This window comes from Halorubrum sp. AJ67, from assembly GCF_000513435.1.
In genome coordinates, this window is record NZ_CBVY010000001.1 from 349,359 (window position 1) to 407,029 (window position 57,671).

The following is a 57,671-nucleotide window of genomic DNA, read 5'->3' on the forward strand; positions in this document are numbered from 1 at the left end:
TCTCGGCCCATTGCTGGGGTTTCTCCCGCCCCGCCGTGCTTTTCGGAGTTGATGCTCGTATCGCCCATGGCGTTCTTCGTTGCCCACTGCCGGGTCGCGAAGCCATTGTCGGAGTCGAAGTTAACGACTTCTCCGCTTTGTGGGTCGCGCTCTTCTCCGTCGATCTCGGGCATATCGTCAGAACCCATGGCGTGTTCATCACTGAAGCGAACGTAGCCAACTTCAGCGCCGTCCTCCACCGGAGAGCCACTTTCGTCTGCTTCGGTGAAGATTCCTCGCTTGGCGATCTTATCGTGTCCTGCGGGTGTGGTGTCGCTGAAGGTCCAATCACCCTCCATAGCAACGGATCCGGGGAGGTCGCTTTCGGTATCTGCCTTCATCACTTCGTGGCCGGACTTCTGCTCTGTGCGACTCCACCCGCCAGATCCCGAACTTGAGTCGGAGGAGGGTGAGCTTCCGCCAGATGGTGAGGAGACTCCACCGAATGAGGAGTCAGATGAACCGCCACTGGAACCACCCGATGTTGCGGCACTCGTGGTCGTAGAGCTGCCGGCAGAAGTGCTCACATCCCAATCTGCTTCGCTTGAGTCGGTGGAACGTTCGGATTCGGATCCCGGCTCGGTGGTAGTCGTGGTGTCGGTCTCGCCCGAACCTTCGGTTCCTGAACCTCCCGACGTGGAAGTCTCTGTGGTTGTTTCACTACCACCCCGCGTGTCGGCGTCGTAGATCCCATATCCTTCGGAAGTGGTACTATCACCCTTTGAGCCCGCTTCTCCGGATCCGCCGATTCTGAGTGAGTTGTAGTTGTGGGCTCCCTCGTATCCGGTGTGGGTATCCTCACTGAAGCCGTAGCGTTGTTCGGTCACTCCTTCAAGGTCAACCTGATCGCCGACGGCTTCTGAGAGGCTTTCGTTCGCTTCTTCGCTACCAGCGTGAACAGGCGTTCGTGCTCCGTTCTCTGCTTGCGCGTAGTAGTTCCCCTCGTTGTTGGGGTCCTCTTGGAGCGTGACGTCGGATACTTTCGTCTTATCGCCCTCCATGCTGCTGTCGCCGATCATCTCGTCTACGCGGACCTCGTTTTCATCGAAGGTCCGAGAGTGCTCGTCTGCCATCATCTGGAAGTTTCCGTTGCTGTCCTCTGAGGTAGTTAGGTTCCCAAGACGGGCAGTATCTCCGTGCGAGAAGCGCATGTCGGCTTCCTCGCTAACTGCGAGGTCTCCGAGTTGGTCGCCACTCTCGGGATCGTGGACAGAGAACTCCTGTGCGTGACCTTCTGAGGTGGGGTTCGGGGAAGACTGAAGCTGGACATCGTCGGAGAGGTCGAACCGTTCTCCGGATTCTGCGACCGTTTCAGCGTTTTCGGTGACATCGCCCGCATTGATGTTCGCGGGTGGGTGTCGTCCCGGTGCCTCCGAACCTTGGCCCGGCTCCGGAGCTTGCGGAGCAGCCCCGCCACCGGAACCGCTGCCACCTGAACCGCCACCTGAACCACCACCACCGAATCCTCCACCAGCCATTAGATACGGTGACTGAGCGCCGATCGTCCCTTTTATGCCCTCTTTGAAGAAGGCATCAGCAACATCGCCACCGTGCTTGTTGATGTTGTTCCGGGTTTTCTGAAGACGCTCTGCATGGTGAGACATCTTCTCGTCGAGCTCGTCGGCGTGCTCGTGGTGGGCCTGTGCTTGTTCGTACTGGTCATTCCGTTCTCCGCGGAGTCGACCCCGGTTCGAGCCCACAGAGGAAACTTGGAGCTCGCCGTCTTCGTCCAAGTATCCGAACTTCCCATCTTCGGTGAGTTCGGACATTCCTTGGCCTTCTTGCGGTGTCGTGCCTAAGCTTTCGCCAGCTTGGTCGATGTCGATCGCACCGTGTTCACCCTGACTCCAGTCGACGGAGTCGTTGAACTGATCGAGTTGTGCGCCTCGTTTGTCCCCTTTCTGTTGCTTGTAATCGCCGTAGAGCCGCTCCAAGTTCGCAGGCGAGCCCTTGCTTGCCGCTTTGGAAGAGACGCTGCTGACGGCGTTCGAGATGCGGGACTTGTTTCGGTCCTTGAAGTCTTTCGCACGAGAGACACCACCTTCGATGTAGCCTTTGGGTTCAGACGCTTCGGAGGAACCGGCAACGCCAGTGACCTCGTCGGAAGGGCCGCCGGCTTCAGCTCCGGTCCCGCCGGGCATGTCTCCGGCGACGCCACCCTGAGACTCCGTACTGGAGCTTTTGATGGTCTCTCCAGATTGGCTCGACATCACGTCGTTGAGGCCACTCCCAGAGCCCGCTGCCCCTCCCGTTCCTGAGCCAGTAGTGCTGCTTCCACCGGAACCGCCACCACCGCCACTGGCACCACCCCCACCACCGCCCATGCCGCTTGCTTGCTCAGCGGCGCTTGACCCGCTCTGTGCCGCTTCTCCCGCAGCACCACCGAGCTTTCCGGAGACTGCGCCGAGAGCAGCGCCGCCTGCCATAGCCATCCCAGTCATCGCCTGTCCGGCACCGATGGGTTCGCCCGCCCAGGAGACGATCTTCCAGACGGATGCGATCATTATGAATGGGAAGCACAGGATGAGCGTCATGTACGTCCACAGACCGGCGATGGTGTTGTCTGCCGCCACGGGGTCAGACGCAATTGTGACCATTGAGAGCATGATAATCGCGATGATAGGGCCGGACAGGAGGGTGTACGTGCCCATCCGGAACCATTTGTTTGCGAATTCATTGACTGACTCGAGAAGCCCCCAGTCCGCATACCAGAAGACGATGAGGAGGGGTGAGGCGATGTAGACGATGTAGATGAGGAAGATTCTCATCTGAAGGAGTGTGAGAACGATCGCGAGGGCGATGAAAACCGCGATAACCACCTTCACTAGAATTGCGGCTGAAGCCGCGATGACGATTCCCCCAGCAGTTAGAACACCGATGCTAAGCATTCCGCCACTGACCGGATTTAACATACCAGTTATTTGCCCGGCATCAGGGAGAATTGCGAGAGTGAGTGCGTTGGAAACATCGACGCCGAATCCGATGATCGGTCGGCTGACAGCCATTAGGGCGACAACGCCGACGATTCGGAGCCCCTGTCTCCAGAGGCTGGTCTTCTGCTCATCTGCAAACGGCATTGAGAGGAGACCCAAGATGATCATGATTGGGAAGAGAGCGAGAGAGATCTCAAACATGCTCATCCATGCTTCATCGGCATTTCCGTACGGGGTCGGGTCGATGATGATGAAGTCGGTTAAGTCAAAATCGAGGAGTGCATCTAAGACCCCTCTGCCCGCGTCCATGAGGAATTCTGGAGCAAATGAAAAGAACCGATCGATGAGTCCCTCTGCGATGAGGAAGGTGCTATACCAGAGAAAACTTCCGAGGATTGTTGGATTCATGGATATGGATGTGTATCTGGGGTGGGGGGTGAGCTTCGTTAAATTCTACTTCTTAACCGGGGGTAATCAGTATGTCGGTGAGTTAACCCCCCGATGGAGACTACAAGACGAGGAGTGCGATGAGGGCAATAATGATGATGACCAGTGGGACCATCTTGATTGCCCAGCTGCCAAACTCGGTGTCCGCGAAGGCCTCGATCTTCGCGGGTAGCGGGCTCGTTTGGCCGCCTTCCTGTTCGCTCTCGTGCTCGTCTACCGTTTGAGAGATGCCCCCCTCCTCGTCGTCGCTTGAACCGCCTCGGTTGGGGAGAATGCGATCAAGGAGCGTATCTTCCGATTCGGCATCGTCATCGATCTGATCTCGTGCGTCCGGAGACTCGCTCTGTGTCAATGGGTCGGTGTCCGAACTTTCGACGGGGGGCTCTCGGTTGGGTTCGTCCTCGACGGTCCCTTCCTCGAAGGGGTCTCCCGGTGGGGTCGTGGGTGCCGAATTCTCGACAGCCGACTCGGGCCGGGTGGATGCCTCGGAGTCACGGTGGGGCGCGGATGGTGTGTCGTCGGTGGGCTGTTCATCTTCGAATTCGCTTGGGACCTCGGGGTTGCCCGCCGGCTTGCTAACCCGGAAGGGGTCGCGCACTTCCTGATTTTCTGGTTCCGGGGCAGTTTCTGTTTGGCCTTTCTCGAATGTCTCGTGGTCGTATTCGGTGGTGTCCACGGCGGGGCCGGTCGGTGGGGAACCGTCGAACCCGTCTGCCGGTCCGGACTCTTGCTCGGGGGAAACCTCTGTGGGGACGGACGAGCCGAAGTTGCTCTCGTCGTGGTTTTTGCCAGAGGGGCCGACTTCGTGGCCTTGCTGTCTCGCGTACTCTTCGATGTCGAGCGTTTCTTCGATCATGTGGCGCTCGAAGTCCTCGGTCCAGATCTCGAGACGCCGCCGCCCGTGTTCTGAAGTCGACAGGAGACACTCTGAGAAGCCAGAGTTCTTCCCCCTCGCTGCTTGTCGGAGGAATCGAGCCTCCTCGCTGCTGAAGTCGAAGTAGTCGATCAGCCTGTCCGAGACGTTCTCTTGGTAGAACAGCTGCTTAATGTCGCAGTTGTCGTAGATTTCGCGTTTCTGGTCGTTCTCTAGGAACTCGTCCGGCGTCTGTGAGATCAACGTCAGGCCCGCATCGAAGTGACGCGAGTGGCGGATGAAGAGGTTGAGTAGGTTCCGAGCGCCGGGGCGGTCTAACAAGTAGTGAACCTCCTCGAACGTGATGTCGATCCGGTGGGGGCTTCTGCGAGCCTCCTGGTAGGCCCAGTCCAGCATCGTGTGCATGATCAGCGGCATCTCACCCGTGTCTGCGAACGCCTCCATGTCGAAACAGACGGTGCGGTCGTCGAGCTTGATGTTCGTATGGCCGTTGAGGTTGTTGTTGACTGAGCCTTCTTTGAACGACTCAAACTTTGGGACGAGGTTCTGAGCGAGCTTGATGTGCTGGTCGGACGGGTCCATGACGATCTCCTTCGTCCGGGTCGGACAGTCCGCTAGCGTCCCCGCACCGTCGGCCATCGCTTGGTTGACGGGCGAGGTCTCGGAATTGAGGCCACCCTGGGCGACGACCCGTACACCCTCGATCACATCGTCGAGGATGGGTGACTCGTGGTGGAACGTCTCGGGGTCTGCGGTGGTCCCCTTCTTGGCGTATGCGTAGTGGATACACTGAGAGATGACGCCCTCTTCGCCAGCGTCCATCCCCCCACGTTCTGCTTGGTCGAAGTAGGTCTTCAGAATCTCGATGACGCTCCGGACCTTCTTCGTGTAGAGGTCGGTTGCCTCTTCGTTGTTGGTCGGCGGTTCGATCTGGAGTGGGTTGATGCGGTCTTCGCCGCCGAACTTGATGACGGTTCCGTCAATCTTCTCGGTGAAGTCCACGAAGTCGTCTCCGAGCGGGTCGAAGATGATCGTCCTGATGTCGGGATCGTTGAGCTGGCGGCGGTACATGGCCATCTTGACGGAGAAGGTCTTCCCACCGCCAATCTTCCCGGTAACAACCTTTGAGTACCCACTGAGGTCGAATCGGTCGACGATGACGGGCCGCTTGTTGTCGTCGAATCCGAAGTGGACGCCCTCTGGCTGGATAACGGGCGGCTCAACGAAATTGAAGAACGTCGCGAGTGCCTCGAGTTGAACCGTATTGTTGTTGCGGATGGGGTCTGTTCCGACAGGAGCAATCGCTTGCTGGCTCTCGATCTGCCGGCCCTCGACGGGTGCCAGGTCCATGCCCTGTTCGGACACTTTTCGCTGGACACTCCGGCTGGCTTCCTCAAGCTCGTCGAGAGTGTTGGCGTGGACCTCCATGTAGAACGAGAAGTTGAACAGCTTGGTTGTCCCCTCGATCACGTTGCGGAGGAGACGCTCCAGTTCCTTTCGCTCGTGTTCCTCTTCGTAGACGTCGGTCCGACCCCGGCGCTGCTTCCACTGAATCGCACTTTTCATCTGCGTTAGCCGCTGTTGAAGCCGTCCCTTCACAGATGAGGTGTCTCGAGGCTTGATGTGCATCGAGAGTCGGACGTCGTGTTCTGAAAGCGTAACTGGGATCAACCATCCGGGGGTCACAAGACGCGGGAGGCTGGTCGTGGTAAGGATCTGATAAAAGTCTCCGTCACGGGTGTGCCATTTCGTTTCCCGCTCCATGTTGTTCGGGGCGACGATGGAACGATCGACACGACCGCGCTCTTCCCCTGTTTCGAACGCAGAGAAGAGCTCGATGTCGTCGTCGACAGTATCGAGGTAGTAGGCGGCCTCCTCGATGTCTGCTCGCTTCGTTTCCCGCCCGATCGCTTCGAGGTATTCGATCGCGTCTTGAAGTTGCTCACCGTCTAGACTGTCGATATCGAGTCGACCGCCTTCATCGGTGTCTGTGTCTCTTCCGATGAGGTCGTTGAAGTTGTCCTTGATGTTGTCTTTGATAGCCATAGTGTGGATGTGGATGATAGTGTAGCCGCTGTTCTTACGGCGAGACGTGGATAGTGACCAGTCGTTTTCGTCCAGATGACATTAGTCTGCTGGTCGTGGGGGGTTGGTTGGATCGTCTGCTTCAGGCGTTGTCCGGGCGGTGTCTTGGGTGGTCTCGGTGCCGGAAGGCGTACTGTCTGCGTCGGTCGGGCCTTTCGTCAGCCAGCCATGGTCTAGCGAAGCCGGCGGGTCTCGTCCCTTGTAGTAGTAGTAGAGCACTTCTAGCGCATCGTCTCGATTGTCGATGGCGTTGGTATCAACACCCGTTCGAGGGAGAGCCGACTTCACGTTGTCTGCTCGCGACCAGAGTTCATCGTATCGCTTCTCCTGGTCAACCTTCGCGCCCTTGGGTCGGAAACGGTCGAGGAAGGAACCCGCACCCGCCTCTTCGTGCTGTTCGTACTTCTGAGCAGTCACAGTGATGAAGTGGCGGCGATCTCTGATCTCCCCCATTTCGATCGTCTTTTCCAACCACTGAACGTGGTGGATTCGACCGAATTCGAGATACTTGCTCTCGTTGGGGGGCTTATTCTCGTTCGTCTTCTTGACGTTCTCGGCGTATTCCTCTGCGTTGAACGGGACGGGGAGGGTGAAAATTTGAATTGGTGATTTCACCCCCATGAGGAATTGTGAGAAGGAGTGATACACCGCCTTTCGGGACTGACTATCCAAGATCAACCACGGCCGGGGTTCAATCTCGATCATCAGCGCGTACGCTTCATCCGTTTCGATGACGCCGTCGTCATGAACCGCTTCAAAGTCGAGGTTCTCGATTGTGTTTTCGTCTCCAAACATGGCGTTGGTTTCGTAGTCCTCTTCGGGTGGCTTCTCCGTCTGCGTGTTTTCTGGCCCATCCTGAATCTCAATGGGATCAGTTTGTGTCTGGATCGGCTTCCACATGAATCGATCAGGCCCGAGATAGTACCGGACCATACCGAACAGGAACGCAGCTGGGCTCTGGCCCTCTGGTGTTCGGACGTAGACAGCCGTCCCGATTGCGCCCCCCACAAGCACGGCCGGACCGAAGATGATTGCGGGGAAGTTGAGAACGGTCAGAATGAGGCCAGGAGCCATCGGAACGAGGTATGACTGTAGAAGTCGCTGTAATGAAAAGCCAAAGAGCTTCGTTTTGAGCAACTTCTCAGCGACAGGGACTGGCTCCATCTTCGTCTATGTCAACCCAGACCGCTATAATATATCTTTGGGCGTTGTCCTGTTTATTTGATAAGGTGTCTGTGCGGACATACCTCTCGATCAGGGTTGCGAAAAATATGAAACGGGGTTAGGGCGTTTCGTCCCTATCAGACGTCGCCGATGAACGCTGCTAACTGGAGCAGGATGTCCATCGCGAGTGCAAGACCGAACAGGATGAAGCCGCCAACCATGGCGGTGTAGCCTGCCTGCGACCACGAGGAGTTCTTACTGCCGAGTGCCCACAGCGTGATGCCGTGGAGCAGGATGATCGGACCGAGTAGGTACGCGATGTTCCGGAGCAGCTCGTGGATCCGCCCGAGTAAGCCGATGATCTCGAGTTCGGTGACGGATGTTTGGATGATTGTACTGGGGCTGCCGGTGGCTGCTGCTTCACCGACCAGCAAGGTTGTTACTAACGCGAAGGCAGCACTCCACTTCAGCGTGGCCCGCGTATTGGATTTCGTTGAGGTCGTCATTTTGGCTCGTTGTTGGTTTGGCTCGTGCGACAAGGGTTTGAGAACCCGTTGAGTCGCTATTCTAAACCAGGGGATATGATTGTTTCCCCCGGTAGTGGTTATTCTCCCTGTTCGCCGATCCCTTCGACAGTCGCTCCAATCCGCACGTGGGCGAGCTGGGCTTCTGCTGCGACGTCGTCGCGGTTGTCGGATGCCACAAGTTCAACGTGGACGTACTCTCCCTCAAGCGGGAAGGTGACCATGTGGTCGTTGGTCACGACCTCACCGTTGAACGAGAGGGCGACTTCTTCAACAGCGACGGCGTGTTCGTGGTTCTGGACGAACGTGTCGATGTTGTCTCCCTCTTCTCTGACGTAGTTCGTGTCAGGGTCGAGCATGTCGCCCGATTCGAGGTTGCCGTCCTCAGTGACGTACACGCGCATGTTCAGCGTCGTCTCGTGGACCGGTCCAACGAGACCAGATTGGCCGCTGGCGATGCCCCTCACGTCGACGAAGCCCGTGTCCAAGGCGTTCCCCAACGAGATGTGTTCGTCATGTCTGACTGCTCCTGCGTCATTTGGTGTCCCACTGAAGTCGAGGTTGAAGGTATCACCAACAGAGACCGGGCGAGCTTCACCGCTCGATCGCTGGTAGTCGAACTCCCAGCCGTTCATCGTCCCGTCCTGGAACTCAGTGCTGTAGTACGTCGGCGGCTCCGCCTCGAGTGCGGGGTTCGCAAGGGGCGCACGGTCGATGTCCCCAGTGAAAACCCAGGACGCGAGGTTGAACGTTGGGACCACCCCGATTATGACAATCCCGGCGATGATCGCCCCGAACAAGAGTGATTGGGCGAGCTCCTGTCCGCGAACGCTCTTCGTGTAGGTGAACACCATGAACCCGACGACGAGTGCGATCATGATGATGATCAGCAGGTGGGTTGTCGAGATGTCGAGTGCGCTGATAAGTACGCCGACGGTTCGGTCGTACCCCTGATCAGCGTCGAGGACGACAGGCCCCTCGGCAGACAGCGGGTCGCCCTCGGTTGTTTCCTGAAGCGTCACGAGCTTGAGGTCGACGATCTCGAAGGCTGTGTCTGACGAGAGAGTGTAGTCGAATTCGTGAGTCTGTGGGGAAAACTCAACAGTCATCTCTGACCGGGAGTTTCCGGAGATACTCCCAGAGCCGACCTCCTGGCCAAATTGGTTGATCGAGGCGTCAACGGGTTGGTCGCCGGTCTCGATCGTCGCAATCACGTAGACGTTGCGGACGCCATCCTCAGTGATGGCCGATTCGGAGAACGTTTTGGTGATGTCGCCCGTTGCGGAGAGGGTCTTCTCCCCCTGTGAGCTCCAGAAGCCGGTCTCGTAGGCAGGCCCGCTGTAGCCACTGATTGAATCGAATTCACTCGCATCGATGGTGTCGGGCTGCCCCTCGTAGTTGGGGTAGTTCCAGTTCTCATTAACTGCGTGGAGCGCAGCACTCGACTGCCAGTTGTCCCGTCCGGAATCCCAAGTCCATTCGATATCCCCTGTTTCGCCGTCAATCTTGTAGAATTGCTCAGAGCTGTCACCGGTCATGACCTTTTGGTTCGCTGTGACAGTGAGTGGGTCAGCGTATGATCGCGGAGCGCCACCAGTATCGGTTGCCCACTCTTCGGAGAACGTTTGGCTGAACTTGTGGACCTCGTTGTTGGTGCTGTGTGAATAGATGTATCCACGCGGCCCAATGTGCATTGTCTGGTGGGTGCCCCCAGAGGAGTCCTCGAAGGTTTCGACGAGTTCCCCGTCAGCATTGATCTCCTTGAAGGTCTCGTCACCAGCGTCATAGAAGAACACGTTCCCACTCGCTGGCTCGACAGCACCAGCTGTGGCGGTTCCATCGACATCACTCGTCGGGTCGCTCTGTTCGATATGCCAGAGGCTCTCACCGTCAGAGATGTTGATCATTCCTACGCCAGCCGCACCCCCATAGAACAGCTTATCGCCGTCGGGGTGGATTTTGGTAAATCGAGGATTGTAATTAAATTCAACATCGACCAGTTGATCAGGCTCGCCGGTTGTCTCGTTCACTTCGGTTTCCCAGACCTCAAAGCGGTTCGATCGGTCGACTCCGACAAGTTTCCCATCCGAGGTTGCTCTGAGGTGGTTAGCACTAGAATCTATCGTCCAGATCTCATCACCGGTTGAAGATTGGACGAGCTTTAGGTCCGAGGCATCTCTGTCGATGTAAGCGAGTTTTGAACCCTCATCGATTAGCGCCATGCCATCGGCTTCCATGTTTGACTTCCTGCTGCGCCTATTCTGCCACATCTGTTCACCATCCGGGGACAACCGGTTGATTTCCAGATAACCTCTCTTGTCATTCCGGTACCGATCATACCCCCTGTCCCAGGAACCGATGTAGTACGCTTCCTCCATCTCCTCTAAAGCGTAGTCATCGGGATTAATGTGCGAGAGGTTCTCGAATTCCTCTTCGTAGTATGTTTCTTCGGACAATATCTGTCCACTGACCATGCCAAAACCGACTCCAGCCACGGCCAGCGCAGCGATAGCTACGACTAGAACGGTAAGGGTTCGCTTCTGATTGCTCATATGTACTATGTACGTGGAGACATCGAAAGGGGCTGATTTATACCTTTTCCTCAATATGCCGATCCGGTTCAAAATAAAGACACACAACGGTGATACGTTTTACAGATTGGCAGTTCTTCCTCCAGATGGGCGTTAGCCGCTAAAGTCGATCTTGTCGGGCGTCTCCTGTTCGTTGATCACCATTTCAGCGAAATTCTCGGGGAAGTTGGTTGCCTCAATGAAGATACGGACGTCTTTCGCACCAGTGTGGGTAAAGAGGTCGAATCGAGTTTGGTACTCTTGGTCGGCGTCGAGTGAGAAGAGCTGCTCAGCATCTTCGAGCACAACTGACTCACCTACCGCTTCGATCGTCAATCGGAATTCACCCAGACGGCCGGTGTTCTTCACTAAGATGAGTGTCCGAGCCCGTTCATCGGTCTTTCTGAAGTTGCCGATCTCGGAGACGACTTCAACAATTTCTGGGTTCGGGTCGGGCTCGTCAACTGTCTCTTCGGCACTGTCGCCCGTCACTGAGGCACAACCGGCAAACGCACCAACCAATCCACACGCTCCTGTGGCTACTGCTTTGCGTCGGGTGTACTCGGTCTTATGGCTCATATTAGGCCTACTACGGTGTACAGCGAATGTGTTTATAAGCCTTTAGGCGGGGTGGGTTCGCGTAGTTGAAACAACATAAGTTCGTTTCAGACCCGAATCAGCCCCCGAAGATGAGGCTGATAAAGACGTGGACGATCGCCGCAAACGCCCGTTCGCTTACGGACATGGCCATGAGAACGATACCAGCATAGGTGATCTTCTGTGATTTTGAGCGGAAGATGCTACGGTGTTTCGTGATACCCCACAGTGCCGAGCCGAACGTCGTTGCGGCCATACCGGTTATGGCGGCCATTTGTGAGAACGTTCCAGAGAGATCCAGTATCCGGAGTATCCCATCGTTATCACTGAACTGTTCGAGATACAGATTCGGGAACATACTCTCAGCGTGTCCGATCCCGTTTGTGTGGCCAGTCATGATGTACGAGGTGGCTTCGTAGAATCCACCGACGAAGAGGACGGACACGAGTGCCATCCCGCCACCCAGAAAGAGGCCTTTGAATCGCCTGTGGGTAGCTGGGTTCGACCGCGTCGCGACGAGACCCAGCCCTCCAATAATAAACGCAACCCATCCGAGGGCTTCGGCAGTGATGATGCTGATATCGAAAATACGCCAAGTGAAGGATGTCAGTTCGGTGTAGACCATTAGGGGATTAGTGTGGTGAAAGAGTGATACGTAGCTTTGCGTGGAGCGTGGGGTTCAGCCGAACTAGTCCTGTCCCACGCCAGGGGCGGTGGGGGACGCATCCGGGTCGGGTTCGGTGTCTGCCATTTCCTCGCGGATGATGTCTTGGACATCCTCTGCTGCTTCGATCGCCGCATCGCGATACTGCTCAAGGTCAGTCCCGTATCGCTCTGCTGCGAGAGCGGCTGCCTCGTTGGAGTCGTCACCGAAGTTCGAGAGTCGGGTGGCTGTCTTCTCTGCGGTATCTTTAACCCAAGAATCGTACAGGGCCTCTGGGATGTCGGTGATGCTTTCGACGCGGACCTTCGGGACTGGTCCAGAGTCACCGGAGAACGTGACTGCCTTCCCCGTGACAGCGACAAATTCGGGCGGGTCCAGTTGCCGCATGTTCGCGATTGCCTCTGGTTCGAACTGCCCGGCGTCGATCGGGAAGCGACCGGTGGGATCCTGAAGTTCGCCGCGGATGTAGTTCTCGCTGTCCGGGTCGTCGACGATGTCGACGAGGGAACCGACGAGGAACACGCGGTGCGCCCACTGGCCGGTTGGGAGGAGAATCATGTTGGGCGATCGCTCTCCGTCTCCTCTCGTCTCTTCGTACGTTGCGTCTTTGTATTCCCACGCGAACACGCGCCGGGCGGGATTTCGTGATGGTGTGCTTTGGCTCATGAGTCTGGTTACGGGAGCTGTTCGAGCTCCTGTTTGACGTTCTCGAGGTCAGTCACGGACGGCGGGTTGAGTAACTCGAAGTCGGAGACGTTGAACGATCGACCGCGATCGCGACCGTGGAATCGGATGTATTCACCGTGGAGTTGGCTGACGATGTACTCTTTGACGACTCCGGTGTAGTCGTATTTCTCGACTAACTGCTCTGCCTGCTCGAACGATAACTGCGCGAGCGAGTCGGTCTGCTCGGCGTTGAGAAAGACCGTCCAGGAGTCTTCGCCGTCGTCGACGACGGCCTTCGTCCGGATGTCTGTCTCGGATTCCACTTCACCACAGTCCGGGCAGACGGTCGGATCCTGAAGGACCCGCCGGCACGTTTCGTTGGGGCAGCGTTCGATCAGGCCCATCTGGTCTTGGAAATCGACGAGGACGCCCTCGATGGTCTCCGTGTAGGTGTCAGGATCGATGTCGAGCGCGTCGTCGCCTTCGAGACGTTCCGCCTGGGTCGTTCCCGTGAGCTTCAATTCGATGTTCCCATCGAATTCCGTCGTCACAACGGGATCGAATCGGTAGGTTTCCCCAGTGACCAGTTCGGTTTCGAAGCCAGAGTTCTGCCACGAGACGAATCGAACGGTCCCGGTATCATCAGCGAGACGTCCCTGCTGGTCCATTTCGCTGTACGAGGGATCGTAGGCCTCGATGACGGTACCGATGAACTCGATCCACTCACCTTCTTCTTCGAGCTGGCTGGCGGTTAGTTGTGGGTTGACGCCCGAGGGAGGTGATGGGTTACTCCCACCAGAGAGGTACTGGCGGGGGTTATCCGCGCCGGCTTCTCGGAGGAGACTCCGGGAGACGTAGCGAACTGCGTCTTCGGGATCGACTCGCTTCTGTCTGTGCTCTTCGATGGCGTTCGAGATCGCCTCATCGGTCGTTTCGACTGAGATGCCGTCTTTTTCGGCACTTTCCAATGCCTCACGGACCTCGTCGACGTGATCTTGATGTTTGATGTCGGTCATGCGTGTGTTCAGTTGCCGGAGGGGTTCATTTTGGAAAAGGCCAGATCAACGATTCGGCTCGTTAATACAGCGGGCCTTTGTCTCCGGTTGTGAATTCTACTTCTGAGCCTGCCTATATTATGTTTCCGGGGGTGGTGAGGAGGTAGGCCCCGCACATAGATTTTAGTTCTCGGGGCGTTACGCGGTAGATATGAGAGGAAAAAAGAAATCACTTTGTCGGTCACGAGAACCTCGAGACCCATTTCGGTTAGTCGGGACAGCATCGCAAGGAGGGACCGATATTAACCCACCCGAGATGTGGGATACACAAAGCACAGAGGGGGGAGAAACTACCGTCAATCGAAGCGGATCTACGGGTTCCAGCGAAGAGCAACCTTCACAAACGACGGGTGGCCTTCCTACAAGGGCAACAGTAGGATATGTCGTATACACAGACTCGCCGCAGTTGCGTTCTCGTCCGGTCGATATCGGAGGCTCATCAGGCGTCTTTGTTCACGGGGGGGACCATCTAGTAGACGCGGCGAGTAGACAGTCAGAGATGTCTGATTTGTTGAAACAGGGAAGCGCCCCTTGGCGGCAACTGTCGAAACGTGAAGTCGAGAATCTTCCAGAGTCGGTTCGTCGGAAACTCGAAGAGCAAGGTTGCGTTCAGGCGACCGCGTTGTTCGGTGATCTAGCCGGGGAATTGGTTACTCTTGAAGATGGATGGAACACCGGGTATTCGCATGGCGCAGATGTGCTCGCGTCCATGATTCTATCGGCAGACGGGCAGGGGTTCACACGAGCGGTCTACTACTATCTGAGTGTGTTCGCGACCGAAGCGGGTTCAGATTCTAAAGCACTCGCGCAACTGAAAGGGATCCAGCCTGAGACGATTCGGGCTGAGCTACGGAAGGCGGAGAGTGACTGGGGAGAGGAGCTTGCTGATCTGGTTCAGCGGTCTGATGCGTCGTAGAGGGTTACTTGAATAATTCTCCGTCGTTCTGGAAGTACCTCTCCTCTTCGTGGATATACAGTAGCGGGATCATGATCACGGTGTAGAGTGCGAATAACCCGAGGACGTAGTACGTCCTATCGTAGAGCATGAGAACCAGCATCCCGGTCGCTGCGACGACGGAAAATAGCAGGAAGTAGAGTTCGATCCGCTCGTTTTCCCACTTGTTTTTCATCTGCCTGAATGTGGTCGGTGCTTCTGAGAACAGTAGTCGCATCTTCACATCTCGTGGGAGGTCCTCAGCTGAGAGATCGTCGTTCTCTTTGACTTCTTCGACTGTGATGTCGGAGAGCGAATCCTCCGAGTCGGAATCAGCGGTCTTCTCCCCGCTTCCTACGCCGGGGATTTTCTCGAACATATGATCTGCCTCTTGCTCACTCCTCTGACGGCAGTCCTATTCAAGCTCCCCCTTCTCTTCTAAGGTGCTCATCACGGATTCATGGTGGTTTTTGTCGAGGTCTTCCTCGGTCGGGTCGGCCGGTTCCGAGTTCTCCCACGTGGCTTTTGCTCGGGGTATCGGACCTTCGGAAGCTGTGTGGCAGGCCAAACAGATCCAACGACCAGCCCGGTTGTTTCCAGCTTTTCGGCTTCTGATGCCGTCGAAGACGTGTTTTTGCGCCGACTCACAGTGCGCGCAATTGCGGAATCTGACTGGGTTGTCGTCAGTGTTGTAGCTCCGCTGAAAGAGGAGCGCGGGGATCACCCACTGTTCTTTTCTATCCTCCCCTACCTCAGAGAACATTGTGTCATCGAGTGAGTCCGGGTGGACTGGATCGCTGTTCTCGAGGAAAATGTAATCCATTGAGGATAGAGTGGAAAACTGGCTGAAATCAATGCCGGCGTGAGAGGCGTTGGTCGAGTCTGCCTCCGCATCTAATTTGGAGATCGCCGACTCGAGGAGCGACTTCCCAGACGGGTCGTTGACGGGAACAGCTTCGGGGAGGTGACCTCCCCAGCCAGATGTGATCGTGTCGGAGGGGCTATCCATGGTCTCGATGAGTTCAAAGCTACGCCCATCGCCAGATACACCAGTTCGCCGTTTGAACACCGCGGAGGCAAGAGCGAGTGCGTGTATCTTGCTATTAGCGGGGACGATGGCGAGCGCGACGTGAGAGTATTTCCACTGATGTCCAGCATCGCGCTTTTCTGCGGCGTTGGTGACCTCGTGGTCAATACACCGGGAGTCGGTCGGTGGGATAGAACACCCACAGATTTCGCAAAATGAGGGGGCCTGCTCGTCTGATTGGTCTTCAAAATTGGAGGAGTGAGTATGTAATTCCCGTCCAGAAGACCGAGGCGTCCCGGCAGTACCGAGGTTTTCATCCTCGGGGAGGCGGTCGTCGTCGGGGTAATTGTCGTCGGTCATGGGTGAGATGAGTTGATGAGAGTTCTTAAAGGTAAGCTAGAGTGTGTTTCGGGAGAACTGGTGAACCTAGTGTAGAGACTGTTCGAGCCGGGTTAGAAGAGACTCTGGTTAGCAGCGTTATCGCCGGAAAGGGTCTGCTGGTCTTCTTCGGCGTCGGCGAAGAGATTGGCTTGTTCACCTTCGCTACTGCAGGTTACCTCAGGACGATCGTCACACAGGAGTCCCGTGGCTTCAGGGCGGTCAAGACGGCTCTCCCGTTCTCGCTTGTCGACGTCGACATCGAACTGATCGAGAGTGGTCGTGATCGCGTCTTCTGCTGGCTCCAACTCGCCGCTATCGCCAAACGTCATCTGCTGCTCTGCAGCGATATCGAACGCTTCCCGGCCAGTCGTCGAGTCACTGTTGGCTGGAGAAGATTCGTCTCCACTATCGGTACCGTCTGCGGGTTTCGTGTGGTCTTCTGGCTGTACTCCACTGTCGCTCGGCGGCGTGCTAGTTCGGGTAGACATGTGTGTTCACCTACTACTAAACCTTCAGCTAAACTCGGGGGTTAAAAATATAAGCTGGATCTCAAGACAGAGCGATCAAAAACAGAACAGCACCGGCACTGACGGACCCGCAAAGCAGTAGCCCCCAGTTCCAGAGGCGCGAATCGGCCGTTGCCCAGCCGAGAGTGTACGGTTTGTTGGAGATGGGCCAATACGGATTGATCGTATAGTCGTAGGCCTCGGTTAGGATGTCACCGACGAGGTGGCTGATGAATCCGAGCATGAAACCGAATGTCGCAAGGAGGAGGGTCGGTATGTCTGCTACGAGACACGAGAGGAATTCTCCGTTGCCGATCGTGTTGAACTCCAGTATCGAAACGAGCTGCGTGACGAGAGAGCCCATAGCCACACTGACGACAAGGGCGAACCAGATAGTGTGTGTGAAGCCACGGTGGGTGAGGATCTTGAGTCGTTGGTCCATGTCGGGAACTCGGGCCGTCGTGAATGAGAATACGAGTGTGAGGACCCCCCAGTGGGGTCCGAAGAGGATCCCGAAGAGTAAGGCGAACGGTGCGGCAAACAAGAGTGCTAATCCGATGTGGCCGTTTTTATACATTGTATCAAACCGCACTGAGACGGTTTTAGACGCTGGTTCGCGTTCATTTGATAAAAGTCTACCCCGGTGGCATCTCGGTTGGGGTTCTGACCAGAAACTATTCTACAGATGAAAGCTATGGGTGTGTATGGTCGATTGCGACTACTGTGAGGAGACTGTCGATTGTGGCGACAGCCACGATCAAGAGTTTCTCACGCACTTGGCAGAAGAGCATTTTGATGAGCTTGGCGCGGTTGACAAGCGATTAGTAGAAAATGTTTGGGACGGCAACGTGGCGAAACTCGAAGATGACAAGGAGCTCAAGCCGGCGATCGTCGCCGGGATTTTCGCAGGTGGCTTCGCGCTTGTCATCGGTGTGTTCGCAGTCCAGATGCTAGGTATCGGGACCGCTGATGCGACGGCGACGGATACGACCGGAGATTGGGTGTACGAACAAGGCGAAATGGAAATCACCGTCGACGGCGAACAAGTGGACGCGGCTGAGTTCGCAGACGGTGAAGCGTTCTACGTTGCTGAGGGGAGTTCGACGTGGCATATGAACGTCCCGACAGAAGACCGTCTGCGGATTGCCGAAGGGCTCGAAGAACTAGGTGTGGTCACCGTCGATGGTGGGTCGGTGTTAGTTACTGAAGCGATCACGGATGATACGGCGAATGCGGATATCTCCGTTCGTGTCAACGGCGAGGTCACGGAGTTGGGAGATCTTGTTCAAGATGGCGACCGGATCGAAGTCGTAATCGAGTCCGAGAACTAGAAACCCCACACTCGACGGTTGAGGTTCGTCTGTTCTAAAAAGGTAGATGAGAGATGCTAGTTCAGCACTCCGACCAGCCGCATGACTCGCACGTCTTGCAGCCTTCGGAGTAGTAGAGGCTCATCCCGCCGCACTCGGGGCACTCGGGGGACTCACCGGCCGCGATGAGTTCCTGAGTGGCGTCTTTACTGACGCCCTTTGTTCCGGCCGCTGGTTCCTCTGTGACGGGATTCCCACCGTCCGTCTTCCCTGACGGCGTGGTGTCAACAGCGTCCGCGTCGGGGCTGTTGTCCACGTCTGAGAGGTTCTGCTGTTTGGGGGTGTTCCGGTCGATGTCTCCCGTGAGCGCCCGGTGGAGTGCAGTGCCGATTGCGTCCGGAATCGACTGGATCTGCTCGCTTTTGTCCCACGCGATTTTTGGACTTCGAGTTCCGCGGAGTTCGTCGACGATTTCCTCGGGGTCGACGCCCGAGCGCAGTGCCGTTGAGATGACCTTCGCGAGTGCCTCCGTGAAGGAGTTGGTGTAGCCACCGGAGTGGCCGATGTTCGCGAACAGCTCGAACGGGCGGCCGTTCTCGTCCTCGTTGATGGTGACGTACACCTTCCCGTATCCCGTTTCGATCCGTTGGGTGACGCCCGCAAGAGAGTTGGGGCGCGGGCTCCGTTGGCTGTAGTCGATGCGGGGCTGTTTGCTCGCCTCGAGGATGTTTGCGATCTCCGTGTCGACCGCCTGTTGGACATTCTCGTTCTTGAGGAACGCATCGATGCCGCCGAACACATCGCTGATCTGCTCGACGAGGGTTTCGGCCGCTTCTGTTTCGTCTGCGAACTCGGCGTTTTTCGCGCGGGTCGTGAGGACCTGCTTCGAGCGGGTACCGTCGCGGTAGACGGTGACGCCCTTTCCACCGTGGTCGTAGATGTAGCGGTACACTTCCTCCATGTCGGCCGCGCTTGCGTCGTTGGGGAAGTTACACGTCTTCGAGATCGCGGAGTCGACGCCTTCCTGGCAGGCGCACTGAACCGCCGCGTGTTCGATTCCCGTGAGGTCGCCCGTGACGACGAACAGTTCGCCGATTGCGTCGGGGACGCTGTCGAGGCCGTCCACGCCATCGAACTCGTTGTTCGCCATCTGCTCTTGCGCTTCACGCTTGACAGCATCGACGTCGATGTCGTTTTCCTCCAAGGTCCGGAGGAAGTAGTCGTCGAACTCGACGAGCATCTCGTCGCCCTGGACGTCGTCGGAGACGTTCTTGTAGAAGGCGACGTTGTAGATGGGTTCACAGCCGCCGGTCGTGTTCCCGATCATCGACGTGGTTCCCGTGGGGGCGATCGTCGTCGTGTTGTGGTTACGGATGGGGAAGCCGTCTTCCCACTCGTCGGCGTCGAGCCCGGTGTGGTGTTCGAACCACTCGCGGTACTTCGTGGGGTTCGCGTACTTCGAATCGCTCCAGTCGTTGAACACGCCTCGCTCCTCTGCGAGCTGGTGAGACGCCTGCTTCGACTCGTGGTTGATGTGGGTCATCAGCTGGCGGGCGACCTCGTTACCCTCGTCGGAACCGTAGCGAATCCCGAGTTGGATGTAGAGTTGGGCGAGTCCCATGATGCCCAGACCGATCTTCCGCATGTCGCGGACGGTCTCTTCGATCTTCTCGACCGGGAAGTCCGACATCGTGACGACGTTCTCGAGGAACCGAGTGCCGTGGTCGATTCGCTCGTCGAACTCCTCATAGTCGATCGCTTCGTTGAGGAACGCATCGACGGCTGCCTCGTGAGAGTCGTAGTCGGCTGCGTTCTCTGCGGACCACACACGCCAGTCGGGCGCGTTGAGGTCTGCGATGGTCGAGAGGTTGATGTGCCCGAGGTTACACGCCTCGTACTCCTCAAGCGGCTGTTCGCCGCAATTGTGGACGTTGAGTCCCTCTTCGCCGGATACGCTGGCGAAGAAGTTGTGGGTGCCTTCGACGGTGAGGTCGTAGACGTCGGCCGTCCCGTCGAGGGTGACACTCTCGACAGTCTTCGCGATGGTTTCGTACTCCGCTCCCTGCTGGGTGGCGAGGGGCTTCGACAGAGAGACGATTGCGTCTCCTGCCGAGAGGTTCTCTGCTTTGACCCACTTCCCGTCGGCACTCCGCAGTTCGTGATCCGGGGTGACGCGGATTGCCGTTCCAGATTCGGTTGCGACCTTGACGATGTCGGCGTCTGTCTTGGTCTGGAACGCTCTCGCAGATCGGGTGACGACTTCTCGGTTGTTTCGCGATAAGACATCAACCCGACCGCCCGCCTCTGCCAGATCGCCGATGGTGGCGGTCTCGCCGTCCGCCAGTTCGACTTCCATCTCACCGGTTAGGCAGGGGTTCGTCGCGAGGATGCGGTGGTCCGGGTGTTCTTCCACGTCGAAGGAGTGTTGCTTATTCACCCGCTCGAGGTAGATGACGCCCGGTTCGCCGTTCTCGTGAGCACCCTCGATCATGTCGTCCCACAGATCCTGTGCGGGGATGGAGAGGACCTCTCCGACTTCAACGTGCTCGCCGAGGCCGAACATCTCGTAGAGTTCCTTCGTTTCGGGAGTCGCGACGTGCGGCTCCTCGGTTCGGGGGTTGGTGAAGACGAATTCCTCGCCCGCCTCTAGAGCGTCCATGAAGTCGTCGGTGATGCCGACGCTGATGTTGAAGTTCGAGAGGTGGCCCTCGACCGCGTTCCGGAGGTGTTCCGGCACACGGCCTTCGTCGTCGATGAGTTCGCGAGCTTCACCGAGCGCGTCCTTGAAGGAGTTGTGGGTGAAGTCGTCGGGGTCGTTCAGCCGCAGTGAGTGGGCGAGTGAGACGTCCTTGTTCTTCGCGTGGATGAACTGGATGACGTCGGGGTGGGAGATTCGCATGACGCCCATCTGTGCGCCGCGGCGAGCGCCGCCCTGTGCTATCGTCTCACAGAGTTGGTCGTACGTCCTCATAAACGTAATCGGGCCGGAGGCGATCCCGCCGGTCGAACCGACGGCGTCGCCGTAGGGGCGGAGTTTCCAGAACGCATACCCCTGACCACCACCGCTCTGGAAGACCTCTGCGGCCTCCTTCGCGGTGTGGTGGATGTCGGAGATGTCGTCGCCAGGGCTGTTGACGAAGCACGCAGAGAGCTGCTGGAGTTCGTCTCCGGCGTTCATCAGTGTTGGCGAGTTCGGCATAAACGACAGCTCTTCCATCTTCTCTTGGAAGGCGGCCGCCTTCGACTGGACGTGGTTGCGAAGCTCCTCGGGTAGTTCAGGGACGATTGTATCGTAGGCGAACTTGTTGACGTTGTAGACGCTCAAGAGTGTCTCGGCGTCGTCAGTTGCCTTCGTTCCTTTACCGAAGACCTCCGCGGCGAGTTCGTCACGTCGCGGGTGATCCGGCTTGATCTGATCGGGCGTGACGGTGACGTCGATCTCGAGGTTATCCGCCTCGAAGACTGCCTCTGCGAGGGCGACGTTGTGGGCGACTCGTTCGAACAGTTCTTCAGGGGCCTCAACAGCCTCGCCATTGGCGTTCTTTCGAAGATACCGGGCAGGCAGGATGTTGTAGTAGGCGTTGTCTGTAAGCGTTTCAGCTAGCGTATCGGCTTCTTCCCGCTTTATCGGGAGGTCTGGTGAGTTAGACGTGTTCATGGACGTTCTGTGGCGGTTGGCGTAGGTGGATTTCATCTACGGTGGCTGGTCGGTTCCAGCCGAGTATATTGGTTGTCTGCGTTTTCATAGTTCGTATCCGCTGGGGCCTCACCCTACAGATTACACCGAAGCAATCGGTGGAGATTTGGCTTGGTACACGGGCTATCATCAGGGTCTACTCGTGGAGAGGTTGTATCACTTGTGGTTAACTGTCTAGAAAATTTACTAATCAACTCACTTTATTCTGTTGTGTAAAAATTACTTACGCTGTCATTTCAAATCTCAGTACGTTTGTTTGATTTCTCCGGAGTCTATTTATATTCTTAGTGAAAAGCTCAAATTAGGACGATGGAAAATAGGTATGGACCTGGAAGCAACCCGGAGCTACACGAGAATGTAATCTCGTATTCTCGCCCACCTGTGCTGTCTGCCCATTTTATCCCGGCGTGTAGCGTTACACCGCCGCTTTCGATGTGGCTACAGATGTTTGAGATCCGGAGTCGTGTTTTCGGCCAGATATTCACCCAACGGAAGATGAGAGAGTTCGACGAATTGCCCCAGATGACGAACGTGGGGTCAACTTCGTTGGAATTGGAATACGAATCGCAGGACTACCACGATCCGCTTCAGTGCTTAGTTGAGAGCACCGACGCTCTGGAAGCTGTGGTGGATCGGAATGAGGCAGACTCGCCCGTTCTGGAGAGTGTCGAAATCCAGAATAGAAACTACGCTGAGTGCGGCTCGGATCTTGTCCAGATGTTCGGGACGCCGTTTTCAGACATCCTTGGAGTCCTCTCGCGGTCAGATATTCTGGTCAGTGGGTCGAATTTCGACAGTCGCGATCGCGATGGTGGGTCGGGTGACATGCTGGGCGACCTGTAGGCGTTTAGCCCTCCGTGAATTTCTAGAAGACGAGAGTTTCAACGAGCAGGCCAACTCCGAATCCGATGAGTGCGCCGGGGACGGAGACAATGAGCGCGGCGATCGCCTTCGGAAGTTCCGCCCACATGAGAAGCCCGAGGCCGATGATGCCGCCGAGGGCGGTTGTGAACTGCGGGAGGGTGATCGATAGTGCGCCAAACTGAGCGGCAGCACCGTACGCCCCGGCGCTGACAGCGAGCGCGCCCGGAAGGAATCCATCGCCGATCCCCAGCATCGAGATCCCGTGATCCGAACCGTGGAGACCTTCTAATCCTTCCTCAGAGACAATTTCTCGGAACTTCTCGAACGAGAAGGTCTTGGAGTGAGGTACGAGGATAAAGATCGGGATCCCGTATGAGATCATCTTTGCGGCCATTGATTGCATCTGGCCACCCTTCACACCGATCAGATCGTACACCAGCATCCCGAGAAGAAAGAGGATGAGGAGTGTAGCTGGGAGCTTCGTCCCGAACGAATAGCCGGCGTAGATCATCAGATACACACTGAAGATGTTGAAGATGGTCCATGTGGGGATGGCTGCTGGCCACCCGGTTCGAACCATCGCGATGGCGATCAACGCGACGATCGGGAAGAACGTCACAACGGGCTCGAGGTACTCTGTCAGAAGTGTGGGAGTGAATATTGCGATGCTGATGAGGGAGACGAAGAGCGTGCGACGCCCACCGGGTGTGTAAAGCGAATATGAGTGGCTCTGGATCGTGCTCGATTCGGCCATTGTGGTCTCTGCTTCACAACCAGGTGTTATGAAACTGGCTCTCAGATGGTTGTCGCGAGGAACAGATAGATGATGTCCAGAGCGTACAACGCGGTCGCGATGACGGCTCCAGCAAAGAAGAAGTGAGACCCGATGGCTCTTGCGCGGTCAAGAACCAGCAGTACGCCCACAAGCGGGAGGGAGAAAACAACGGACGGGTGCTTGAGGAGGAATATCGGCATGGCGAGGATGCCAAGAATCCCGCGACTCCCTAACGGTGTGTTCGCCCATCTCGCCCTGGCCGCTGTGTTGATGTTGGAGATATCCTGTGCGCTCGGGAAGGCGTGGAGGCTCGACGAGAGGGCAATCCAGAAGCCTCCGCATAGGAGGGCGATTTGGAGGAGAGATAGAGACTCGAGGCTTGTGTAGTGAAGTGAGATGCCGATCGCGAGGTACAAGCTAAAGGCGAGCATCGTGTTCAACAGGAACGGAGCTGCTGATACTGCGACGATACCGCGGTACGTTCTGGGCGTCTCGTGTTTCACGTACCCTGCTGGGCTACCGAACTTGAAGAGCCGATATTCAGCAATGGCGAGGCCGAGGTCTTCTGCGGTATGCTTGTGGGCTAATTCGTGGATGACCACGCCGGGGGCTGTGAGGAGGTAATAAAGTTGGGATAGCCACGGCGGGATGGAAATCGGCAATGTACCTCTATCGACTCAACTACCACGCATAACTGTTTCGCGAGGGTGCCACGGCCTCGGGTGTGGAAATTGATCTGTGCTTCACTGAGTGAGAGATTGAGCGGCTGAGGGTTCGAAAATACTCTAATAGACCGCTGAAACAAACAACGTTCAAGAGGGGAGCCGTTGTAATATTCAGTATCACAATGACCCAAGACAATAATCCGAGCCGGGAAGATCCGCCACCGCTACCTCCAGAGGTGACTGGCGGTGAGTCGATGGAACCCGAGCTCGTGCTTAGCGATGGGTCGGATTCGTCGGGTGGGTCGGATACTGTCGACCTGTCCGAGCTGGACGAAGCGTGGACGCCGTATTTTCGCTATGAAGCGGCGTATTCCGACCAGGTGGACGCGATAGACACGTTTCTCGACCTGCTGGCTGATAACGGCTACTACGTCCACGAGGGCGCGTGTGGGACTGGGAAGACGCTGATGGCTGTCACTGCTGGAATCCACGCGATTCGCGACCGGAGTTACCTCAGCCGACACCGCACTGAGGAGGGAGTGTTCCCCGAGTATTCCCGTGTCGTGGTGACGACACCGCTTAAGCAGCAAATCAAGCAGTTCATCGAAGAGATGAGGGGGATCAACCAATCCCTCGATCGCGGTGTGTCCCCGGTTTCGACGGTAGTCATGCGCGGACGGACAGACATGCTCCCGTACGCCTACACGGATGCCGCCCCGTTCGACCGGCACCCTGTCACGGCGAAGATCGATGATCTCCGTGAGATGACGACAGAGTTGATCCGGTTCGACTCGAATATCCCGTTGAACTGGCCTGACGGGATGACGCCGCCGGACTTCTCGCGCCACGATTACGATTGGAGTGATCCCTCGGAAGCGGCAGAGCAACACCGAGAGAACTACCGATTCGACCCGGAACGGGCGAAGGCCGTCCGCCAGATCGTAGCAGATCTCGAGAGAGGTGGCGCAGAGACTGCGGACAACCTCGTTGTTGATGGGGTGGAAACGCCCTACCCAGATTACATCCCGCACACGAACGACGTCGTCGACACGGCGGTGCTTGAGCGCCGTGGGACTGGTCAGTTGCCGTTAGACCTTCAGGGCAAGTTCGACCCGTTCTACGCTGGGTTCTTCGCTGGGGGGCCGTCTGTCCCGTTCAGTTTCGATGACGCCGAAGATCACGTTTTCGACCGTCGCGAGCTGATCGAGAAGGCCGCCAGTAGGGGCATCTGCCCGCACGAGACAATGGCGCACCTCGCGTCGGACGCTGAAGTAGTGCTGGGGAACTACAGCCACCTGTACGACCCACAGACGCGCCTACTCACAGAAGAGAAGGCGGGCATCCTCGATCAAGAGACCATCATCGTAGTTGACGAGGCACACCAGATCGAATCCAGAGTCCGAGATATGCTCTCGGATGAGATGGACATCTACACACTCGACCGCGCGATCGCCGATGTCGAAATCGCCCGTCACTACGCCAACGGGGATTTCGAGAAGACGCCATCGTCGGGGTTGTCAACGGAGAAGCGGCACACGGCGAAGAAACTCGCGAAGGAGGCGCTGAGTACGATACCGGGGTATTCGGTCTCGGTGAAGGATCTCTCTGAAGTAGAGCGGTTCCTTCGATACGTCAAAGAGAAGATCCTCGGGTACGGAGCCGAGCGCATCGGCAAGGAGTTTGACGATGTGACGTGGGAGCAGGCGGTCGACTACGGATGGAACCTGAGCGATATCGAGCATCCGCTGACCGAACCTGAAGACCCGGACGACCCGGACACACTCATGACTGAGACGGTCCGAGAGTCCGACTACGATGCTGGAACCTACCGGAAGGTCTACCCGGTGATGCTCGCTCTCAAATTCGTCTATGAGGGTCTCGAAGAGGAGGGCATCCACGACCGGACGCCGCAAGGTGTGGGTGTCGGGGAGTTCTTCAAGCGGTGGGCGGTCGAAGGCCTCGTCGAGTACCACCGGCACGTGGTTCTCGAATACAGTCCGAAAGAGTCCGTTCCGGGGGAGTACCCCGATTGGGTCAGTCAGTGGACGCCGAAGCTCCAGCTGTTCAACTGTATCCCGCGGCGAGAGCTCCAAGGCGTGTTCTCCGAGTTGGGTGGCGGTGTGCTGATGAGCGCGACCATCAAGCCTGAGGATGTTTTCATCGAGGCCGTGGGTATCGACGAGGTGTCGTACCCAAGTGAGGACGACGAAGAGGAGAAGCCCGGTGAGCGGCCATCGGAGTTCGAGCAGTACCCGCTTCGGTTTCCCGAGGAGAATCGGCTGTCGTTGATCGGCGACCTGCCGAAGTACACCAACAAGAATCGCGGAAGCCCGACCCAAGACCCACTTGAGATGACCGAGGTTCGCCAGGAGTACGCGAGAGTCATCAAGCAGGTCGCGTCTAGTCCCGGCAACGTGCTGGTCGCGATGCCGAACTACAACGAAGCGGAGTGGGCGTACGAACTCGTCAAAGCGGATCAGAGTTCGAAGCGGCTCCACCTGGACCAGTCCAGCTCCTCACAAGAGACCGACCGGACGCTTGAGGAGTTCTTCGCGGATGGGGACTCGGTCATCTTCACGAGTACGCGCGGGACGATCACAGAAGGCGTCGACTACGACGGTGGGAAGCTCCACTGTGTCGTTGCGGTTGGTATCCCGCTGCTGCCGACCTATCAGCCGACGATCCGAGCGATCAAAGCCGCCTACGATGACCGTATGGAAGGGTCCGGGTTCGACACGGCCCTAACCGTTCCCGCAGTCCGGAAGGTTCGGCAAGCCTTCGGCCGCGTGATCCGCGGCTCCGAGGAGACTGGCGTGCGGGTCCTCCTCGACGAACGATATGGGTCGTCGGGCTTCTACGGCGTCAACGACTACCTCTCGGAACAGGAGCAGCGAGAGTTCGCCATGACCAACCCCGATGATGTGGGGCGGGCGTTGTCCACGTTCTGGGAGGAAACGCCACTCAGCTATGAACACGGAGAAACGGCTGAGGAGGCAGGGTCAGAAGAGACGGTTGCGGCTAAGAGCGTCACAAGCGAGGAACCGGCACACGCGAGTGGTCGAACTGAAGACACGAACGACGCGGATTCGTACTCGAAGATCTACTTCGGAGAGGAAGCAGGCCTTTCCGGGTGGGTCTCCGTCAGCACGCGCGTTGCTGAGAATGAGATCGTCCCGCTCGTCTACGAACACACGGTCGAGAGCGGAGACACGGGTGAAGATACGATAAAGCTGAACTTCGCGAAGGAGCTATCGGCGAGTGGCTGGACAGACGTGAAAGCGGACATCGTTCTCTCGGAGATAGAGCCGATCGCAAGGGACGCCAGAAAGCCGGAGTAGCAGGCGGTTAGAATCTTGGGGTACGGGCCTTCCTGATTTGTCCGTTGTGCCGAACAAGGTCATCGCACTGCGGGCAGGCGCGGGGATTGTCTAGTCCGTCCGGCGTAAAGACTCGGACATAGTTGTCGGTGACGTGACTTTCACAGTTCTCACACGTGGGCATACAGCCGGCGCTCCGTTGCCGGGTGTAATAAGTGGTTCTGTCAGATTGGGCAGGTACCGCTTGTTTTGTGCTAAAGCCGTCGCTCCGTGGGGCCGATCCCCGGCGTTGTGAAACGGGGTTACCGCGTTCCAGCCTGTTTCATCGAGCCCACGCGCAGCTTCGTTGTCGTCTCGCATGTGAGACATCGGGTTACTCGAAACGGAGCTTTGCCGTGGGTTTTCGGGTCACCAGAGCCAGTTGAAGTGAATTCGACGGTGATCTCGTGAATGGTTAAATCATTACAGGAGTCACATTCCTCATACCGTTCGTTTTGGCCCAGTTCACTATTGCCAGTGTTCACTGCTGACCTACCGGTGTGTGACCTTTTATGCGCTTGAGGCATGGCTGGCGTTAGCAGTCATTTGTTATAACTATTCTGATTGAACTGACTGCTGGCTGAAAGGGGTGGGGGTAAACGAGGGGAAGGATTATCGTATGTGGGTGAATTTGGGGTGGTAAGAGAGTTGATCAACCAATTATGACGCCATCCGATAGAGAGACAACCGGCAACGAGACTTCTCGCGGAGTCGCGGAGTCTGATCTACACCTGCGGCAAGACGGGGGAGAGCCATCAACACCAACCCGTGAGCAACAAACCGGACTGGACCAAACTGTGGCTACATCGGAACAACTTGGCGGACTTCCTGAAGATTACGTCCCACCAAGTCAACGATATGGGAATGACGAAGGTGAGGGGTCAAACCCGCTGAGTTGGTCTGATGTAGAAGGCCCGATCCACGTTAAACTGATACTGCTCGTGATGGTGGCTGCGAGTAAAGCGTGGCATCTGAAGATCGCAGGGCTACACTGGTTACTGCCTAGAATAACAGGGACAGCGGATCCGAAAGAAGGGATTTCGGGGTACTTCTACCCGGAGGATATGATCGGTGACGAAGAGTTCATCGTTCACGAAGGAAACCCGAGTCGGTGGGTGATGATGGGGCCGTATGTTGTTGCGATCGTGATGCTCGTTGTTGCTGTGGTAGTAACGATTGGTGTCCCGCTGGGGTATGGTGAGGAGATGCTTGCGCTTGTCACTCCTAACGTACTTGATCTGGGCGTCCCTGACCGCTGGTGGTACTTTCCGCTATTCCTCGTTAGTTTGTCCGTGTTGCTACTTACTCGTCAAGCGATCCAGCGGGGGTCGACTTGGCACATCGTTACGAACCGGCAGATCCTTCACCGGGCTCACCTGCTTAATACAACGAAACAGCGGTTCGACCTCCATGAGATACAGAACGTTGAAGATCACTACCCGCCGCCGGAGCGGTTCTACGGTGTAGGCCACATTGACTTCTTCACCGCGGGGACGGGTGGAAGCGAAGTTCACTTCCACGGAGTTGACCAGCCAGGAGAGCTTATTAAGGAGATCAAATACTACATGCGTCAGGATAAGGAACGCAGGCTTCGTGGTGGTGTTTCTCCCGATTCGGCGGTGGACGATCCGCGGACAGAAAGATCGACAGAGTATCAAAATAGTAGAGGTCAGCAGCATCAGTCTGAGCCTACCGCTGATCAGCAAGCGGGTCAGTCCCCGGCTAGTAATGAAGAGATAGCACAACAGCCTGAAGAGCCTACTAAACCCTACGAACAGGAGGAGAATGGAGAAGAAGAGTCAGAATCACCAGAGTACCCTTGGAGGCAGCCGGCTCAAGAGGAGGGCGATAGCATAGAGGAACAAGTGACGAGACAGTCCCTCCAAGACGATATGCGGGAAATTAACGAACGGTAATCTGTAAACGACTTTTCGAAGGAATTTGGCGCGTCAGTCGCTCTGGATACGCGGAGCGAGCATGAACGTCGTCTGTCCGTGGCCCTCTGCGAATCCGAAGTGGAGCTTGATGGGGAACTCCTCGCCCAGCTCCATCGTGACCTCGGCCTTCTTCGGGATGGCCTTGTTCATGTCTTTCAGGTAGTCGAGGCTGAACAGCGAGTTCGCGGGCGCAGCGGAACTGAGAGCCACGAGACTGTCGGCGTCGAGTTCGAGGTCGACGTCGTCGGTGTCACCTTCGGCGCTGAAACTGAAGGTCTGTTCCACGTCGTCGACGGAGAGGCGGATGTGGTCAGAGACCATGTCCGCGGCCTTCACACCGCGCGCGATCTGCGAGCCCTCGACGGTCACGTCGGCCGGGAGGTTGAGGGCGGGGATCTCCGGTTCCTGTCGAATGGAGTCGGGGTCGATGAGCGCCAGCGTGTACGAGAGGCCGTTGATCTCCACGTTGAGCTTTCGCGTCTCGTGGTCGTAGTCCAAGTGGACGAGGTCGCCGCTGTTCGCGAGGCCGATGACCTTCTCGAACCGATCCCACGAGATACCGAGGATGCCGACGTCGGTGTTGAGGCTCTCGAACGCGGGAGCGGAGAGGGTCAGGTCGACCATCCCCACGTTGGCGGGGTCGACAGCGCGAATCTGGAGTCCCTCGGGGGAGGTGCGGATCTTACACTCGTCCACGAGAACGCCGACGCTGTCGATTGCGTCTTTGAGGGTGGATGCTTCCACGATCGCGTCGAACTCCTGGGGCGGGGACTTCACGTCCTCGTCGACTCCAGAGAAGTCGCCATCGTCGGTCTGTGCGGGTTCGGGTTCGGCCTGGGTGTTGCTCATGTCGGATTCCTCGTTGGTCGAGCCGTCCTCGGTCGCCTCCTCGGTGGCCGCCTCCTCAGCATCCACGGACGGGGTCTCAGACTCGTCTTCGGAGAGGTCGTCGGGTTCGGCTTCGACTTCTGCTTCGGGTTCGTCGACGGTATCGCTTTCGGTCACCTCATCGCTAACAGCGGAACTGGCGGGGTCGGTGTCGGGCTCTACCGCAGCTGCGTCGGTGCTGGCCTCCTCGACCGGCTCGGCTTCGTCGGCTTCGCCGGCTTCGGCGGGGTCCTCGGCTTCCACGTCGGGAGCGTCGGAGGCTTCGGGAGAGGATTCCTCGACATCCTCGACAGAGTCAGAGGACTGCGGCTCCGACTCGGGTTCGTCGACGGCAGACGCTTCAGCGACTTCTTCGTCGGCCGCGGCGGGCTTCTCAACAGCCTCGGGCTGGTTGTTCTCCACGTCGCCCGCGCTCGGTTCCGTCTGCGGCTTGTTCGTGATCACGATGCCGCCCGTGTCGTTGTCTTCGATGTCGGTGCTTCCGTTCGACTGAGAGTCAGCTGCTTGGGACATTTTTCTGAGTACCTCTTTTCTACTGCTCCTCACCCCCATCGGGAAATATAAAACAATCCTGAGGCGAGGCCGCGAACGAATCTAGAAGGGGCTCCTGACGACGGAGCTACCCTCTAGTCGGAATCGATGGCTGTATGTCTCTTTCCACACAACCACGATTCATCACCATCTCTCGGAGGGTAAAAACAATATCTCGGGCGTCTTCCTCAACTCAGATCGACTAGAAGGGCGGTTGGCTCCCTGCGTTCACTTGGTCTCGTCGTAGAGTGTTTGAATCGCCGATTGGGATAGCTCTCGATCGTAGGCATACACGGCCCCGATGCGCCCTTTCGTATCGTCGGCGTGCCAGTGGGACTTCCCAAAGAACACATTGGTTGACGTGGCTGTATTCAGAGACTGATTCCCACCCCCAGTGTTGGAATCTAAGGTCGCATCAACGTACAGCGAGTGGTCATGGACAGCTGACCCACCAGATGGGAAGACGACGGTGAGCAGATGCCATTGGCCGTCGATGACATCTACTGAGCCGTATTTTTGTCCGTTTGCGTTTTCGACACGCAGGACATCGCCATTTGCGTCATCGATTCGGATATCATATTTGTTCCCGTAGGTGTTCGCCCCGTATGAGATGAGGCGGTGGTCTCGAGAGCTACCAGACTTGAACCAGATTGCCCAGGTCCGCGGGTGCGTCCCCGTTATCCCTGACCAACCGTTGAGGACGATGTAGTCGTTGCCCCCATCGAACTGGAGCACTGATCCGTCTCTTTCGCTGTCAGTGGTCCATGTAGCATTGTGGATCGATCCATTGTGTGACCCTTCGATATCGGTGATGGAATTTCCGGAGCCAGCATTGAGGTCCCAGTAGGAAACGAGCCCCTCGGTGGGGATGTTAGGACCGGCCCAGGGAAACACACTCCCCGAGTTGATCTCGATCTCGTCGTTCTCTTCAATATCGGGCTGCCAGTCGCGATCGCCACCCCATCCTAACTCCTTAGTATTGGATTTCAGTCGTCTATTGGTGGTGAAGCGGTGCGACTCGCCCGGCATCAATACGGAGCTCGTAGCCCGTCTGGCGAACTGAGGTTACAGTCTAACCACTCGGTCACGGAGGCGCAGATTGACGGTTTACGCGGTGTCTGGCACTCCCAAGAGCTTCCATCATGTCGGAGCGTGTAGTACCGTCTGGGCTCCCGATAGTCGTTGTCGAACTTGACCGCGAGTCTGATGAGCATCTCGTTGAGGGCAGTAGACCCTAACGAGATGTCTGTGATTGTGACGCCGGCCTCCGATCGACCGATCGCGTCGGAGAACCAGTGCGGTCTGTTCGGCGAGTCTGATGGGACGGATGGTTGTGCCATGAGTTGTCGGATGGCCTATACCGAACACCGCAGGGTGGCTATAAAAAGATTATCGCGTGATCCGATGAAACCCTCATCGGGTTATTGGTATCTGTTCAGCATATCGAAGAAGAAGTCCGGCGGGTCGTTATCGTCGGGTGCTTCCATGCCAGCTGCGAGGCCGAGTTTGGTCCCGATCTGGAAGGTGCCGACGTAGTAGATGACTAAGAAGAGCGGGATCATCCGGATCATCCCAAGGTCGATTGCTTTCAGTAGCACTGACGGAATGATGATGGCGAACCCGATGAATGCTCTCGGGAGAGGGCCGAGTTGGAATTCCGAAGCCGCCCACTGGACGCCAAAGCCAATCGCGGTAGACGCGATGAGGCTAATGATGACGATACTCCCGAATAGGATGATAGAGTAGGCTACCATGGGGTGTAGCTCGGAGTTCAAAGGCGGGTGTAATATCTGCTCCGGTCAGATTGACCGCTGTTAGAAGTAGGGGGCGAGCATCTCTGGGCCTTCCTCTGCGACGTCGACGTTCATCAACAAGAGCACCGACGCGGCGAAGAAGAACAGGAGGAAGATGCCTGCGGTAACCATCAGTGTGAGTTCCGTATCCAGCCGAGATTCGATGGTTCTCCGGGTGACGGGAAAGAGGAAGACACCGCCACAGAGTAGCAGGAGACCACTCCCGATAGAGTGCATCGCGAGTATCCCCACGCCGTTCATAATGATGAGTAAGCCCATCAGATAGGCCACTCCCGACTTTACGCGGGGCATTAGCCCCTCTGTAGTGATTTCTGCGGCCATAGCATACGCACGTAGACAGAGTCGGCTCAAAAGACTACTGGCCCTCAGAATCGTCTTCGCTGATGGGAGAGGTGGACTCGATGTAGGGGGTCACCTCCGAGATGATGCTGTCCGTATAGAAAGAATTCACGTGGTCGAGATTCCAGAGCCCGGTTTTGTTGATTTCGGCCCGCGGCGAGTGGTGACCGAGCCAGTCGTCCTTTTTCAGATGGGGATTCGTCCGGCGTGCGTGAGAGACAAGCGCGATGAGGTTCTTCTCAAGGCGAGCCCGATCGCAGTCTGCGTGGGGCTTACCGGGGATGTCAATCACAAGGAACGGGAGGTTTCGAATCCGCTCGGAGACCCGGAGTTCGAGTGGGTGTTCTTGGGCGCGAATCTCTGAGGTGGATATGTTGTCTGGGAGCTGACGGTGCGGAACGCCCCAGTGAGGGTATTTGTCTTCCAGGCTTTCGTCTTCGATGATCGCATTTCCGACGTGGAGCCTGAACACGGATCCTCGGCAGTTGCCGCCGTCGGCGTAGTTCCCACTGGTGGTTCCTCGGTGGGTGCGGAGTCGCTGCCAGAGCGAACTGGAACTTCCCTTGGAAACACCGACAGTACCGATCCGAGTGATGTGCCACTCGCTAACCGGGTCAATTTCTGGGTCTGTGGATTTGTCGAAGAATACGTAGATCCCACGGTGAGGCCAGTCCATCGTTCCATCGACATCTGAGAGGTAGAATGGGCCTCCTGTTTGCGTTTTTAGCACACCGAGTTTCCGGTAAAACTGCGCGAGCTTGTTCGGGCGGTCAGGGCTAGAGACTGTGGAGATGAATACGACCATGGTATCGTCTGTCGGTAGTAGCGCGTCTGGGTTCTATTCAAACCCTCTTCTCACCTTCTCTCGGAAGGCAAAAACGGATTTGAGCGGTATTTTCTTGTCAAGCTTTACAATGCTGCGGCCCATATCTATTGACAAGATGGAAAACACTGAACCGACCCCACCGGACGAGATCGCGCAGTACATCGTTGATGGACTCCGCCGCCAAGAAATCGATCAGTTAGAGCTAATCGAGGAGTACGCCCGCCAACTGCGCGAATACCGGATCGGTCAACAGGACCAGATGATCGACGAGGACGACTTAGATGTCGATGAGTCAGACGAGGTCGTCGACGTCCAAGATAGCGACGAGGGGACGGTTGTTATCCGGCGGAACAACTGCGGTTCAGACTGTAAGGGTTGCCCGCACGGGCCGTACAAGTACATCGTCACACCGGACGGAAAGGGCGGTCAAAACTGGGACTACAAAGGGAAGGTCGAGGGGGAAGAATCGTAATATTTTCCAGTTGAAATAGAGGGGGTTACACAACGCCGGTAACTTCGAAATAGAGAAAGAGGAAGAGGACCGCGTTGTAGATGCCGTGGGCGAGTGAAGGGACGATGAGGTTGTCTGTGGTCTCGTACAGCCAGCCAAGGATGAGTGAGAGAAAGAGAACGATCAGGAGTGTGCTCGTTGCATCCGCTGCGCTTGCGGTTAGGTAAGCCGGGAAGTGGACCATCGCGAAGATGACACTCGTGACGAGTATAGCATATTGCCGGTCGAACGATTGGTAGAGCGATCCCTGAACGAGCCCTCGGAAGATGAGTTCCTCACACGGGCCGATGATCAGGATCGAGATGGGGATGAGCGCGAGTAAGATTGTGGGGTTGGCGGGTGATTCTTGGGTGGTGAAGGCCTCGTAGATCTGGTGATCGGAGGTCCCCACGTCGAAAAGACCGAGGAGGAATTCGAGGCCTATCGCTCCGGCGAGCAGAACCACGACACCCCCGACAGCCAACACCAGTTCCTTCGACGTTGGCGGTCTGACTCTGAGGAACTGGTACCTGTGATCGGTGAATTGGAAAAACAGTGCCGTCGTAGTCACAGCCCCCATCAGCAGGCCGAGATTACTCACGAAGAGTTCTTGTTCGAAGAGGACTGCGCCAGTTGTGAAGTAAAGCGCGCCCAAGAGGATACCCGACCAGATGCCGATGAGAAGGTATCCGCCGATACCGATACCCGTGGCTGAGATGAATGTACGGACCTGACTCATGTGTTGTAGTTATACCGTGGACAGTACGTGGTCATTAGTGCTTTGGTCAGATTCGCATTAGAGATACTCATCGAGCGTACACGCGGTTGTATCCGCTGGAGTGTTGGTCTCTGGGCTGCTGGCAGGCCCGGAACTGAGTCTCTCGATCACCCGTTCGACGATGTCTGTTGATCGTGGTTCTGCTGTGAGCTTGTCTTCGAGGACCTGCTCGAGGTGTTTGCGCCGGATGTAGGCGTAGTCGCCCGAGAGAATATCGGACGGAAGGTGGTCAGTGATTTCGGAAACGATCTCGTCATCGGCAGCGACATAGCTCGGATCCTTTCGATTACAGGACCCGTCGTGGAGTGCCTCTGCTTCTGTGAGCCGACTGGGACAGACGTCGGAGTCCGTGATACGGTGGTCAGCTCCGGAAGGATTGATGGGCTGGCCGCTCTCGGAGAGGCAGAGATTCCCGGCGATCGCGCCGCAATCCGGACAGTCCACGTAGGCCGCAGGGTGGTGGAAGTAGGAGTTCCCACAGTGTTCACAGTGGGAGGAGTCGGGGTGAGGCTCGAAGTTGGTCCGGTTCTGCTTGTCGGTGATGTTCGGTGCCCCGTGCGGGTGCTGGTAGAGTCCATCGACCTCGCCATCACCGAGCGTCGCAACTTCGAGATTCTCGTGAGGTTTCTCGTCGACGGTGATGATCCAGTCGTGGGGTTCCGGTGCGTGGTTCGTGATTGTGACGCCGCGACGGGTGTAGTCGTAATCCGCCCCGCTCATCAGCGTCGCTGTCTGCCCGATCTGAATCACACGCCCGCCGTTTCCTTTGACGAGATTCGTAATGCTCCGCTTGAGGATCGTGTCGATGTGGGTGACTCCAGATTTCGAGCTGGCCTCTGCTTGCGGGCTTCGGATGTTGCGTTGGAAGGCCTCATACGGGATGTCGAGGACGACCGCGTCGAACTCGCCCGTTGCGAACGTGCTGTCGATGTTCCACGGGGCGACGACCACATCAGCGGAGAGGGAATCGGCGTCCGTATCGAAGTCGGCTGACGTGTAGGCACAGGTGGTACAGGTGTACTCGTCGAGCGAGAACCGCGGGGTGTCCTGGTAGATGTGGAGAACGCGATCATCATCATCGAGCCACGATGTGATAGACGGTTTGAGCGCCTTGTTGAGTGAGCCGTTACTGAGGGAGTGGCGGTATTCCATCTGGATGTTTTCACCGCCGTTTCCACCCTTGGAGATGTTCGATCCGCGGATGTTCTCTGCGCCAGCATTCGGGACGACGGATTGACTGACGGTGGTGGCCGAGGTGGACTGACCTGGGGTGGTCGGCTTCCGGGCCACCGTTGCGAGATAGTCATTTTGCGCGCCCAGCTTGTTGAACAGAGCAACAGCCTCAGTTTTATAGCCGAGCGAGAGGGGCATCACCGACGTCGAGTATCCGAATTGGATGATGATCCCGCCGGGCTTCAGGATTCGATTGAACATCTCCATCACTTCATCATTATAGAAATAGAACTCGTCGCAGGCTAAATCCAGATTATACTTCTTCACTGCCTGCCCCCACGTGTAGGGCGGGTCGTAGACGATCGCATCGTAGGTCTCTGGCTCTACGTGGTCCTCAATGGTCCGAAAGTCGATGTGGAGGTCGGCGTCTGCGTCTTCATTGATGTCAAGACGTAGGATGTCACCCGGTACGTCTAATCTCGCAACGCCGGCACACGGGTTCAGGATATGCTCTGCCTCTTGGAGATGTGATTCAGTCCACCAGCGGAGCTTCTCGCTTTGGAACGTTGACCCCTCGGTCGTGTCTGACCAGTACGAGAGAAGCGTGTTCGGGCGGCTTTCCTCGGTGGCGGTAGTGTGGGCTATGGTGCTCATGGGCTCTAATCCAAATTCCTCTCACTCCCCCATGGAGGCTATAAACAGCCGAATTCTAGCTCCCCCCACCCCCCGGTGGATTTAATTAGGGGTGCTGTGTAGATTTTCACCACGAGACGCACGAGCCATGTCAAGTCAAATACAGAGGTCCGCCATTAACGGGTATACGTTCGGGCGGGAGCTCCCGGTGGATGAAGTAGAGAAAGGAAAGTCGATTCTGGTCAAAGGCCCTTCAGACCCCGAACGGAGAGATTTCGTCATAGATCTCCTCAAGTCGGGTAACGGTATGCTGGCCGACCCGTCAGTTGTGGTTACGACTAACGAAGTCGGGAAGAACGTCGCCCAGCGGTACCACTCGCGATTAGAGGGAACCGACATCCACCCGCCCCTCGGCATCATCGATTGTATGCCGAGTCCCACACCGTACTCAGTGCGAGAAGCATCTGTCGTTCAGGTGGGCGGCCCCGGCGACCTGACTGGCGTCGGCGTGGAGGTCACGAAGATGATCGAGTCGATGAACAACCGTGGGTACGAGCGGGTCCGACTCGTTCTGGATTCGATCTGCCCGATGACCATGTATGCAGACATCGAGGTCCTGTTCCGGTTCCTCCAGACGATGGTCGGTTGTATTCAGGCAACGGACTCGGTCGGCGTCTTCACCATCGACCCGGACTCTCACGACGAACAGACCCTCTCGATGATCACCTACCTGTTCGATTACGTTCTCGACGTGGACGGCTACAGCGGGTTCGGTGTCGTCGGGTCGACTGGCTTCGATTAATACACCGACAGGAGACTTGCGAGCTCGTCGAGTCGGCTTTCGAGTTGTGACGGGTCGTACACTGTCGTCGTCTGGTCGTATTCTCTGAGGAGCGTTTCAGCCTGTTCCGGTGGGTGACCCGGCTTACAGTCCGTCGCAATCGTCAGCGAGCAAACCGGATCGTATGAAGCCGCAATCTCGCTAGCGACGGCGTCGATGTCCGATGGCTTGTCGTCGGTCATCGAGATGATCAGCGACTCACGCGGGCTTGAATCGGCCAGCGTCCGCGCCAACGAAAGCGCCTCCGCGAGTGGCGTCTTTCCGCCGGTCTCTGTCGAGAGGATCTGTTCGCTGGCGAACTCCGTTTCGACGGCTGGTGGCTTCACGAGGCGAACATCGTCGCGGTAGAAGTCGATGATGGCGACGTCGATATCCAAGGACTCACACGCAAGCGCGAAGCGAGCGACGCCGTTGGTCGCGACGGAGATCTTGCTTTCCGGCTCGTCGTCGTAGTAGCTCGGCCCCATCGACGCCGAGCGGTCAAGGATCAATACGAGGAAATAGTCCTTCTCATTGCCGGGGAGTGTTTCGGTGAACGTCCGCGGGTCGCCATACCCCAGTCGGTAGGCTGTCTTCACGTTGATCGTAGATCCCGATGAGAGGCCGTCACGATGGTTCGTTTGTTGATCCAAGCGGAGTTCTTTTGCGAGCGTGTCGCCCACGAGTGCCGCAGACTGCTCGATCGCCGGCCAGTCGATGTCGGGCACGTCTTGAGGATCTGGTTCGGGGAGGATATCGAGGTCCTCGACAGCGGCGAACTGCCCAGCACCCTCCACGGCGAGCTGGTCGTCGATTGTTTGGAGGTCGCGTTCGAGCGCGGCTTCATCCACGGTGGCGTCAGCTGCGGTCTCGGCGGCCTGTTGGCGATCGCTTTCGAAGTCGGCTGGGGAGAGTGATTCTGAGTCGTGAACCGGTGAGGGAGCTTCCGGTGAATCCTGTCGTTCCCCGTCGGTTGGGGGCTGGTTGCTGGTGGTGTCTGCATCGGCCGCAGTCGCCTCCTGTGCGGTTTTCGCTTCGGGTGTCTCAGCGGTCGTGTCGGAGTCCGCCGACTCGTCTCGCGAGGCCGTGGGGGCGCTGTCGCCCTCGGCATCGGTATCGGGGGCTGTCTCACCGCCGTCTCCGTCGTCGTTCTGTCCGAAGTCTGTGAGCGATGCTTGTCCGCTAGTGGTCTGTTCGGGTGTGTCCGGAGCGTCTGTCTCGTCGTCGGTGGGGGTGTCCTCTCCCGTCGTCTCGGCGGGCTCCGAAGCCGGCGAGTCACCTGCGGGGTCGCCGGTGCTGTCTGGAGTGTCGGTCGTGTCGGTGTTGCCTGAGGTGTCGGTCGAGTCTTCGTCTCCTTCGTCGACGTCGTCCGGATCCGGCTCGTCGCCGATGGTCGGATACTGGTCGACAGACTGCCGGCTGTCCCCGCTCTCGGTCGTTTCAAGCGAGGGGCCACCGTCGGAACCGTCTCCGGGGGCGGTCTTTGTGTCGCCGTCTCCGCTGGACTGTTGGGATTCGGCCTCGCCGGCTTCGTCGGGGTCGTTGGCGTCGGCGTCGCTCTCTGGGTCGTCCTGGTCGGCAAGCAGCGGCTTGAGGTCCTCGTTCCAGAATCGAATCGTCCGCTTGATCCGCTTGATCGAGGCCGCCTTGTCGTGGTGGTGGATGTCGGCGGTCGCGTCGGACCGCAACGAGATGATGTCTGTGGCGAGTTGGTCGATGGCCGTATCGATTTCGGCGAAGGCCTTGCGGTCGGCATCGGTCGCGAACGTGAACTGCGTGTCCGTCTCATCCAACAGGAGGTCAGTAACCCCCGAATCGTAGATGAGCCGGTCATGGAGACCTTTGAGGAGAGCGTCCCCAAAGGAGAACTCGTGGTCCTCGGGATACTCGGCCGGTTTCTGTGTCAAGGCCTCATTGATCAGGGTGAGTCGGTTGGCCGACCGCTGGGAGAAGTCTTCCCCAGTGATCGCTTCGTTTTCGATCGCCCCGTCCTCGGTAATGTTGATCAGCTCGTGGACGAACTCGCGGTGGGCAGGATCAACTTGCTCCTCCGTTAACGATTGGAGCGCGCCAAATGCGGTCTTGAGGATGTGGAGCGTCTCGTGGATCGCGAGACCGAACTGGTACGCGCTATCCGCCGTTAGTTGGTCGTTGAGACAGACCGATTCAAGCGGAGCGGGCTTTCCCGTGACGAGTACGATGTAGTCGGCGTCGACGCTCTCGACAAGGTTGCTGGCCTCGCTTGGGGAGAACTCCGTCTGGTCGCCGTCGACGAGTGCCTCCGTGGAGGCAGGGACCACGGCCGCCGTGGCGACGTTCTCGGAGATCCGGACTTCCACACGTGAATTGATATGTGCCGGAAGAAGCCCGTGGACAAACTCGCGGAGGTGGGCGGTTCGACTCCCCGAACAGCGTGTCTGTTTCGGCTTGGAGGGTGTTAACGTCGACGCTAGATCGCTTGTCCGGGGATGTTGAGATTGACTCATAAGATTCTATTATACCTCTTGAGACTCTTCCACTCCCACCCGAGAGATACAAACAAGGTACCTACCAGTTCTCAGACCCTCACTCTCGGTTGGCCTTGCGGTCGATGATCGGATCTCTCGTGAGGCACGAGGCGTCGATTGTATACATCTCGTTCACCTCGTCCCACTGAGTTGGCAGCCACCTGTGGTCGCCCATGCCTTCTTTCCAGTAGTACGTCTTGAAGCCGAGAGAATCCGCCAACTTGGTGATGTCTACGGTATGGTGGGTTAATTCGACCGTGCCAGAGTGTGTTGCGCTCTCTGTTGCTGGTGAGATGGCGAATACGTATGGCTGGTCGGAGACGTACAGGTTCGCATATTGGTATTGGCCGAGAGATCCCCGCTCTGCTGCTGCGGCGTTAAACACACATTCGATGCTATGGCCGGCATCGCGAATGTTCACCATCGGTTCATCGAATTCTTCGCCCGTTTTGTGGGCAACACGGTGGGTGAACTTGGCGAAATATGGTATGAACGTGGCGACATGATGTTCGTGGTCGAGGTCTTCTTCTTTGACCAGGTGTTGGATTTTGTGGGTGCTGAACGTTTCTGTGCCTCCATTCGGGTAGGCCACAGTGAATTCGGTACCGATCGGCGACTGTACAACTGCCTCTTTCCCGTCGATGATTAGTTCATCGCCCTGACTGATATTTTTCACGTCGTTGATTCCCATTGGAACAGTACCAGCTTCACTCGGTGGTGCATTAACGGATTCTCCAAATCGCTCTCTGTCGATTCGTGCAAAAGCTTATAATAGCTTATATGGATGACCGGAGGCACGTTCTGCGGCTCCTGATGAACCGCCTACTCGCGATTGGTCTTGCGGTCGACGATGAGATCTTCACAGAGAATGGAGACGTCGACGATGAACATCTCATTCACCTCGTCCCACTGAGTTGGTAGCCACCTGTGGTCGCCCATGCCGTCTCTTTTGAAGAACTTGGTCAACTTGAGTTCATGCGCCAGATTCGAGATGTCGAGACTGCGGTAGTTGAATTCGACAGTGCCAGAGTGGGTTTCGCTCTCAACCACTGGGGAAATGGCGAATACGTACGGTTGATCGGAGGCCAACAGATTCGCATGTCGGTATTGGTGAAGATGTCCCCGTTTCATCGCGGCGGCGTTGAACACACATTCGGCACCATGGAATTTGTTGTGAATGGCCACTATCGGTTCTTCGATCTCTTCGCTCGTGGTCTTACCAATATCGTGGCATCTCATGCCCAAATACGGTACGAACTTGGCGATGCGCTCCTCGCGATTAAGGTCCTCTTCCTTGATCAGGTTGTGGGTTTCGTCACCGCCGATGGTCCTTGAATCTCCATTTTCGTAGGTGACACAGAATTCACCGCCGAGTACCCAGTCAACAGTTGCTTCTCTCCCGTCGATATACAGTTCGTCGCCTGCTTCGATGTTTTCCACGTCGTGGGTGTCCATGTTCTCTGTTTACACGGCTGTGTTGAATCGCTGTAAGGCGTAGAGATTCACTGTTTGACGAAGCGCTTGATGTTGTAGACCATACACATCAGGGCGATCTCACGGAACTCGCGGAACCACGACCGCGCTCGCACGGCGAAGCCGAGCGAGCGCTTCACAGCCGAGTTCACAGTTTCGGTCATAGAGCGCTGATTGTAGCGGTTATCGTCGATTCTGGCGTTGTGTGCGTGGTCGTACGGTGCGAAGATGCGGTGCTTGATCAGCGGTCTGATCCCGAGCTCACGCAGACCTTCGCGGAGCGATTGCTTGTCATAGCCCTTATCGGCAGCGAGAGACCGCAGATCGCCCGCGTTCCGGCGGGCGATCTGCTCAGCGAGATCTGCGTCGCTTCCTTCTCGGTTCGTCGAGCAGTGAACGTCAAGGACAGCTTGAGACGCTGTATCGACGAGTTTTGTGACTTTCAGCTTCTGAACGTGGTAGCTGATTCGCTGGCAGTAGTGGCGGCTCGCTGCTGAGCGTTCGTAGAATGTGGCGTCAATCGCGGCGTGTTCGGAGAGATCGTGTAGCTGCGCCGACTGGCGCAGCAGCACTCGACAGACGCTCATACTGATCCGGTCGAACGCCTTACACAACGTGGACGGCACGGGGAGATCGGCCGCGTCAAGGCCGATCTCCCCGATTATTTGTGGCATCTCTTTGAGTAGGTCGATTGTCATCCGATAGGATGTGTCGAGGTAAATTCGCAGACAGTGGAGGGAAACGAGTGCGTAGTCGGCGAATCCGCCGCCGCCTTCCGGGGCGGCGGATTCGCCTCCATCGCCAGTAACTCTTTGAGCAACCGGCACAACTTCCCCGATGAAGCGGGAGATTTGCGTCATAGACAACCGCAGTTTCCCGCTTCAGCTCCTTTGATTTAGCGACCTACCCTACCGCTGTATGGCGATTCAACACAGCCGTTTACACCTGTGGGGTGTATCAATGGACTCTCCAATACAAACCCATTTCACTCGTGCAAAAGTATAATACGCAGTATGTCGACGGCGAGGGGGTGTGTTCTGCGCCTATCGACTACTAGAAGATCCCGTTGAGTGCCTCGTGTGCGTCTTCGGGCCGCTGGTTCGGTTCAGCAACCATCCGGAGGACGTTCCTGAGAGCGGCCTGTGGGGAAGCTCCGTCTGCGATATGCTCGACCACGATCGTGAGGTTCCGCGTCGAGAGCGTCGGCCAGTTCGTGAATTCGTCTTTGCGTGTCCGGTGGGCGAACTCGACGATTTTCTCGAGGGTGTCGCTGTCGACGACGGGTCGTGGCGTGTTGAGCTGTTTGTCCAAGGTTTCGACTTCGGCGTCGACGGTGTCGGGGTATCCTTGCCAAAACCCACGGAAGCGGCCGCGAGTGGCCGAGTTCATCGGCTCAGAGTCGCGGTATTCGCGCGTTGGCGGATTCATGGTGACGACGATTCGCGCTTCGGGATGGGGCTCGATGGTCTGCCCGTGGGATTTGATGACGATCTTGTTCTCGTTGAGCAGCTGGTGGAGCGCCATCGCCGCCCCAGACTGCATGACAGGGAACTCGTTGATCACGATCACGTCGCCGTTGAGCAGGCCTTGCTTCACATCGGCGTTCTTCGGCTCGAGCTTCCCGTCTTCGTTGGGGGAAATCGGGCCGAACAGGTCCTGGGGCATCGTCGCCTTGTCGACGTCGAGCGAGCGATAGCCCCGGTTCGTCTTGTGACAGATGTACTTCGTGAGGTAGTTTTTCCCGCTACCACGCGGGCCGACAATCCGAACAGGGACGTTCCGGGCGAGTTTCTTCGCGAGCAGCTCGTCGATGGGCATCTGGAGGTCGCGTTCAAGCGGGATCGACGGGGCGATCACCTCCCCATCCTCGTCGACGGGGAGCGCGGAGTGGCCGGCGTCCGGCTCGTTCGCCGCTTTGGGGACCATGTCATAGCTAACGTCTTCGAGGACGGTCAGTCCGGTGTTGACTGGCGAATCGGCGTTGTGGCCCGTATCCGAGACGTAGACGCCGCCGTCGTCGTCGACGCTCAAGTCGTCACGCACGTCGATGAGTGGCCGGCCGACCGTGGCGGTTTCTTCGGCCACAGTGGAGACGACCGCGCCGGCCCGGCCGAGTGTGGCCACGCGGTCGTGGTGGCGCTGGAGTTGTTCGGCGGCCAGTTCCCCACCGACAGGGAGGCTCATGTACGCCTGTCCGACGATCTGGTTCACCTCTCCCGGCGTGAACGTACGGGAGGCGTCTTCGAGCGCGGTCTGAGCACGATTGATCTTCGCGGTCGTCAGCGTGGCTCGGTCCGCCTGCTCAACGACCTGCCCAGGGAGAGCATCGATGAGTTCTTGATCGGTCTGGATCCCCGAGTTCACCAATGCCTCGACGTCGGAGTTCGTCAGGCCGGGGATATTGGAGAGGTCGGCCGTGTCCAGATCCGTTTCGAGATCGTTGTTGAGGGTTTCACGGAGGGCGTCGGCGTCTGCTTCGGTGAGGTCGCGGAACGAGCGGTAGCCGGCATCGTTCAACAGGGCCTCAACATCGTCATCAATCGCATCGATGTCAGTGAGGTCGTCTGCCTGCTGATGGAGTGCGCCGAAGTGGGCGGTGACGGCGGCCGGCTCCGGGCTTGTCGTCGTCGCCCGCGTGATCAGCAGTTCACCGCCTGAGTCGCGGTCGGTCTCGAAGCGGGACCTGTCGGCGTCCTTGAGCAGACTCGCGACGGTTTCACGACTGATCGATGTCGCGTTCTCGACGGAGTAGACGAGGTCGTCGGTCGAGATCGGGCCGCCGCGCTCTCGGATGAGTCGATTCGCGAAGTGGGCAACGACCTCCTCGGTGGGCACAGTGTCGGGGGAAGTGGTGTCTGTCGTGGACATTATCAGTCACCCGTCGCGCCGCTGTCGGCGCTCGGAAGGCGCTGCTGGACGCGCTGTTCGATCTTCTGTGCCTCGGTGGGGTTGAGTCGGTTTTCGGTGACGCCCGTCAGGTCCATCACGTCTTGGAGGGATTCGCCGAGCGTCTGTTGGGCGGCGTCGAGCGTCTCGGTGTCGTCGGTGTCGCTTTCGAGCTGGTGTTGCTCTTTCGCGAGCGTGATCTGGGTTGCTGGGTGACGCAGAATCTCTCCGGCGAGCTCTTGGTACTCCTGGTAGGTCGCTCCGGCCTTCGACCCGCTGTAGTTGTCGAGGATGGCGAGTTTGAGCGAGAGTTGGAGATTCCACAGCGTGGGGCGTTCGGGCGGGTCCGCAAGCGCGGTCGCACGGTCGGCGGCCTTCTCGGCGTACGTCTCGTTTTGGATGCCCAGGTACTGGTAGAACTCCGTGATCGAAAACGGCAGCTCCTCGAAGTCCAGCGCGACGACCCGAGCTCGAGTGATCTCCTTGTTGATGTCCGCACACAGCGAGTCGATCTTGGAGAGAATCGTTTCGTGCCAGTCGATCGCGTCGGCCATCAGGTCACCCGTGTGCTTGCGACTCAGGTCCGTCCCAGCGTACGGCAGTGGGATCATCGTCCCCACCGAGGGGATGAAGATCACCGGCTTCACCCACAACTTCTGGTGGCCACGGAAGTCGTAGCCCATCCGGTCGCCGTAGTAGATGGTCACCGAATCCTCACTTGGAGTCGTGTCGGCGTCGGCGGTCGCGAGCGTCAGTTCGTTGTTCTCGAAGTCGATGTCGGTCTCGTCGGGCGTCCCGATTTCGTAGGCCTTCGATGGATAGATCGTCGTGATTGTGACTGAGCCACCCCAGTCGTAGTGGCGAATCCACCCGAAAGCGTCTGTTGCGCCGTGCTTCTCGCAGGCAGCGATCTTCCGTTTGAAAAACGACCGCATGTTACCGGGAGTGTATCGACGGGAAGCGATCTGCCAGCGGAACTTGACATCGTACCCGAGCGTCCGGAGCGCGAGTCGACGCCGATCGACGATGTCCTTGTGCGTGCTGACCTTGATCTGTGATTCGGGCTCGGCATTCGCGACCAGTTGGTCGACCGTTCGGCCGGTAGCACTCGCCAGCTTGCTTAGATCGAGACCGTGAACGTCGGTGAGTGCGTCGACGTCGACGGTGACGTCTGACCCGTCGTCACTTTCGGAAACGAACTCGTTGTCAGCCCACAATGTGCCTTCGCCTGCGTGGGGGAGGACATCGAGTGCGTCTTTGAACGTCTGGGTGCCGCTGGTCACGTAACGCCGGCCTGACGTGGAAACGGCGTCCGGGTAGGTAGCTTTCGCGGCTTCGTTCACGCCGAGAAACGGGACGGTGCCTTCCTCTTCGAGCAGATCGGTCACGGGTACGTTAGTGGTCGCGCTGGCCGTCTGGCCAAACCCGGAGTTGCTGTTGGACTGAGTTTGTGACATTATTGGATCTCTCACTGGATCTGAAATCTCTCTACTGCTAATCTCAGACCCTTCAGGCCTCACGGGGGCTATAAACAATCTACTCCGGGGAGAAGCAGTTACTCACGGTGGACAGCGAATTGTAGAAGAGGTGGTGTAGCGGCTAGATGTGGCCGGTTAAATACAGACTCGACACTTCAGACCCAGCGAGGCCTTTGTCATAGATCCGGACGTCGGTGATACTGCCGTAGAAATAGCGGGTGTTCCACTTGCCGATTCGGAAGTTGCTTTCGCCAGTATTGAGAGAGTAGGAGTCCTGCCCCTGAAGTTCTCCATTTGCGTACACGCGAGTTGTAGTGCCGTCCCACGCGAGAACGAAATGAACCCACTCGTTGGTGCTGCCGTAGTTGAAGTCGATGTCAGCTTCAGACCACAGTTGTGTTCGGTAGGTGTTACTCGGCTCCAGTGTCCGAAACGAGAAGTCGTGACCAGTGGTGTCTGTCACGCCCCACTCAAAGAGACCACCACCGTTGTCGAACTGTTCCGTGTATCCCCACAGGGCGATGGATTTCGGGTTGCTCCCGCTGACGCCCACGTCGCTGGGTGAGAGTGTTGTTTCAACGGTATCAGAGCCGCTGAAGTGAAGCGCGCCGCCGGTCGCGTAAGTCCGATCGGGACCAGCTACGCCGGTCGTGGGGCCGTTGAGTTCGGCGTGATGCCCGCCCCAGACATCAAGTGTGGTTCCTCCATCGATGTGAGCTTCATCAAACGTCCAGCGGGCAATCCCGCTTTCGGGCGCATCCATCGCCTGTAGGAGTGCCTGATTCGCGACGAGGGTGTCATCAACGATATCGAGTCCAGATGCTTCGCCGCGCTCCCAGTCATCTCCACCCTGCCAAGCAGAGTCGCTTGGGGGGCGTCGATCGCTCCGGTAACTAATCCCGCCATCTTCCATATGTGGAAGTCACTTCTTCGGCGATTATAGTTACCGGTCGGAAGAGGCGGTACAGTTACTCGGAGACGGGCTCGGGGGAGTTGACAACGCGGGCGTCGACAACCCAGCCACGACCCCACTCGCTTTCGTCATCCAGTATCTGGAGTTTCGAGTAGTAGAGATAGCTTCGGACCTGCCACGGTTCACGAGTGGGATCACCGATTCCGGTTCGGTACATGTAGGTCGCATCGCCGGCTGTTCGCTCGACGAGTTCGAGTGTGTAGTCCCAATCGATGTCGGGAGTTCGGCAGTCGTTTTCTCCGCGGCGGGCCTCGACGCGGCACTCTACGGAGTCGATCTGTTCAGCGGTTCCGAACGTGATCTCGACGACGTCGCCTGTCTGGACGTGGGTCAGCACGTCGGAGAGGCGGCTGGTCCCCCGCGGTGGGGGCGTGGCTGTCTCTTCGTTGCCGATGTAGAAATCGGGCTCTTCTGGATCGTCGGGACTGTCGTCGTCGACGCTGGCACTCGGGGTCATGTATAGGAGTCTGCGTGGGGGGTGATAGGTGTTGTTGTCAGATTTGTCGGGATCTGGCGTCTGACGCGAGGTTACGCCCCAGAGTCTTCGGCTGTTTCGAGCTCGTCGAGGCGCTGTTTCATTCGCACGGTGTGGAGTTCGTTCCTGATGGCGATCTGTGTGACCCAGTATTGAAGCCGCGCATGGAGTAGGAACAAGAACGTGATGGCGATGTGGCTGAGAAACGTGGTTGTAAGTTCGCCTGTTTCAAGATACTCGCTGGTGGCTAACCACGTGAAGTACAACATGCAGATGCCCGAGAGCAGGAGATACCCTTGAAGTTGGCTCCGCCGCCATGGGGTTGTTTCAACCTGATTTTCGTGTGTCGGGTACATACGGAGTCGGAGAAGGGGCTGTCTGTTAACTGTTTGGTCCTTTGGGCTCAGTAGCGATACTCCCACGATGATGCGTCAGTGTCGAGATCGTCGCGGGCGTCCTGGCCGTGGATCCATCCGCCATGCGCCCAGATCAGACTGAGGATGGGAATGGCGACCCACCCCCAGCTGGGTATCGAAATCCCGGTGAGCCAAGTGGCGATTACGGCGGCGATCGAGAAGACCAGCCCGATGGTGACGAAGCCAACGCCTGCGTACAGGAACGGGAGTCCATGCGGGAGTTCGGTGTCCGCCCAGAGCTTGAACCCCTCTAAGGAATCCTCGTACTCTCGGTTGCTGACGGGGTCTTGCGGCATAAGTGACGGCTCTGATGGGATGAAAGCCTGCTAAGTCCCCAGCGTGCGTGGAGAGGTACTGGGGTGGTCAAAGGCCGATGATTCAACAGCGTCTCAGAACGCGTGGCTCTGATTGGCCTACCTGCCAAGGACGCACTATCATGGGAGGCCGCCCGGATGCTGGCGGCATCCGGGCGGCGAGCCCGAATAGGTGTGGCTCCCTTCACGCACTTCCCACTCCAGAGGAACCATGTACTACCTCGGAATCGACCTTCATAAAGACGAGTCGCACGTCGCTGTTTTGGACGATGATGCCGAGGTCGTCGAAGAGATTCGCGTCACAAACGCGAATCTCGACGAAGTCGCCGAAGAATACGCCGGAGCCAAAGCCGCGCTCGAAGCAACCAGCAACTACTACACGGTCTACGACACCCTCGACGAACACCTTGACGTGGTTGTCGCAGATCCGAGCCAAACCAAGGCGATCGGCTATGCTGAGGTGAAAAACGACCGGCTCGACGCGAAGTTGCTCGCGCAACTTCGCCGAGCCGGTATGATCGCTGAGAGTTACGTTCCTCCCGAGGATCTACGGGAGCGCCGCGCACTCGTGCGCGGCCGGAAGCGATTAGTCGAGAAGCGGACAGACTTCAAAAACGAAGTTCACGCCGTTCTCGACAAACACGGGATCACCTACGACTGGGATCCGTTTAGCGTGAACGGGCGAGAAATCCTCGCCGGCGAGGATTTCTCGCTCAGTGTGGTCGGCGATCAGCTGATGGAGTCGTTCCTCTCGATCATCGACGAGCTCACCGCTCAGATCGAGGAACTCGAAGAGATGATCGAAGAGACCGCTGCGTCTCTTGAGGAGACGCAGCTGTTGATGACAATTCCTGGCGTGAGTTTCTACTCGTCGTTGCTGATCACCTCAGAGATCGGTGAGATCGACCGGTTCGACGAGGCGAACCAAGTGGTGAGTTACGCGGGATTGGATCCGGTCGTCCGCGAGTCAGGTGACTCGCGGACTGAAGGAGCGATCTCGAAACGCGGAAGTGGAGACTTACGCTGGATCCTTGTCCAATGTGTCCAAACGGCGGTTCATCGGTGTAACGATCCGTATCTTGGACGCTTCTACGCTCGATTGAAACAGCGGAAGAACCACCAGATAGCGATCGTCGCAACAGCGCGGAAACTACTCGTGTCGATCTTCCACATGCTTGATCGCAAGGAGGTGTACGATCCACCAGAGGTGAGTGCCTGAGGGCCGCCGAGCCGGCGGCCCTCATCGGCGGGTCGCAGCGGGCGTGAGCTACAGCTAACGCCTTCACGTTCTGACCGCCTGCCGGCTGGTTCCTAAGCTATCACCGTGACTGCTTGCGATTTTCTCTCCGTGGACAAGATCGGGGCGATCCCGGCGAAAAATATAGTATCGCAGACGTGGTTTGTTGGGCTAGCAGGCTTTCATAGGCGTTGAATTGCTATAATGGTCCCGGTCAGAATACACTTGGATGTCGGGAGAGATAGCGAAAGCTCACAGGAGAGAGAACGCGAAGGTTGGTTAGTGGCGATTCAGTTGCCTTCTGCGACGTATCGAGCCAGCCCGACGAGGGACGAGAACCCGAAGTAGAAGATGATCATGGCGAGACCACCGACGGTCAGCCAGACACCCACTGAGCCGCGGTCAGAGTTCTTCCCGGTCGAGAACCAGAGCGTCACACCTGCGAAGACGGCAACGAAGCCAGCGTACTGAAGCGTGGCTTTCGCGAAGTCGTAGATATTGTCGAGCACGTCTGAGAACAGGAGATCGCCGACGCTATCGCCGGGGTTCTCGCATTCTGATAGCTGCTCAGGGCTGGTCAGTCGGCAGTCGTCCGCAGCAACCATCCCAACAGCCCCTCCAGCACCGATTAGGACCATGGAAAATAGCATGGCGGCTACACCTATACGTGAGGCTCCTCCACTTGGCAATCGCATACTCGAACACTCAAAGCCAGCTAATATGAATCTAACGGGCGATTATTTGAAAAATCGGCAGTAATGTTCAACGGTTTGGAAGAAGAAGCGTACAGTTGGTAGATAGTTCAATGGTTTGGAAGAAGATTGGTGTATGAATGTATGTCTTCGCGGAGTCCATTAGTCACTTGGAGTCCGGTATCTCCGGTGGTTCTTCCTCTGGCGGTGGTTGGGGAGTGGCTGTCCGTGTTCGTCGAGCTTCACGTGCGATATTCTGTGCTAACTCCACGGTGTACGGGATCGTGGTTTTGCCGGCGTAGACTGTCCCTCCAAGGAGCCAGCCCAGCGGGAAAGAGATCGAGAACCACATGAAGAGGTAATTGATTCCTTCAAGCGTGAACGTCGAACGGAGCCACGTCTCGAGGCCGAGGATTGTCGCGTAGTTCGTGAGCAGATACTCAGCGAATAGCACGCTCTGTTCGAGGATCACGTTCAGGCGCGGGTCATAGACCGCGATGATGACGGGCGGCAGAAGGATCACGTTGAGAGCGAACGGATATCCGAGTAGGACAGTTTTGACCTTCCCTGGTGCGAGAAAGCAGAGTGCGCCGATCGTCGCGGAGACGATTGCGATAAGGACGGCCATGACGAGAGCGGTCATGCCGGTGCCGTTGAACGTAAGCGCCCCGTAGATGATGCTGAGTCCCCAAATCGAAGTTGCGAATGATGTGACGATCATCAGGCTTCGAGCGTGGGTGTCGATGATGGATTTCCACTTGTCGACCCATGCGAGCGCGTATCCTGCCCACTTGTAGTAGAACGGGATCTCCTTTCGACGGCGGACGTCGTCTTCGGTGGTTGCCTGCTTACGGCGTTCGTCTCGTTCCGCTTTGGCCTTGTCTAGGTCTTCAAGCGAGCCTGGCGAGCGCGGCCGTTCCTGTTCTTCCGTTGAGGGGCCGCGGGCGAGATACGACGAGTCGATAGGCGTCTCGCGCAGGTGCTTGTTGACCGCGTCGATGCCCTCACTCGAGAACGTCGCTTCAGGACGTGACCCACAACTCCAACACGGGCCACCAGTGCTGCCGTTGAGAGCGCCACAGTGAGTACACTGCTTGGGGTTGTTCTGGATGACCTTCTGGCTCTGCCGGCGTTTCTTCGAGTGTGAGGGGTCGAGTGGGCCAGAGACCCCAACTTGGATGTCTGCTTCGTCACCGTTGGATGTGTACTCGGCTTTGAGCGTGTCGCTCATCCCGTGGTGGCTACTATGACCGCCGCTTCCACCCGTCGCTATTTCGACGGAACTGCCGCCTTCCTCTTCGTCCTCTCGCGGGTCGAATTGTGAAGTAGCAGCTCCAATCAGTAGGACGATGGCACCGACGAACGCGGTGACGATGACAACGATTGTATCTTGCATGGGTGTTGAGTGGGCGTCAGCTGCGGTCGTGTGTTTCGCTGACGTGGGTGGAGTGGTTACTTGTCGGCGTTGCTGTAGTCTTCTTCTTCAGGAAGCACCGGCTCCTCTGCTTCGACGCCTCCAATGGGGTAGCCTTTGTCGACCCACGGTCGGATGCCTGTGTAGAGCGCATACGCGCCTGCGTTGCCAGAGTTCTGTCGGGAGGCGGCCCGAAGGCCTGAGAGGTAATGCGGGCACATACAGTAGGTCACGATGCGCTCGTGGTCGCCGATGTCGTTCATGGGATCGTCCGCCGTTCCGTCGGGGGCAGGGCTACTTATCGCCCCTTTCACGTGGACTTGGTTGTACCGCTCGGCAGTACGGGCGTCGACAAATCGGGCCTTCCGGGTGTGATACCAATAATACGCGACGTCCAACGGGACTTGCTGAATCTCCGTCCCTTCGGAGTTGTAGTCGGTGAACTGGCTTTCATCGACTTCGCGCTCGGGAAGATCAATTGGGTCGGGTGCGAGCCCAGCCTCGGTCAGATTCGGATCGGGATCGCGAACATCCGCGGTGATGGCCTGAGTAGTGGCGTTGCTGGTACAGCCGGCGGTAACTGCGATCGCGCCAACTGCCGTTGTCAGGTACTGACGTCGCCTCATGCTCCTACTGAATATGTACTCTGACATAAAGAGACCGGTCAGATGGTTCGGGCGAATAGTTGGAACGCGGTAAGGCTGTTTCAGGGGTGGAGACCCCATAACTTCATACAGACGGGGAGGTGAGAGAGAGTATGAAGCAGTACCTCTCTGCTGTTGAGCGGGCATTAGCCGGTGGGACGTACAAGCCGAATCGGACGGGTGTCGATACGATCAGCCGATTCAACGTTGGCTACCAGATAGACCTCGAGGAGGGATTCCCGCTTCTCACGACGAAGAAGATGGATGGGTTTCGATGGCGGTCGATGATCCATGAGCTGCTCTGGTACCTCTCTGGCGAGGCCCACATCAGAGAGCTTCGCGAGAAAACCGGGATCTGGAATGAGTGGGCAGATGAAGACGGCAAACTCGACACGGCGTACGGTCGGTTCTGGCGGCGGTATCCTGTCCCGGAGCTCGAACAGCAACTACCGGGTGAATCGTGGCCCGATGACGCCCACCGCTGGGTGTCGACCGAAACGCAGGATGGTGAGACAGTGCGGACCTTCGATCAGTTTCAGTACGTACTGGACACGCTGCGGGAATCACCGCACTCTCGGCGACTGGTCGTCAGTGCGTGGCACCCGTCGAACGCGGCAGTATCGACGCTCCCTCCGTGCCACTACACCTTCGTCTTCAACGTCCAGGGCGATCGACTCAACCTCCATCTCACGCAGCGGTCTGGGGATATCGCTCTGGGGATCCCGTTCAACATCGCGGCGTACGCGCTACTCCTGAAGATCATCGCTCAGCGGACCGGCTTCGAGGTCGGCGAGTTCGGCCACACGATCGTCGACGCCCACGTCTATTGTGGGGCCGGCGAACGCGGAGCGTGGTACGATGAAAATCTCGAGGCTCTCCAAGACCGCCTCGCGGCTGTCGATAAAGCCGACGGGTACCTCCAGGTCCGCGAGTGGGTCGAAGAGAACGCACCGGAGGAAGCAGAGGGAGACGACCAACTAGATCACGTGCCGGGGCTTCTCACCCAGCTGTCTCGGACGCCGACGTCGAGACCGAGCGTGTCCGTTCGCGATGTTCCCCTCGATGAGCTCACGTTCGACGATATCGAGCTTCACGACTACGAATCCGAGTCGGGACTGTCGTTCGGAGTTGCTGAATAACAGAGGGTCGATGTTGCGGCGGTTCTGCGTTAGACTGACGGGATGAGCGGGGTCGCTGCTGATTCTGTGAGGCGAATCATGGGTTCAACGGTGCTGGGTTCGAACAGGAGCGCCGGGGTCGCGACGATGGGGATGAGATTGGGGGCGAAGAAGTTCACAACACCCAGTCCTACTAGAGCAACCAATCCCAGCATCGTGAGATACACGGCGATATCGATCAAACCACTGAGGATCGAGAGACCGACAGTGAGGATAGCGACCACCGCGATCGCGGTGAGGTACCATGACTGCGTGATGGTGCCGATCGCTCCATCAATAATCCCAAGCACGACCACCGCTTCTGCGCTCGTCATATGCCCAGTCCTGCGGGGCAGTACATAGCAATTCCGCTCAGATTGACCGCGACACTTATTATTAAGGTATGTGAAGCGGCTGTTGTGGTTACCCTAGCCGGACACTCTGGCCTGCCCCAGACTGGTTCGGGTGGCCCCTCGAGTCGAATAGCAACATTGTGTTTGTCATGGCCGGCCCACTCGTCATGGGCCGGTAGCCTCCTCGCCTGTGGAGAATCTCTGAAAGCCAGTGAAGCCAACAATGCCTCAACAGAACCACACCCGGCGTAGTATTGCGATTACCGAGCCCCCCAGTCCACGCTCTGGTCGTTGTGAGCTGGCCGCCGTCTCCCCGGAGGTGGCCGGGTGGTAACGGGGTGATCTAGATGCTGTCTCGATGGGCAATTGGTGACGCCTACTGAGTCGGCGAAACGGTTCCCCCTAGTCCTGCCTTTTGCTGTGTCCTGAATTTCCTCGTCTAGTCAGTGGTCGCGATACTCATAGTGGGGCGTTGAGTTCCCAACATGGCAGCGGGGCACTCCCCGGTACGGATCTTGTCAATCGTTGGGCGTCTCACGTTGTAATAATTGACAAGACAGTGCTGTCGCATCCGAAGCGACACAATCTCCATAAACGCCACACTTAACAATTGGTTCGGCAACCGTGTAGTTGGCATGAAAGAATCCGCCGCCGCAGGTCGCGACCGTCGTGTTGTTGAGGATGGTGCTATGGTTGTTTCGAACCGGGTGTCGCCCGATGTTTCCGAGGAGGTTATCGATGGTCTGCTCGACGAGGGTGTCGTTGGTCTGGTCGATTACGGAACCGGGCCGTCGCTCGATCCCGAGGCGCTTTCCGTGGACAACGCTACCGGACGGGGCTCGCTGAACGACCTCCTTGAGTTCTCTCGCGTGGGCGGGTACCTGGTCGCTCACAAAGATGGGCTCGATCGGATCGTCTCTGGCCGGGCGCGACCGGGCTCGCTTCGCTTCGAGAGGATCGAAATGTCGGATGGCTCCGAGAAGGTGCTCAAATGCGTCCAACTCGACGCCTACGCTGAAATCGGCGAAGATGAACTGGACGGGATCCACCAGATCTCCGGGAGGGAAGGGCTATCGCGACACACGTTCACCGATCTGAATGATGAAGATGAAATCGAGCAGGTGGTTGCCGCTGTGACGATGCTGGAACGCGAAGGACGGCTCGTGTACCGATAACGGAGGATCGAGGATCCGATTTTTGCCGAGTCGTCACCCGCTGATCCGACCTGTGGTATAAAGATTCGAGGCCTCACTTGCGGTGATACCCTTAGAATACAGCCGAAGGTCGTCAATATACCCGTTCCACCAGTCGTTATTCCCGTCGCCCCGACATCCAATTCCAAGAGCATCCGGGTTCGTTGTGATGGTTCCAGTCAAGGGTTGTGAGCCTACCTCGACGCCATTTTTGAAGAGCCTCTGGATAGTTCCATCCCACGTGCCTATCCAGTGGGTCCAGACACGGAGCGGTATTCGTTCGGGCGAGTCCAGAGTAGAGTGTTCCCCATCTATGTACACCCGGAACGCCATTGAGTCGTCGCCGTCTACGAATTGATCCTTGACGAGCCCGTACGACTCTACTGTTTGGCCGTCAGTCCGCTTCGTGATGATGCGGCTATTTTCATCGTCCCGACCATCGAGATATGACCAGGTCGAGATGGTAATCGAATTCGTAAACTGGAGCTCTGGTGCGTTCGGGACTACAACGCGGTCTGTGCTCCCATTGAAGATTTTCGCGTATCCTCCAGTAGGGGCTGAGGTGTAGCCCGAACTGGTGTAGTCGGATCCGTGGTTTGTCCCCCACGAGTCTGAGAGGTCCTGTTCGAAATTCCATCGTGCTACTCCACTCTCCGGTGGGTCCATCTGAGACACGAGGGCTCCGTCGACGATCTCCACGTTGGTTCGCTCCCCAGCTTGCCAGTCCAGTTCTCCACTCCAAGAGACGTTCTGGTTGGTCCTCCGATCGCTCACAAAACGGGAGGAGTTAGTCATAAAGCGCGACGGACGCATCCGCATTCATCGCATTGGGGCCATACCGTGTCGTCGGAGCGTGGTAGCCCTTGATGAACAGCACCCAGTCGGTCCCAGCGGTTACAGTACCTGTAACACTTGTCGATTTCGTCGTCCCGGATGACGTGGAGCCGCCGAAGGTCACACTGGTTGAGAGGGTGTCCGTGGTTAAGCCATCAGCATCCTTCATCCGCAGGCCCATCTCGACTTTTACGCTCTCATCACCATTGTGCCCACCATTCTGTGTGACCTCCATTTCGACCCTGAACTCACTACTCGTCGGTGCGGCCTCCTCAATAGACCACTCATCCTCGTAGGAAGTCCGAGTTATGTCTGCCCAGGCGTGAGAGATTCCGTCTGTTGGAACCTCGCTCGTTTCGATCACCGGGACCCTTCCGACGAGTTCGCCGTTTCCGATGTCGATGTTCGAGCTCTCACCGGCATTCCAATCTTCATCGTCGCTCCAAGAGGAACGCGAAGGGTCGCGAGAGTCGCTAATGAAATACGGCACGTCGCTCATACTACTGCTCTCTTCGCATGATAGCATAAATGACCCGGTGAGGTGGCCGAACCACCGGATCAGTCGAGAAGGACTTACCGAGAGCCGATGAGGAGGTCGTTGAGACTGTCCCCGAGGCGTTTCGTCCCACTGCTTAGCCCGTCCGACGTGTCCTGTTCTTCGGTGAGCTCTCCTGGGAGAACATCCTCGACGTCGACGTCGACTCCCGAGACCCCTCCACTGTCGGGTGTGGTGTCTGAGTGTTCAGATGGCAGCTGGAGGAGGTCCTCGGAGACGCGGTCGATCGTGTACTCCTCGAAGACGAAGTAGTCGGGTCCGTTCGAATCGGCGAAGGCAGCAGTAGTAACCGTCCCACGCACCTCGTACGTCCCCGGCGCGTCCGGGATAGATAACGCATCGTCGACGCCGGTCAACCTAAACGGGCGATCCTTGAACGGTCGGTCAACAGCAAGATCGCCGTTCAAAGACCTGAGAACGCGGACTCTTACGCGATCGCCTTTCTCCGGGGGCGTTTGTCCGTCGAGTAGCGTGTGGCCCATATCGCAGGTAAGTTGACCCGTGTATATCAACGTGGCTCTGATCGGCCAGTTAGATTGGTCAGAATCGTGTTGGTGGTTGTCACCCCCAACACCTTCTTATGGAGATACCATCTGAGGACGGAGTGATGACTGAAACCACCGACCGCAGCGACATGCCAAGCCCCGACCACACGGAAGAGGAGACGGCAGAAGACCTTCGCGAGCGCGTCGAGGTCCTAGAAACCCAAAACCGGGAGATGGAGAACAAACTCCTGGACGCGGCCGCTGAGAAGAACCGGGCCGAACAGCAGCTCGACCGAGTGACGCGCGAGAATACGAAGCTCAAGAAGTCGCCGCTGTTCATCGCGACGGTTCAGGAACTCACCGAAGATGAGGTGATTGTCAAGCAGCACGGGAACAACCAGGAAGCTCTCACGGACGTGACCGAGGAGATGCTGGAGGATCTCGAGGCCGGCGACCGGGTGACGGTGAACAACAACCTCGCGGTGACTGGGAAGTTGGACAAAGAGACCGACGCCCGCGCACAGGTGATGCAGGTCGAGGAGTCCCCGAGCGTGTCCTACGCGGACATCGGCGGTATCGACGAGCAGATCGAAGAGGTCCGCGAAACCATCGAGATGCCGTTGGAGAGTCCAGAGGTGTTCGACTCGGTCGGGATCGACCCGCCGAGTGGCGTGCTTCTCCACGGTCCGCCGGGGACGGGGAAGACGATGCTCGCGAAGGCGGTCGCAAACGAGACCGACGCGACGTTCATCCGGATGGCTGCCTCCGAGCTCGTCCACAAGTTCATCGGCGAGGGCTCCAAACTCGTCCGCGACCTCTTCGAGGTTGCGCGAGAGAACGGGCCGTCGGTGCTGTTCATCGACGAGATCGACGCGATCGCCTCCAAACGGACTGATTCGAAGACGTCGGGAGATGCGGAAGTCCAGCGGACGCTCATACAGCTGCTCGCGGAGTTGGACGGGTTCGATGATCGCGGTGATGTCCGGATCATTGCCGCGACGAACCGCCTCGACATGCTCGACGACGCGATCCTCCGTCCCGGTCGGTTCGACCGGCTGATGGAGGTCCCGGCTGCCGGCGAAGAAGGACGCGAGGATATCTTCGATATCCACACGCGAGAGATGAACGTCGACGACGACGTCGACACGAGCGAACTCGCCACGGCCGTCGGCTCCATCACTGGCGCAGAGATCCGGGCGGTTTGTACGGAGGCCGGAATGAA

At 57.6% G+C, this 57,671-nt stretch carries 52 protein-coding genes (2 of these 52 cut by a window edge); 11 read left to right on the forward strand and 41 right to left on the reverse strand.

What is annotated here, in order from left to right:
* The 9 genes from BN903_RS16305 to BN903_RS15155 all read right to left on the reverse strand — a co-directional run.
* On the reverse strand, positions 1-3,380 hold the 5' portion of the coding sequence (locus BN903_RS16305) for a hypothetical protein (RefSeq protein WP_154017999.1). It extends 2,557 nt beyond the left edge of the window; only the first 3,380 of its 5,937 coding nucleotides appear in the window; its start codon is at positions 3,378-3,380; its stop codon lies beyond the left edge, outside the window.
* Between the two features lie 100 nt (positions 3,381-3,480).
* Positions 3,481-6,339 (reverse strand): hypothetical protein, encoded by a 2,859-nt coding sequence (locus BN903_RS01855; protein ID WP_052334893.1) that lies wholly within the window; start codon positions 6,337-6,339, stop codon positions 3,481-3,483.
* Between the two features lie 81 nt (positions 6,340-6,420).
* Positions 6,421-7,542 (reverse strand): hypothetical protein, encoded by a 1,122-nt coding sequence (locus BN903_RS01860; RefSeq protein WP_048076080.1) that lies wholly within the window; start codon positions 7,540-7,542, stop codon positions 6,421-6,423.
* A gap of 137 nt (positions 7,543-7,679) precedes the next feature.
* Positions 7,680-8,048, reverse strand: coding sequence for a hypothetical protein (locus tag BN903_RS01865; RefSeq protein ID WP_048076081.1), 369 nt, complete (start codon positions 8,046-8,048; stop codon positions 7,680-7,682).
* Positions 8,049-8,146: 98 nt separating this feature from the next.
* A complete protein-coding gene (locus BN903_RS01870) occupies positions 8,147-10,540 on the reverse strand; it encodes a PQQ-binding-like beta-propeller repeat protein (RefSeq protein ID WP_228840988.1) in 2,394 nt (797 codons plus the stop codon).
* A 210-nt stretch (positions 10,541-10,750) separates the two neighbouring features.
* The gene (locus BN903_RS01875) at positions 10,751-11,215 is read right to left on the reverse strand and encodes a hypothetical protein (RefSeq protein ID WP_154018001.1); all 465 of its coding nucleotides are present in this window, start codon (positions 11,213-11,215) and stop codon (positions 10,751-10,753) included.
* A gap of 97 nt (positions 11,216-11,312) precedes the next feature.
* Positions 11,313-11,858: a hypothetical protein gene (locus tag BN903_RS01880; protein ID WP_048076084.1), complete on the reverse strand. Its 546-nt coding sequence runs from the start codon at positions 11,856-11,858 to the stop codon at positions 11,313-11,315.
* A 63-nt stretch (positions 11,859-11,921) separates the two neighbouring features.
* Positions 11,922-12,563, reverse strand: coding sequence for a hypothetical protein (locus BN903_RS01885; protein ID WP_048076085.1), 642 nt, complete (start codon positions 12,561-12,563; stop codon positions 11,922-11,924).
* 8 nt (positions 12,564-12,571) lie between these two features.
* Positions 12,572-13,579 (reverse strand): hypothetical protein, encoded by a 1,008-nt coding sequence (locus BN903_RS15155; RefSeq protein WP_052334895.1) that lies wholly within the window; start codon positions 13,577-13,579, stop codon positions 12,572-12,574.
* A gap of 538 nt (positions 13,580-14,117) precedes the next feature.
* On the opposite strand from BN903_RS15155, the gene BN903_RS17080 reads away from it, so the two are divergent.
* A complete protein-coding gene (locus tag BN903_RS17080; protein WP_048076086.1) occupies positions 14,118-14,534 on the forward strand; it encodes a hypothetical protein in 417 nt (138 codons plus the stop codon).
* A 4-nt stretch (positions 14,535-14,538) separates the two neighbouring features.
* On the opposite strand, the gene BN903_RS01900 is transcribed toward BN903_RS17080, so the two are convergent.
* From BN903_RS01900 to BN903_RS01915, 4 genes are all read right to left on the reverse strand, one after another.
* Positions 14,539-14,931, reverse strand: coding sequence for a hypothetical protein (locus tag BN903_RS01900; RefSeq protein WP_048076087.1), 393 nt, complete (start codon positions 14,929-14,931; stop codon positions 14,539-14,541).
* A gap of 36 nt (positions 14,932-14,967) precedes the next feature.
* Positions 14,968-15,939, reverse strand: a complete 972-nt coding sequence (locus BN903_RS01905) for a hypothetical protein (RefSeq protein ID WP_048076088.1) — start codon at positions 15,937-15,939, stop codon at positions 14,968-14,970.
* A 92-nt stretch (positions 15,940-16,031) separates the two neighbouring features.
* Positions 16,032-16,448: a hypothetical protein gene (locus BN903_RS17830; RefSeq protein ID WP_228840989.1), complete on the reverse strand. Its 417-nt coding sequence runs from the start codon at positions 16,446-16,448 to the stop codon at positions 16,032-16,034.
* A 61-nt stretch (positions 16,449-16,509) separates the two neighbouring features.
* Positions 16,510-17,043 (reverse strand): metal-dependent hydrolase, encoded by a 534-nt coding sequence (locus tag BN903_RS01915; protein ID WP_048076090.1) that lies wholly within the window; start codon positions 17,041-17,043, stop codon positions 16,510-16,512.
* Between the two features lie 127 nt (positions 17,044-17,170).
* Between BN903_RS01915 and BN903_RS01920 the strand changes: the two genes are divergently transcribed.
* Positions 17,171-17,797, forward strand: coding sequence for a hypothetical protein (locus tag BN903_RS01920; protein ID WP_048076091.1), 627 nt, complete (start codon positions 17,171-17,173; stop codon positions 17,795-17,797).
* A 61-nt stretch (positions 17,798-17,858) separates the two neighbouring features.
* On the opposite strand, the gene BN903_RS01925 is transcribed toward BN903_RS01920, so the two are convergent.
* The gene (locus tag BN903_RS01925) at positions 17,859-21,434 is read right to left on the reverse strand and encodes an intein-containing adenosylcobalamin-dependent ribonucleoside-diphosphate reductase (RefSeq protein WP_048076181.1); all 3,576 of its coding nucleotides are present in this window, start codon (positions 21,432-21,434) and stop codon (positions 17,859-17,861) included.
* Between the two features lie 483 nt (positions 21,435-21,917).
* Between BN903_RS01925 and BN903_RS01930 the strand changes: the two genes are divergently transcribed.
* Entirely contained in the window at positions 21,918-22,316 is a 399-nt protein-coding gene (locus BN903_RS01930) for a hypothetical protein (RefSeq protein WP_154018004.1), read from the forward strand.
* 22 nt (positions 22,317-22,338) lie between these two features.
* Here the strand turns inward: BN903_RS01930 and BN903_RS01935 are convergent, their stop codons facing one another.
* A complete protein-coding gene (locus BN903_RS01935) occupies positions 22,339-23,091 on the reverse strand; it encodes a presenilin family intramembrane aspartyl protease (protein WP_048076093.1) in 753 nt (250 codons plus the stop codon).
* A 41-nt stretch (positions 23,092-23,132) separates the two neighbouring features.
* Entirely contained in the window at positions 23,133-23,774 is a 642-nt protein-coding gene (locus BN903_RS01940; RefSeq protein ID WP_154018005.1) for a hypothetical protein, read from the reverse strand.
* A gap of 185 nt (positions 23,775-23,959) precedes the next feature.
* Here BN903_RS01940 and BN903_RS01945 point away from each other — a divergent pair, with 185 nt between their 5' ends.
* Positions 23,960-27,115: an ATP-dependent DNA helicase gene (locus tag BN903_RS01945; RefSeq protein WP_048076095.1), complete on the forward strand. Its 3,156-nt coding sequence runs from the start codon at positions 23,960-23,962 to the stop codon at positions 27,113-27,115.
* 815 nt (positions 27,116-27,930) lie between these two features.
* Positions 27,931-29,049, forward strand: a complete 1,119-nt coding sequence (locus tag BN903_RS01950; protein ID WP_195155680.1) for a PH domain-containing protein — start codon at positions 27,931-27,933, stop codon at positions 29,047-29,049.
* Between the two features lie 33 nt (positions 29,050-29,082).
* On the opposite strand, the gene BN903_RS01955 is transcribed toward BN903_RS01950, so the two are convergent.
* The 6 genes from BN903_RS01955 to BN903_RS01975 all read right to left on the reverse strand — a co-directional run bounded on the left by BN903_RS01955 (position 29,083) and on the right by BN903_RS01975 (position 33,447).
* Positions 29,083-29,847, reverse strand: coding sequence for a DNA polymerase sliding clamp (locus tag BN903_RS01955; protein ID WP_048076182.1), 765 nt, complete (start codon positions 29,845-29,847; stop codon positions 29,083-29,085).
* Between the two features lie 870 nt (positions 29,848-30,717).
* A complete protein-coding gene (locus tag BN903_RS01960) occupies positions 30,718-31,518 on the reverse strand; it encodes a LamG domain-containing protein (protein WP_048076097.1) in 801 nt (266 codons plus the stop codon).
* A complete protein-coding gene (locus tag BN903_RS17835) occupies positions 31,518-31,829 on the reverse strand; it encodes a hypothetical protein (RefSeq protein WP_228840990.1) in 312 nt (103 codons plus the stop codon). Before BN903_RS17835 ends, BN903_RS01960 begins: the two co-directional genes overlap by 1 nt.
* A gap of 81 nt (positions 31,830-31,910) precedes the next feature.
* A complete protein-coding gene (locus BN903_RS01965) occupies positions 31,911-32,243 on the reverse strand; it encodes a hypothetical protein (RefSeq protein ID WP_048076098.1) in 333 nt (110 codons plus the stop codon).
* A gap of 60 nt (positions 32,244-32,303) precedes the next feature.
* Positions 32,304-32,561 carry a hypothetical protein gene (locus BN903_RS01970; protein ID WP_154018006.1) on the reverse strand — a complete coding sequence of 86 codons (258 nt, stop codon included), beginning with the start codon at positions 32,559-32,561 and terminating at the stop codon, positions 32,304-32,306.
* A gap of 97 nt (positions 32,562-32,658) precedes the next feature.
* Positions 32,659-33,447, reverse strand: coding sequence for a hypothetical protein (locus tag BN903_RS01975; protein WP_228840991.1), 789 nt, complete (start codon positions 33,445-33,447; stop codon positions 32,659-32,661).
* 136 nt (positions 33,448-33,583) lie between these two features.
* On the opposite strand from BN903_RS01975, the gene BN903_RS01980 reads away from it, so the two are divergent.
* Positions 33,584-33,940 carry a hypothetical protein gene (locus BN903_RS01980; RefSeq protein ID WP_052334896.1) on the forward strand — a complete coding sequence of 119 codons (357 nt, stop codon included), beginning with the start codon at positions 33,584-33,586 and terminating at the stop codon, positions 33,938-33,940.
* 25 nt (positions 33,941-33,965) lie between these two features.
* Here BN903_RS01980 and BN903_RS01985 read toward each other — a convergent pair whose 3' ends face one another.
* Together BN903_RS01985 and BN903_RS15160 are read right to left on the reverse strand one after the other, a co-directional pair.
* Positions 33,966-34,697 (reverse strand): CPBP family intramembrane glutamic endopeptidase, encoded by a 732-nt coding sequence (locus BN903_RS01985; RefSeq protein WP_052334897.1) that lies wholly within the window; start codon positions 34,695-34,697, stop codon positions 33,966-33,968.
* A 57-nt stretch (positions 34,698-34,754) separates the two neighbouring features.
* Positions 34,755-36,563 (reverse strand): hypothetical protein, encoded by a 1,809-nt coding sequence (locus BN903_RS15160; RefSeq protein WP_052334898.1) that lies wholly within the window; start codon positions 36,561-36,563, stop codon positions 34,755-34,757.
* Positions 36,564-36,690: 127 nt separating this feature from the next.
* On the opposite strand from BN903_RS15160, the gene BN903_RS01995 reads away from it, so the two are divergent.
* Positions 36,691-37,344, forward strand: a complete 654-nt coding sequence (locus BN903_RS01995) for a hypothetical protein (RefSeq protein ID WP_228840992.1) — start codon at positions 36,691-36,693, stop codon at positions 37,342-37,344.
* Here BN903_RS01995 and BN903_RS02000 read toward each other — a convergent pair.
* The 10 genes from BN903_RS02000 to BN903_RS02045 form a co-directional block, all read right to left on the reverse strand.
* Positions 37,341-39,701, reverse strand: a complete 2,361-nt coding sequence (locus tag BN903_RS02000) for a VWA domain-containing protein (RefSeq protein ID WP_048076101.1) — start codon at positions 39,699-39,701, stop codon at positions 37,341-37,343. The genes BN903_RS01995 and BN903_RS02000 overlap by 4 nt on opposite strands.
* Before the next feature lie 226 nt (positions 39,702-39,927).
* A complete protein-coding gene (locus BN903_RS02005) occupies positions 39,928-40,560 on the reverse strand; it encodes a hypothetical protein (RefSeq protein WP_048076102.1) in 633 nt (210 codons plus the stop codon).
* Positions 40,561-40,691: 131 nt separating this feature from the next.
* On the reverse strand, positions 40,692-41,324 hold the full coding sequence (locus BN903_RS02010) for a hypothetical protein (protein ID WP_048076103.1): 633 nt from the start codon (positions 41,322-41,324) through the stop codon (positions 40,692-40,694).
* Between the two features lie 47 nt (positions 41,325-41,371).
* Positions 41,372-42,202, reverse strand: a complete 831-nt coding sequence (locus BN903_RS02015) for an IS5 family transposase (RefSeq protein ID WP_079890538.1) — start codon at positions 42,200-42,202, stop codon at positions 41,372-41,374.
* A 193-nt stretch (positions 42,203-42,395) separates the two neighbouring features.
* Positions 42,396-44,210, reverse strand: a complete 1,815-nt coding sequence (locus BN903_RS17840; RefSeq protein ID WP_228840993.1) for an AAA family ATPase — start codon at positions 44,208-44,210, stop codon at positions 42,396-42,398.
* Between the two features lie 2 nt (positions 44,211-44,212).
* Positions 44,213-45,685, reverse strand: coding sequence for a hypothetical protein (locus BN903_RS02025; RefSeq protein WP_048076105.1), 1,473 nt, complete (start codon positions 45,683-45,685; stop codon positions 44,213-44,215).
* Between the two features lie 142 nt (positions 45,686-45,827).
* Positions 45,828-46,619, reverse strand: coding sequence for a LamG domain-containing protein (locus BN903_RS02030; protein WP_048076106.1), 792 nt, complete (start codon positions 46,617-46,619; stop codon positions 45,828-45,830).
* A 55-nt stretch (positions 46,620-46,674) separates the two neighbouring features.
* Complete coding sequence (locus BN903_RS02035) at positions 46,675-47,136, reverse strand: hypothetical protein (RefSeq protein ID WP_048076107.1); 462 nt, start codon at positions 47,134-47,136, stop codon at positions 46,675-46,677.
* Positions 47,137-47,207: 71 nt separating this feature from the next.
* The gene (locus BN903_RS02040; RefSeq protein WP_048076108.1) at positions 47,208-47,510 is read right to left on the reverse strand and encodes a hypothetical protein; all 303 of its coding nucleotides are present in this window, start codon (positions 47,508-47,510) and stop codon (positions 47,208-47,210) included.
* A gap of 47 nt (positions 47,511-47,557) precedes the next feature.
* On the reverse strand, positions 47,558-47,866 hold the full coding sequence (locus BN903_RS02045) for a hypothetical protein (RefSeq protein WP_048076109.1): 309 nt from the start codon (positions 47,864-47,866) through the stop codon (positions 47,558-47,560).
* Positions 47,867-48,095: 229 nt separating this feature from the next.
* Between BN903_RS02045 and BN903_RS02050 the strand changes: the two genes are divergently transcribed.
* A complete protein-coding gene (locus tag BN903_RS02050) occupies positions 48,096-49,103 on the forward strand; it encodes an IS110 family transposase (protein WP_048076110.1) in 1,008 nt (335 codons plus the stop codon).
* 308 nt (positions 49,104-49,411) lie between these two features.
* Here the strand turns inward: BN903_RS02050 and BN903_RS02055 are convergent, their stop codons facing one another.
* From BN903_RS02055 to BN903_RS02065, 3 genes are all read right to left on the reverse strand, one after another.
* Complete coding sequence (locus tag BN903_RS02055) at positions 49,412-49,771, reverse strand: hypothetical protein (protein WP_154018008.1); 360 nt, start codon at positions 49,769-49,771, stop codon at positions 49,412-49,414.
* A 208-nt stretch (positions 49,772-49,979) separates the two neighbouring features.
* A complete protein-coding gene (locus BN903_RS15165) occupies positions 49,980-51,209 on the reverse strand; it encodes a hypothetical protein (protein WP_052334900.1) in 1,230 nt (409 codons plus the stop codon).
* A gap of 56 nt (positions 51,210-51,265) precedes the next feature.
* On the reverse strand, positions 51,266-51,853 hold the full coding sequence (locus BN903_RS02065; RefSeq protein WP_052334901.1) for a rhodanese-like domain-containing protein: 588 nt from the start codon (positions 51,851-51,853) through the stop codon (positions 51,266-51,268).
* A 131-nt stretch (positions 51,854-51,984) separates the two neighbouring features.
* Here BN903_RS02065 and thyA point away from each other — a divergent pair, with 131 nt between their 5' ends.
* Positions 51,985-53,010 carry a thymidylate synthase gene (gene thyA, locus BN903_RS02070; RefSeq protein ID WP_048076112.1) on the forward strand — a complete coding sequence of 342 codons (1,026 nt, stop codon included), beginning with the start codon at positions 51,985-51,987 and terminating at the stop codon, positions 53,008-53,010.
* A gap of 29 nt (positions 53,011-53,039) precedes the next feature.
* On the opposite strand, the gene BN903_RS02075 is transcribed toward thyA, so the two are convergent.
* The gene (locus tag BN903_RS02075) at positions 53,040-53,363 is read right to left on the reverse strand and encodes a hypothetical protein (RefSeq protein WP_048076113.1); all 324 of its coding nucleotides are present in this window, start codon (positions 53,361-53,363) and stop codon (positions 53,040-53,042) included.
* Between the two features lie 653 nt (positions 53,364-54,016).
* Here BN903_RS02075 and BN903_RS02080 point away from each other — a divergent pair.
* The gene (locus tag BN903_RS02080) at positions 54,017-54,556 is read left to right on the forward strand and encodes a hypothetical protein (protein WP_154018009.1); all 540 of its coding nucleotides are present in this window, start codon (positions 54,017-54,019) and stop codon (positions 54,554-54,556) included.
* Positions 54,557-54,589: 33 nt separating this feature from the next.
* Here the strand turns inward: BN903_RS02080 and BN903_RS02085 are convergent, their stop codons facing one another.
* From BN903_RS02085 to BN903_RS02095, 3 genes are all read right to left on the reverse strand, one after another.
* On the reverse strand, positions 54,590-55,369 hold the full coding sequence (locus BN903_RS02085; RefSeq protein WP_195155681.1) for a LamG domain-containing protein: 780 nt from the start codon (positions 55,367-55,369) through the stop codon (positions 54,590-54,592).
* Entirely contained in the window at positions 55,362-55,907 is a 546-nt protein-coding gene (locus BN903_RS02090) for a hypothetical protein (RefSeq protein ID WP_048076116.1), read from the reverse strand. The genes BN903_RS02085 and BN903_RS02090 overlap by 8 nt, the downstream gene beginning before the upstream one ends.
* A gap of 74 nt (positions 55,908-55,981) precedes the next feature.
* Positions 55,982-56,446, reverse strand: a complete 465-nt coding sequence (locus tag BN903_RS02095; protein ID WP_154018010.1) for a hypothetical protein — start codon at positions 56,444-56,446, stop codon at positions 55,982-55,984.
* Positions 56,447-56,571: 125 nt separating this feature from the next.
* Between BN903_RS02095 and BN903_RS02100 the strand changes: the two genes are divergently transcribed.
* Positions 56,572-57,671 carry the 5' portion of a proteasome-activating nucleotidase gene (locus BN903_RS02100; RefSeq protein ID WP_048076118.1) on the forward strand. It continues 118 nt past the right edge of the window, so only the first 1,100 of its 1,218 coding nucleotides appear in the window; its start codon is at positions 56,572-56,574; its stop codon lies off the right edge, out of view.

What these genes read in the sequence shown, in the direction of transcription:
- BN903_RS01855 (WP_052334893.1), bottom strand. Translation starts at nt 6,339, where the DNA reads ATGGCTATCAAAGACAACATCAAGGACAACTTCAACGACCTCATCGGA.
- BN903_RS01860 (WP_048076080.1), bottom strand. Translation starts at nt 7,542, where the DNA reads ATGGAGCCAGTCCCTGTCGCTGAGAAGTTGCTCAAAACGAAGCTCTTT.
- BN903_RS01865 (WP_048076081.1), bottom strand. Translation starts at nt 8,048, where the DNA reads ATGACGACCTCAACGAAATCCAATACGCGGGCCACGCTGAAGTGGAGT.
- BN903_RS01870 (WP_228840988.1), bottom strand. Translation starts at nt 10,540, where the DNA reads ATGGTCAGTGGACAGATATTGTCCGAAGAAACATACTACGAAGAGGAA.
- BN903_RS01875 (WP_154018001.1), bottom strand. Translation starts at nt 11,215, where the DNA reads ATGAGCCATAAGACCGAGTACACCCGACGCAAAGCAGTAGCCACAGGA.
- BN903_RS01880 (WP_048076084.1), bottom strand. Translation starts at nt 11,858, where the DNA reads ATGGTCTACACCGAACTGACATCCTTCACTTGGCGTATTTTCGATATC.
- BN903_RS01885 (WP_048076085.1), bottom strand. Translation starts at nt 12,563, where the DNA reads ATGAGCCAAAGCACACCATCACGAAATCCCGCCCGGCGCGTGTTCGCG.
- BN903_RS15155 (WP_052334895.1), bottom strand. Translation starts at nt 13,579, where the DNA reads ATGACCGACATCAAACATCAAGATCACGTCGACGAGGTCCGTGAGGCA.
- BN903_RS17080 (WP_048076086.1), top strand. Translation starts at nt 14,118, where the DNA reads ATGTCTGATTTGTTGAAACAGGGAAGCGCCCCTTGGCGGCAACTGTCG.
- BN903_RS01900 (WP_048076087.1), bottom strand. Translation starts at nt 14,931, where the DNA reads ATGTTCGAGAAAATCCCCGGCGTAGGAAGCGGGGAGAAGACCGCTGAT.
- BN903_RS01905 (WP_048076088.1), bottom strand. Translation starts at nt 15,939, where the DNA reads ATGACCGACGACAATTACCCCGACGACGACCGCCTCCCCGAGGATGAA.
- BN903_RS17830 (WP_228840989.1), bottom strand. Translation starts at nt 16,448, where the DNA reads ATGTCTACCCGAACTAGCACGCCGCCGAGCGACAGTGGAGTACAGCCA.
- BN903_RS01915 (WP_048076090.1), bottom strand. Translation starts at nt 17,043, where the DNA reads ATGTATAAAAACGGCCACATCGGATTAGCACTCTTGTTTGCCGCACCG.
- BN903_RS01920 (WP_048076091.1), top strand. Translation starts at nt 17,171, where the DNA reads ATGGTCGATTGCGACTACTGTGAGGAGACTGTCGATTGTGGCGACAGC.
- BN903_RS01925 (WP_048076181.1), bottom strand. Translation starts at nt 21,434, where the DNA reads ATGAACACGTCTAACTCACCAGACCTCCCGATAAAGCGGGAAGAAGCC.
- BN903_RS01930 (WP_154018004.1), top strand. Translation starts at nt 21,918, where the DNA reads ATGTTTGAGATCCGGAGTCGTGTTTTCGGCCAGATATTCACCCAACGG.
- BN903_RS01935 (WP_048076093.1), bottom strand. Translation starts at nt 23,091, where the DNA reads ATGGCCGAATCGAGCACGATCCAGAGCCACTCATATTCGCTTTACACA.
- BN903_RS01945 (WP_048076095.1), top strand. Translation starts at nt 23,960, where the DNA reads ATGACCCAAGACAATAATCCGAGCCGGGAAGATCCGCCACCGCTACCT.
- BN903_RS01960 (WP_048076097.1), bottom strand. Translation starts at nt 31,518, where the DNA reads ATGCCGGGCGAGTCGCACCGCTTCACCACCAATAGACGACTGAAATCC.
- BN903_RS17835 (WP_228840990.1), bottom strand. Translation starts at nt 31,829, where the DNA reads ATGGCACAACCATCCGTCCCATCAGACTCGCCGAACAGACCGCACTGG.
- BN903_RS01965 (WP_048076098.1), bottom strand. Translation starts at nt 32,243, where the DNA reads ATGGTAGCCTACTCTATCATCCTATTCGGGAGTATCGTCATCATTAGC.
- BN903_RS01970 (WP_154018006.1), bottom strand. Translation starts at nt 32,561, where the DNA reads ATGGGCTTACTCATCATTATGAACGGCGTGGGGATACTCGCGATGCAC.
- BN903_RS01975 (WP_228840991.1), bottom strand. Translation starts at nt 33,447, where the DNA reads ATGGTCGTATTCATCTCCACAGTCTCTAGCCCTGACCGCCCGAACAAG.
- BN903_RS01980 (WP_052334896.1), top strand. Translation starts at nt 33,584, where the DNA reads ATGGAAAACACTGAACCGACCCCACCGGACGAGATCGCGCAGTACATC.
- BN903_RS01985 (WP_052334897.1), bottom strand. Translation starts at nt 34,697, where the DNA reads ATGAGTCAGGTCCGTACATTCATCTCAGCCACGGGTATCGGTATCGGC.
- BN903_RS15160 (WP_052334898.1), bottom strand. Translation starts at nt 36,563, where the DNA reads ATGAGCACCATAGCCCACACTACCGCCACCGAGGAAAGCCGCCCGAAC.
- BN903_RS01995 (WP_228840992.1), top strand. Translation starts at nt 36,691, where the DNA reads ATGTCAAGTCAAATACAGAGGTCCGCCATTAACGGGTATACGTTCGGG.
- BN903_RS02005 (WP_048076102.1), bottom strand. Translation starts at nt 40,560, where the DNA reads ATGGGAATCAACGACGTGAAAAATATCAGTCAGGGCGATGAACTAATC.
- BN903_RS02010 (WP_048076103.1), bottom strand. Translation starts at nt 41,324, where the DNA reads ATGGACACCCACGACGTGGAAAACATCGAAGCAGGCGACGAACTGTAT.
- BN903_RS02015 (WP_079890538.1), bottom strand. Translation starts at nt 42,202, where the DNA reads ATGACGCAAATCTCCCGCTTCATCGGGGAAGTTGTGCCGGTTGCTCAA.
- BN903_RS17840 (WP_228840993.1), bottom strand. Translation starts at nt 44,210, where the DNA reads ATGTCCACGACAGACACCACTTCCCCCGACACTGTGCCCACCGAGGAG.
- BN903_RS02025 (WP_048076105.1), bottom strand. Translation starts at nt 45,685, where the DNA reads ATGTCACAAACTCAGTCCAACAGCAACTCCGGGTTTGGCCAGACGGCC.
- BN903_RS02030 (WP_048076106.1), bottom strand. Translation starts at nt 46,619, where the DNA reads ATGGAAGATGGCGGGATTAGTTACCGGAGCGATCGACGCCCCCCAAGC.
- BN903_RS02035 (WP_048076107.1), bottom strand. Translation starts at nt 47,136, where the DNA reads ATGACCCCGAGTGCCAGCGTCGACGACGACAGTCCCGACGATCCAGAA.
- BN903_RS02040 (WP_048076108.1), bottom strand. Translation starts at nt 47,510, where the DNA reads ATGTACCCGACACACGAAAATCAGGTTGAAACAACCCCATGGCGGCGG.
- BN903_RS02045 (WP_048076109.1), bottom strand. Translation starts at nt 47,866, where the DNA reads ATGCCGCAAGACCCCGTCAGCAACCGAGAGTACGAGGATTCCTTAGAG.
- BN903_RS02050 (WP_048076110.1), top strand. Translation starts at nt 48,096, where the DNA reads ATGTACTACCTCGGAATCGACCTTCATAAAGACGAGTCGCACGTCGCT.
- BN903_RS02055 (WP_154018008.1), bottom strand. Translation starts at nt 49,771, where the DNA reads ATGCTATTTTCCATGGTCCTAATCGGTGCTGGAGGGGCTGTTGGGATG.
- BN903_RS15165 (WP_052334900.1), bottom strand. Translation starts at nt 51,209, where the DNA reads ATGCAAGATACAATCGTTGTCATCGTCACCGCGTTCGTCGGTGCCATC.
- BN903_RS02065 (WP_052334901.1), bottom strand. Translation starts at nt 51,853, where the DNA reads ATGAGGCGACGTCAGTACCTGACAACGGCAGTTGGCGCGATCGCAGTT.
- thyA (WP_048076112.1), top strand. Translation starts at nt 51,985, where the DNA reads ATGAAGCAGTACCTCTCTGCTGTTGAGCGGGCATTAGCCGGTGGGACG.
- BN903_RS02075 (WP_048076113.1), bottom strand. Translation starts at nt 53,363, where the DNA reads ATGACGAGCGCAGAAGCGGTGGTCGTGCTTGGGATTATTGATGGAGCG.
- BN903_RS02080 (WP_154018009.1), top strand. Translation starts at nt 54,017, where the DNA reads ATGAAAGAATCCGCCGCCGCAGGTCGCGACCGTCGTGTTGTTGAGGAT.
- BN903_RS02085 (WP_195155681.1), bottom strand. Translation starts at nt 55,369, where the DNA reads ATGACTAACTCCTCCCGTTTTGTGAGCGATCGGAGGACCAACCAGAAC.
- BN903_RS02090 (WP_048076116.1), bottom strand. Translation starts at nt 55,907, where the DNA reads ATGAGCGACGTGCCGTATTTCATTAGCGACTCTCGCGACCCTTCGCGT.
- BN903_RS02095 (WP_154018010.1), bottom strand. Translation starts at nt 56,446, where the DNA reads ATGGGCCACACGCTACTCGACGGACAAACGCCCCCGGAGAAAGGCGAT.